Genomic DNA, 55,181 nt, shown 5'->3' with positions numbered 1-55,181 from the left:
GTGGTACGACGACGTATAAATAAGAGATCCGCCGTTCGGCGCATCGATACCCCAGTCCTGAAGGAGTGCCCATGGCCGCCCATCGCCGCCGTTCGTCTTCGTCCGTCCGATCGCCTGCATCGAAACGGGTCTCGCGCCGCGCCTTCATCGGCTGGACCGGCGCACTCGCCGGCGGCGCGATGCTCGGCGGTCCGTTCGCGGCCCCCCGGGCGCTGGCGGCAGGCGCGACGCCGAATGCGTCGGCGGTCGATCTCGTGTGGGGCGAGCACGGCGCGGCGGCGCGCATTGCCGCGTCGCTCGCGCACGTGTCGCGGCTCGCGCGGCGCGGACGCGACTTCGACGTGACACACTACGGCGCGCGCCCGTGCGCGACGGTCGCGCAGACGTCGCCGTACCCGGCGGCGAAATCGCCCGTCAGCCCCGGTGCCGAACTGACCGCCGCGCCCGGCGCATTCGATTCGCGCCCGGCGTTTCTCGCGGCGATCGACGCATGCCGGCGCGAAGGCGGTGGCCGCGTCGTCGTGCCGCCCGGCAACTGGTATTGCGCGGGGCCGATCGTGCTGCAGAGCAACGTCACGTTCCACTTGAGCGCGAACTGCACGATCTACTTCAGCCCGAACCCGGCCGACTACGCGAAGGACGGCCCGGTCGATTGCGGCGCGAACGGCCGGCTGTACTACAGCCGCTGGCAGGCGAACGATTGCCTGAACTACGGCGCGCCCGTCTATGCGCGCAACGCGACCAACATCGCGCTGACCGGCGAAGGCCCGACGTCGGTGCTCAACGGGCAGGCGATGACGCCGTTCTCGGGCAGCGGCGCGAACAGCGTCTGCTGGTGGACCTACAAGGGCTCGTCGGGCGCGTACGGCGCGAGCGCGACGGTGCCGGCGCAGAACTCCGCGAATCCGAACAACGTCGACCTGCGCATCGTCGCGCCCGCGATTCCCGGCGCGCTCTACGCGCTGCTGACGTCGCCCGTCACGCCGTGGCAGCAGGACCAGAACTACCTGCCCGCGCTGTCCGAGGCCGGGGTGCCGGTCGAGCGGCGCATCTTCGGCCTCGGCCACTACCTGCGGCCGTGCATGGTCGAATTCATCGGCTGCACGAACGTGCTGATGGCGAACTACCAGACGCAGAACACGCCGTTCTGGCAGCACCATCCGACCGCCAGCCGCAACGTCGTGATCCGCGGCGTGACGACCAACAGCATCGGCCCGAACAACGACGGCTTCGATCCGGACGCGTGCACCGACGTGCTGTGCGAGGACTGCACGTTCAACACCGGCGACGACTGCATCGCGATCAAGTCGGGCAAGGACCGCGACATCGAATACGGCCCCGCGAAGCGGCACCTGATCCGCAACTGCACGATGAACAGCGGGCACGGCGGCATCACGCTCGGCAGCGAGATGGGCGGCGGCGTCGAGCAGATCTACGCGACGAACCTGTCGATGCTGAACGCGAACTGGCAGACCAATCCGCTGAACATCGCGATTCGCGTGAAGACCAACATGAACCGCGGCGGATACGTGAAGGATTTCCACGTGAAGGGCGTCACGCTGCCGAACGGCGTGACGCTGAAGGGCGGCGGCTACGGCAGCGCGCTGCTCGCGGGCAGCCCGGTCAACGCGAGCGTGCCGCTCGGCGTCGTGACGCCGTCGGCCGGCAATCCGTCCGCGGCGCAGGGCGGCATCGTCACGTTCGACTGCGACTACCAGCCGGCGAACGATGCGGTGCGCACGCGCGCACCGGTCGTGCAGAACGTGACGATCGCCGACGTGAAGGCGAGCAACGTGACGCTGAACGGCATGACCGCGTCGTGTTTCCAGGCGATCGTCGCGCAGGGGCCGGTCGCGTTCGACTACAACGGCACGCCACCGACGCCGGCCGTGCAGCCGATCTCCGGCGTGACGATCAGCAATTGCGACTTCGGCACGCCGGTCGCGTCAGGCGTGCCGACGGTCACGTCGCCGGGGCCGATCTATGCATTCAACGTGAGTGCGATGACGCTGACGAACGTGACGATCGCCGGGCAGGTCGTCAACACGACGATCAACGACAAGCGGTGAGAATGAGGTAACACGCACGACGTCCGCGTGCGGCCCGGCCGGTGCCCGCACGCGAGCGCGAATGCGCATGCGTTACGCCAGCGTCTTGATCATGTAGTGCTCGTCGTAGAAGCGGCCATCGACGAACAGGGAGCGCGGCTCCGTGCCGAACCGCACGAACCCCTGCGATGCATAGAGCCGCTCCGCGGTACGGTTGACGTCGTTCACGCACAGCATCAGTTGCTTGCATCCCCACACGTTCGCCGCATGCCCGGTCGCGCTGTCGAGCAGCGCCTGCGCGATGCGTTGCCCGCGATACGCGGCATCGACGTACACGCCCCAGATCGTCGCCTTGTGTGCGATCTTCGTGCGCGCGTCGCGGCGCACGCCGGTGATGCCGACGAGCGTGTCGCCGTCGAACGCGCCGAACACGGCCTGTGCCTGCGTCGGCGTGAGGCGCTTCGCGAATTCGTCGACCGGCACCTGCGATTCCTCGTCGAGCGTCGGCAGGAAGGACGTGGGCGCGGTGTCGACCGCACGTAGGCGGACGGTCTGGAACTGCGCCGCGTCGGCGGCGTCAAGCAGGCGGATCGTGATCGTCATCGGGAGCATTCCGGTTGAGGGGCGTGCATGCCGGCGCGCCGCTGCTACGCGCCGCGGGATGCATCGCCCTTATCGTAATAGGAATCCGGATGTCGCGGAGCGATGGTCGGTGCGTCGCAGGGGTAGCGGGCACGATCGTGAACGGAGAAGACAGGGATGGCGGCGCGTCGTGCCGCGATCAAGGTGGGGGCGCGTAAAGCGTATGCGCCGTCGGACCGGACCGGCCCTCCGACGTCAAACCGGCGACGTGCGCGCGATCAATTCACGCGCACGCCAGCGGCATCAATAGCGCGACAGCTGATTGCCGTTGATCTGCACGCGGTCGCCCGGACGCAGGTTGCCCGGCGACTGCACGTCGAACGAGCGCATCGAGCCGTCGCTCACCTGCACGTCGATCCGGTAGCTGCTCGGGCCTTGCGCCGCGCCCATCTGCTGGCCGATCTGGTTGCCCGCCACCGCCCCGCCGAGTGCGCCGATCACGGTCGCCGCATCGCGGCCATGACCGCGGCCGAACTGGTTGCCCACCAGCCCGCCGACCAGCGCGCCGACGACGGTGCCGGCGATGCCTGACGGGGCGACCGAGCCGTTGACCGGCTGGATGTTCGACACGGTGCCGTACTGCGTGCCGTACGGGGTCGCGTATTGCTGCTGCTGATTGCCGTACTGGTCATACGGCTGCGAGCCGTATTGCGACGGGTTGCCGTATTGATCGTACGGCTGCGGCGCCTGGTTCGGATACGCCGGTTGCTGCTGCACGTAGCCCGGTTGCGAGTACGCAGGCTGCGCATAGCCGGGCGTCGCGTATTGCTGCTGTTGCGGATAGCCCGGCTGCGCGCCGTAGTAGCCCGGCGCGACGCAGGCAGTGAGCGGAAGCGCCGCCACGGCGACGAGCGAGGCGAACAGAACGGTCTTCGTGGAAGGCATGCGCATCATGATGATTCCTGCATCGGCAACGTGTCCGCCGATGGATTCCCGTGATGGGTGGCGAACTCGGCGTGAGTATAAGGAATGGCCGGATGCGCGTCCGGTGCGGCCGGGTAACAACGTGTAAAGTCTGTTGCCGCGTAAATCCCCGGTGGGGCGGGGCATCGAAGCCGTGCGCGGCAAGGACGTGGCGCGGCTTCCCGGCGCACGCATGCCGACGACGCGGCCCGTGCGTTGCCGAAGACGTTTCGGCCATTTCATCGACGATCGCGCTCCCGTCGCGCCCGGCCCGGCAGGCCTTCGCGCCGCGCATCGCGAAATCGAATGCGCGGCATCGCGACATTTAATTGGCCTCGGGCGGCAGCGTTCGATATCGTGGCCGGATTCCCTGCCAACGGTCGCGCCGCGCCGGCCGCGGTCCTTCCTCGATCCGCGCCGGTGTCGCGCCGCGACCGCCCCACATTCGAAGCCATGACCGAACGACTCTTCATCAACGCCCGCGCCGCCGGCGGCCGGCCCGTCAACCTCGTCGTCCGCGACGGCCGCTTCGCCGCGATCGGCACCGATTGCACCGCCGCGCCCGGCGCGCAGACGATCGACCTCGACGGCCGCGTCGTGCTGCCCGGTTTCGTCGACGGCCACATCCATCTCGACAAGAGCTTCGTCGGCGATCGCTGGGTGCCGCACGAACCGGGCGGCTCGCTGCGCGAGCGGCTCGCGGTCGAGAAGCGCCAGCTCGCGGCCGCGCCGCCGATCGTCGAGCGTGCGAATGCGCTGATCGCGCAGGCCGCCGCGTTCGGCACGATCGCGATGCGCAGCCACGTCGACGTCGATGCGACGACGGGCCTGTCGAACCTGCACGCCGTGATGGCCGCGCGCGAACAATGGCGCGGCATCGTCGACATCGAACTGGTCGCGTTTCCGCAGGCCGGCGTGATCACCTGCCCGGGCACCGCCGAGATCCTCGACGCAGCCGTGCGCGAAGGCGCGGACGTGGTCGGCGGGATCGACCCGACGACGCTCGACGGCGACGCGGACGGTCAGCTCGACATCGTGTTCGGCATCGCCGAGAAGCGCGGCGCGAAAATCGACATTCACCTGCACGAACCGGGCGACACCGGCATCGCGCAACTGCTGCGGATCGCGGCGCGCACGCGCGCGGCCGGGCTCGGCGGCCGCGTGAACGTGAGCCATGCATACGCGCTCGGCCAGGTGAGCGACGACGACGTGCAGCGTACCGCTGCGGCACTGGCCGAAGCCGGCGTGTCGATCCTGACGAATGCGCCGGGCGACTGCGCGTTCCCGCCGGTGCAACGGCTGCGCGACGCGGGCGTGCACGTGTTCGCGGGCAACGACAACATTCGCGACGCGTGGTGGCCGTACGGCAACGGCGACATGCTGCAGCGCGCGATGATGGTCGGCTACCGGTCGGGCTTCTACACCGACGAAGCGCTCGGCATCGCACTCGACATGGCGACGCACGCCGGCGCACGCGCGATCGGCAAGGAGAACTACGGAATCGCGGTCGGCTGCGACGCGAGCTTCGTCGCGGTGCGTGCGCCGAACGCGGCGGCGGCCGTCGCGGGCGTGCCGGCCGAACGCTGGGTATTCCGCCGCGGCGAAAGCGATACGGGCGCACCATTCGCGCCGTCGCTGCGCTTCACGCGCTGACCCACCCACCCGACCGGCGGCACGGCCCGCGCCGTGCCTGCGTTGCACTGACCGACCTGACCGGAACCGACATGACGAACCTGCTGATCCGCAATGTCCGCACGAGCGCCGACGCGGCGCTCGATATCCTGATCAAAGGCGATCGCATCGCGAGCATCGGCCCGTCGCTCGACGCGCCCGCCGGCTGCGCGATCGAGGACGGCGCGCTCGCGTTGGCGTTGCCCGGCCTCGTCGAGGGCCACACCCACCTCGACAAGACCCACTGGGGGATGCCGTGGTATCGCAACCAGGTCGGGCCGCGCCTCGTCGACCGCATCGAGAACGAACGCCACTATCGCGCGACGAGCGGCCATGACGCGGGCGCCGCGTCGCTCGGGCTGGCGCGCGCGTTCCTCGCGGCCGGCACGACGTGCATCCGCACGCACGTCGACGTCGATACCGAAGCCGGGCTGCGCCATCTGCACGGTGTGCTCGCGACGCGCGAGACGCTGCGCGGGCAGGTCGAGATCCAGATCGTCGCGTTTCCGCAATCGGGCGTGCTCAAGCGGCCGGGCACCGATGCGCTGCTGTCCGACGCGCTGGGTGCCGGTGCTGACCTGCTCGGCGGGCTCGATCCGTGCGCGATCGAAGGCGATCCGGTCGAGGCGGTGGACGTGCTGTTCGCGATCGCCGAACGCCACGGCCGCGGGCTCGACATCCATCTGCACGAGCGCGGGTCGATGGGCGCGTACTCGCTCGACCTGATCCTGCAGCGCACGGCGGCGCACGGGATGCACGGCAAGGTCACGATCAGCCATGGTTTCTGTCTTGGCGATCTCGCCGAACGCGAGCGCGATGCGCTGCTCGCGCGGATGGCCAAACTTGGCGTCGCGATCGTCACGACCGCGCCGGCCGCGGTGCCGGTGCCGCCGGTGGCCGCATGCCGTGCGGCGGGCGTAACCGTGATCGGCGGCAACGACGGCGTGCGCGACACGTGGACGCCGTACGGCTCGCCCGACATGCTCGAACGCGCGATGCTGATCGGCATGCGCAACGATTTCCGCCGCGACGATGCGCTCGAAGTCGCGCTCGACTGCGTGACGCACGGCGCGGCGCGCGGCTGTGGTTTCGCGGATTACGGGCTGCAGCCGGGCAGCCGCGCGGACGTCGTGCTCGTCGATGCGCTGACGTTCGCCGAGGCCGTCGTCGCGCGGCCGGTGCGGCGGCTCGTCGTGTCTTCGGGGAAGATCGTCGCACGTAACGGCGTGCTGGTCTGAGCGCCGCGTCGCCCCGGTATGATCCGGTTTTCAACCGGATTTCCGGGGAGACGACGATGCGACGCACGACCGCGGCACGAGCCGCACGATGGATGGCGGCGGCCCTGTTCGCCGTGACGGCCGCGCATGCGGTGGCGGCCGGCCCGGCCGACGCGCAGCAGGAAGCCAACCGGCGCACGGTACTCGCGTTCTACGAGAAAGGGCTGAACGAGAAGGATGCGGACGCCGCGCTCGCGTATGTCGGCGATCGCTACGTGCAGCACAACCCGAACGCGGCCGATGGTCGCGACGGCTTCCGCAAGTTCGTCGCGTTCCTGCGCGACAAATATCCGCAATCGCACAGCGAGATCAAGCGTTCGTTCGTCGATGGCGACTACGTGATCCTCCACGTGCACGCGGTGCGCGAACCGGGCACGCGCGGCAGCGCGATCATGGACATCTTCCGGCTCGAGCACGGCAAGATCGTCGAACACTGGGACGTCAACCAGCCGGTGCCCGAGCAGGCGGCGAACGGCAACACGATGTTCTGATTGCCTGACGCGTGTAGTGCGCGGCGCCACTGTGCGCCGCTTCCGTTTGTATCCGCTTCGCCTACCGCCCTTCGAGTTCGAGCATCGCCGCGAGCCCCTTCGTCAACGCGCTGACCATCGGATCGGCCGTCGGCCGGTGCAGGATCGCGATGTCCATGTGCTCGATCGGCGCGAAGCCCTGCTTCGCGGTCAGCACCACGTGCTCGTCCGTCACCACGCGCGCGGGCAGTACGCTGATGCCGAGCCCGTCCGCGACGGCCGCCTGGATGCCGCTCAGGCTCGACGTCGTGAAGCTGATCCGCCAGCGGCGGCCGCGCTCCTCGATCGCCTTGATCATGTCGTCGCGATAGAGCCCGCGCGGCGGGAACACGACGATCGGCACCGGGTCGAGATCGATCGACGGATGCTTCGCACTGTCGATCCAGCGCAGCTTCTCCGGCCAGCGCACGATCGCCTCGCGGCTGTCGCGCCGCTGCTTGATCAGCACGAGGTCGAGTTCGCCGCGATCGTACGCGGCGCTGATGTCGCGGCTCAGCCCGCACGTTACTTCGAGCTTCACCTGCGGATGCTCGCGCTTGAACGCCGCGAGCGCGTGCGTCGTACGGCCCGCCGCGAAATCGTCGGGTACGCCGAGCCGGATCGTCAGCGCGACCGTCGCACCCGACAGCGCCTCCAGCATCTCGTCGTTCAGCGCGAGCATGCGCCGCGCATAGCTGAGCACCGTCACGCCCGCGTCGGTCGGCCGCACGTCGCGCGCGCCGCGATCGAGCAGGCGGTGGCCGGCGATTTCCTCGAGCCGGCGCACCTTCTGGCTGACCGTCGACTGTGTCGAATGCAGGCGCGCGGAAGCCGTCGTGAAACTGCCGCAATCGGCGACCATCACGAGCGCGCGCAGCAGGTCGATGTCGAACAGAGGTCTATTCATTTCTGCACTTCTTTGGATTCGGGCATTTCATTTTCAAATGCGTGCGACGACTTTTAACATGGCGGGACATCGCGGGCAATCGCGGTTTCGCCGGATTTGGGAGGGGTGTTTGGCGGGATTTTGAGGCGCCAGACGACATCCAATGGATGACGCTCGCGCACAGCGCCGATCTGCGCAGCCCGATCCGCTATCGCTGCACCGCGTGGATTCCGGCGGCCGAACGCGGTCATGCTCGACGACGCGGCGAACGGTACGTGCGGATCGAACGGCGTGACGCCGCTGCCGCCCGCGCGACGGCGGGTATGGGGCGAACGAGCGGGCTGGTGGCGGGGCGCAGTAGGTTTAGCGGCGGCGCGATTTGGGTTCCGGCGTGCCGCCGGGGAGTTTTCGCAGGAATGCGTCGGCGAGTTCAACACAATAGTCGAACGACGGCGTGTAGCCGAGTGTCCGGATGTCGTCGAAGCGCGGTTGGACGAAGGCACGATGCTCGTTGAGCAGACGCAGAAACGTGTCGCGATGCCGAACGAGGAACGCACCGGCGTCCATCAGGCTTTCCGGCTCCCGCTCGATGACCAGGCACAGATCGAACAGGTCCCGGGCGGTCGGACGATCGCCGCGGTGCCACATTTTCTTGGCGACGATTTCCGCGGAAGTCTCGACCTTGATATTGGTGTTGAAAAATTCCATCGCAGTATAGGCTGCATTGCCGGTAGGTTCGATGGAACTGCGGGAAACTCATCGCCGTGGTGACCGGTGTAGATCACTTCCTCTCGTTAACATTCGGAAAGCGCATTCTGTGTCAGGTATGGATCGCGCAGGGTAAACACCCAAAAATTCCTGGAAAATCTCACAATTGAGCATCACCCCGTCTCTCGGTTTCGATCTTCTCTCAATCCGCCGCCCCTCCCGTATTTCCCCGCTTGCGCTCAAAAATCAAGCAGTCTAGACTGCATCGCAGTTTCATCGAAACCCCGGCCGTTCGCGCCCCGCGCCGGCCTCCCGTCGAGGCGCCCACCACCGTACGCCGGCATCGCCCGCCCCGTCGAGACTCACAAGGACCCGCCATGAACCGCACCGCAAAGCTCCTCGTCACCGCGCTGGCGTTCGCGCCGCTCGTGTCGTTCGCGCAGGACACGTCGACGATCCGCTGGGGTATCGACCCCACCTATCCGCCGTTCGAGGCGAAGCAGCCCGACGGCTCGCTCGCCGGCTTCGACATCGACCTGCGCAATGCGATCTGCGAGCAGCTGCATGCGAAGTGCGTGTGGGTCGAGCAGGGCTTCGACGGGATGATCCCGGCGCTGCGCGCGCGCAAGTTCGACGTGATCATGTCCGCGATGACGGCCACCGACGAGCGGCTCAAGCAGATCGACTTCTCGAACAAGCTGTATGCGTCGCCGGGCGCGCTCGTCGCGCCGGTCGGCTCGAAGCTGCTGCCGAGCGCCGCGTCGCTCGCCGGCAAGCGCATCGGGATCGACCAGGGCACGACGCAGGAGGCGTACGCGAAGGCCGAATGGGCAACCAAGGGCGTGACGATCGTTTCGTACCAGAATCAGGACCAGGTGTACCAGGATCTCGTCAACGGCCGCCTCGACGCGACCTTCCAGGACAAGACGCAGGCCGGCTACTCGTTCCTGAAGACGCCGCGCGGCAAGGGCTATGCGTTCGCGGGCCCGGACGTGACCGATGCGCGGATCACCGGTTACGGCGTCGCGATGGGCATACGCAAGGGCGACGCCGACATGAAGAAGCGGCTGAACGACGCGATCGTCGCGATTCGCGCGAACGGCACGTACCAGAAGATTGCCGCGAAATACTTCGACTTCGACATCTATGGCGCGAAGCAGCAGCTGACTTCGGCACCGTAACCCCGTGACTCATTCGATCGACAGGCACACCATGACGAGTATCCAGGAGCGCGTCGCGCAAGCCGTGACACCCGAACTGATCGCCGCGTTCCGCGAGGAAGGCGCGGTCTGCATCAGGGGCATTTTTTCGCCCGACGAAGTGGCCGCGCTGCGGGCCGGCATCGACGCGAACCTCGCGCAGCCGAGCGAGCGCGCGAAAGTCGCGAGCCGGCCCGACGATCCGGGCTGGTTCTTCGAGGATTTCTGCAACTGGCAGCACAACGACGCATATCGCGATTTCATCGTGCGCTCGCCGGCGCCGTCGGTTGCCGCCGCGCTGATGGGCACCGACCACGTGCGGCTGCATCACGACCACCTGCTCGTGAAGGAGCCCGGTACGCGGCAGCGCACGCCGTGGCACCAGGATCAGCCGTACTACGACATCGAAGGCGACGACAACGTCAGCATGTGGATTCCGGTCGATCCGGTGCCGCTCGAATCGACGCTGGAATTCGTCGCCGGCTCGCATCGCGGGCCGTGGCTGATGCCGCGCACGTTCATGGACAAGGAGGCGAAGTGGTTTCCGGAAGGCAGCCTCGCCGACCTGCCCGACATCGAAGCCGACCGCGCGGCCTTCCCGATTCGCCGCTGGGCGCTCGAACCCGGCGACATGGTGTGCTTCCGGATGCTCACGCTGCATGCGTCGGGCGGTACGCGGAACCGCCGCCGTGCGTTCTCGATCCGCTTCGTCGGCGACGATATCCGTCACGCGCCGCGCCGCTGGAAGACGTCGCCCGATTTCCCCGGGCTCGCGCAGCAACTGCCGGACGGCGCGCCGCTCGATCACCCGCTGTTTCCGGTCGTGTGGTCGCGCGAGGCGGGGCAGGTCGGTGCGATCTGAGCAGCGCAGGAACGAATACGGCGGCCGTTTCATGACGAAACGGCCGCCGTGCGCTGGGGGCTTGCGACGAACGATCAGGTCGGGTGACGCCCCGCGCCGGGCTTGAAGCGCGAACCGAGCCGGTAGCGGTTGCCCGGATGCAGGAAGTGCACGAACGTGACGGGCAGCCCGTCCGTCCACGTGCGCCGCGTGAGCGTGAGGCACGGCTCGTCGGCGCGCATGTCGAGCAGCCGTGCCTGCTCGCTGGTGGGCAGCGACGCGTCGACGACGTGCTCGATTTCCAGTTCGTAGTGCGACACGTTGTTGTACAGGTACTCGGACGGCGGCTCGGTCTGGAAATCCTGGTCGATGAAGCCGGGCGCGGCGGCCGGGTTCACGTAGCGATCCTCGAGCTGGATCGGGCGGCCGTTTTCCTCGTGCACGCACACCACGTGAAAGACCGGCGTATTGACCGGCAGGCCGAACGCGGCCGCGACGTCGAACGATGCGGGTTCGCTCGACTGGCTGAGCACGCGGCAGCGATATTCGTGTCCGCGCGCGCGAATTTCGTCGCGGATGTGCGCGATCATCAGCAGGTTCGACTGCGGCTTCACCTCGGCGACGAAGGTGCCGACGCCTGCGGTGCGCTTGAGCACGCCTTCCTCGGTCAGCTCGCGCAGCGCGCGGTTGACCGTCATGCGTGCGACGCCGAACTGCGCGGCGAGATCGAGCTCGGACGGAATGCGATCGCCGGGGCGCCAGTCGCCGGACTCGACGTTCTGGCGGACGAGCGTCTTGATCTGCTGGAACGGTGCGGTGGCCTTGGTGACCATCGGAAGATCCTTGCGCGAAAAAGTGACGAGAAGTGACGAGGCTAGTCGTCGTGGCTGACGATGACCAGGATCTCCGCCTGCGCGGTGCCGAGGCTGCGCGTGCGGTGCGGGATCAGTGCGTTGAAATAGACTGAATCGCCGGCCCTGAGTTGCACCGTCTCGTTCGGAAATTCGATTTCGATGCGTCCCTTGTGCACGAACAGGAATTCCTCGCCTTCGTGCTCGCGGAACGTCGATGCGACGAATTCGTGCGGCGGATGCACGACGAACGGCAGCATCTTCTTCGGCGCGACGCCTGCCGCGATGCTTTCGAAGCGATGCGCGTGGCTGTCGGCCGCCGCGCCCATTGCCGTGCGCTCGCCGGCGCGCGTGACCGTGATCAGTTCGCGGTTGCGGCTTTCCGAGAACAGTTGCTCGACGTCGACGTTCAGCGCCTTCGACAGCTTCAGCGCGACCGCGATCGACGGCACGCTCAGGCCGCGCTCGACCTTCGACAGGTAGCTCTTGGTGAGGCCGGTCTCGTCGGCCAGCACGTCGAGCGTCCAGCCCTTCTGTTTTCTGAGCAGCTTCAGGCGAATCGTCATGGGGCGCCAGGTGTCCTTCGAAAAACCGATTGTAACGCATGACACAAAGTGTCATTCGGTGTATCGTGTGTCATTCGTGATCGGGGAAACGGCCGCGGACGGCGCGGCAGACCCGGTTCATTCAGGAGGCGAACATGGCGGAAACGCTGAATTTGACGAAGGAAGCGCTGGTCGCGCTGGCGGAGCGGCGTCTGGAAAACGCGGTGGGCGACAGCGGCTGGTCCGCGCGGCAAAAGCTTGCGCTGACCTGCCGGATTTTGTTCGACGCCGGCCACGACTCGGGCCTGGCCGGGCAGATCACCTGCCGCGCGGACGCGGCCGGCACGTACTACACGCAGCGGCTCGGGCTCGGCTTCGACGAGATCTCGGCCGCGAACCTGCTGCGCGTCAGCGAGGATCTCGACGTCGTCGACGGCGAAGGCATTCCGAACCCGGCCAACCGGTTCCATACGTGGATTTATCGCGAGCGCCCGGACGTGAACTGCATCATCCATACGCATCCGGCGCACGTCGCGGCGCTGTCGATGCTCGAACAGCCGCTCGTCGTGTCGCATATGGATACCTGTCCGCTATACGACGATTGTGCGTTCCTGAAGGACTGGCCGGGCGTGCCGGTCGGCAACGAGGAGGGCGAGATCATCTCGAAGGCGCTCGGCAGCAAGCGCGCGATTCTGCTGTCGCATCACGGGCAGCTCGTGGTCGGCAAGACGATCGAGGAGGCGTGCATTCTCGCGCTGCTGATCGAACGCGCCGCGAAGCTTCAGCTGCTCGCGATGTCGGCCGGCGAGATCAAACCGGTGCCGCCGGCGCTGGCGCGTGAAGCGCACGACTGGATCTCGAAGCCGAAGCGCGATGCGGTGACGTTCGACTACTACGCGCGCCGCGCATTGCGTACGCATCAGGATTGCGTCGCGTAAGCGAATGCGCCGTTTCGATCTTTTTAGTCAATCATTGAGGAATACCAATCGTGTCCATCCTGTTGAAAGGCATCATTGCCTACCCGGTCACGCCGTTCTCCGTCGACGGCGGCGTCGACCTGACAGCGCTCGATGCGCTGATCGATCGCCTGATCGCCGACGGCGTTCACGCGATCGCGCCGCTGGGCAGTACCGGCGAAAGCGCGTACCTGTCCGACGCCGAATGGGAGGCCGTCGCTACCGCGTCGATTCGCGCGGTGCGCCGGCGCGTGCCGACCGTCGTTGGAATCTCCGATCTCACCACGGCGGGCGCGGTGCGCCGTGCCCGCTTTGCCGAGCAGGCCGGCGCCGATGCGGTGATGGTGCTGCCGGTGTCGTACTGGAAGCTCGGCAACGACGAGATCGTCGCGCACTATCGCGCGATCGGTGACGCGATCGGCATCCCGATCATGCTGTACAACAACCCTGCGACGAGCGGCGTCGACATGTCGCCCGAGCTGATCGCGACGATCTGCCGGACGGTCGGCAACGTGACGATGGTGAAGGAAAGCACCGGCGACATTGGCCGGATGCACCGGCTCGCGCAATTGAGCGACGGCGCGATCCCGTTCTACAACGGCAGCAATCCGATGGCGCTCGCCGCACTGGCCGCCGGCGCGGCCGGATGGTGCACGGCCGCGCCGAACCTGAATGCCGCGTTGCCGCTCGCGTTGTTCGACGCGATGCGCACGGGCGACCTCGCCCGCGCCCGATCGGTCTTTCACGCGCAGTTGCCGTTGCTGCAGTTCATCGTCAACGGCGGGTTGCCGGTGACCGTGAAGGCCGGGCTGAGGCTGCGCGGTTTCGACGCCGGCGAACCGCGGCGGCCGCTGCTGCCGCTCGGCGACGCACGCATGCGCGAACTCGAGCGCCTGCTCGCGGCGCTGCCGGACGGTGTGGCGGCATGAGCGCCGACGCACGGCCGGCGATCGCGGTCGCCATCGGCGCGGTGCGGATCGGCGTGAGCCGGCCGCTCGCCGGCACGCCGCACGCGAGCGCGATCGACAAGCAGCCGGTGGACGCACGCCTGTGGCTGGGCGCGCTCGGCTTTGCCGGCGACGAGCAGGCCGATGCGCGGCATCACGGCGGCCCCGACAAGGCCGTTCACCACTATGCGTACGATCACTATCCGTGGTGGGCCGGGCAGATCGGCGCGCGCGACGTGCTCGCCCGGCCGGGTGCATTCGGCGAGAACCTGTCGACGCGCGGCATCACCGAGCGCGACGTGTGTCTCGGCGACGTGTTCACGCTGGGCGGCGCGGTGCTCCAGGTGTCGCAGTCGCGGCAGCCGTGCTGGAAGCTCAACGCACGCTTCGACCATCCGCGGATGGCGGCGCTCGTGCAGCACAGCGGCCGGACCGGCTGGTACTACCGCGTGCTGCAGGAAGGCTGGGTGGCGGCGGGCGATGTGCTGGCGCTGCATGCGCGCCGCTACCCGGAATGGCCGCTGTCGACGGTGCTCGACGTGCTGTATCGACGCACGCTCGACATGGCCGCGCTGGATGCGCTGTGCGACGTGCCGCTGCTACCGCCCGGCTGGCGCAAGATGCTCGAAAAGCGCCGGACCGAGCGGCAGGTCGAAGACTGGACGAAGCGGCTCGAAGGATGACGGGCCGCGTCCGGTGCTTACTTCGTCGGCAGGTTGCGCACGTCGGCCGTCGGCTCGGTACCGAATGCATCGCTCAGCGCATAGCCGATCAGTTGCCGGGCGGTCGCCTCGGGCGTGGCGAGCGCGCCGCTCGACTTCAACTGGTCGAATTTCTCGCGCATCGGGAAGTTGTCTTCGCCGGTCGCGCGGATCGTGGCCTGCATGCCGGTATCGACGACGCCCGGTGCGACGCTGCAGATCCGCAGCGCGCCGTTCGCGTCGAGCGCGACGGCGCGTGCATGATGATCGAGCGCGGCCTTGGTCGCGCAGTAGACGCTCCAGCCGGCATACGCGTTGCGGGCCGCGCCGCTCGACAGGTGCACGATCCGGCATTCGGTCGCGGCCGAGGCGGCTTGCGCGAGCGCGGCCGACAGCATCAGCGGCGCGGCGACGTTCAGGCCGACCGCGCGGGCAACGATCGCCGGGTCCTGCGCGGCGAGCGGGCCGATCGGGTCGACGATGCCCGCGTTGTTGAACAGCAGCACGAGCGACGCGCCGTCGACGAAGCGGCGCAGCGTGTCGCCGGCCAGCCAGCTCGCGATAGTCTTCGAGTCCGACAGATCGAGTTCGACCTCGGTAAAGCGCTCGCCGGCCTGTGACGCGAGCGACGGATGACGGCTGCGCGACACGCCGAGCACGGCGATGCCTTCCTGCAGCAGTTGTTCGGCGAGCGCCGCGCCGACGCCGCGGGTGTGTCCGGTGACGATGGCGCGCACGGGTGCGGAAGAAGATGCAGTCATGGTGGTGAACGGGTGAGGGGGTGAACGGGTTTGACGAGCGGCGCGCAGGCACGGCGGCAGCGCATTCAACGCGGGTGATGCGTGGTATCGGCGTGCGAAGACGATCGCGCGGCGCCGTTGATATCGGGATAAGGGTACATCGTAGCGCCGGCATGTGCATCGCGCAAACGCCGCGGGGCGTGCGTGAAGGCCGAATCCGCGGTGCTGCGCGCATGCATCGTCGCGTTGCCTCACGTGCGATCGGCGCGCCGCTACGTCGGACGAAAGCCTGTTGCGGCACGTGCGCGCGCTGGTGCGATGAGCGGCGCCGGGCCGCGTGTCGCGAGCTATCATATGGCTCGCCCGTGCGCGATGCCGTACGGGCCGCGATCGTTTCCCTTCACCTGCTGCACGCTGCGACGCCACTCATGAACACCACGCCGGATACGCCCACGCCCCGCGCCCTTCGCGAACTCACGCCTCTCGAGGCCCGCATTCTCGGCGTGCTCGTCGAGAAACAACACACGGTGCCGGATACCTACCCGCTGTCGCTGAACGCGCTGACCGCGGGTTGCAACCAGAAAACCGCGCGCGCGCCGGTGATGAACGTCAGCGAGGACGAAGTGACGACCGCGCTCGACGGGCTGAAGCACCTGAGCCTCGTGATGGAGGGCAGCAGCAGCCGCGTGCCGCGTTTCGAGCACAACATGAACCGCGTGCTCGGCATCCCGAGCCAAGCGATCGCGCTGCTGACGATCCTGCTGCTGCGCGGCCCCCAGACGGCCGCCGAGCTGCGCCTGAACAGCGCACGCCTGCACGGCTTCGCGGACATCTCGTCGGTCGAGGCGTTCCTCGACGAACTCGCGGCGCGTACGCAGCCGCTCGTCGTCCGGCTGCCGCGTGCGCCGGGTGCGCGCGAGAACCGCTGGATGCACCTGATGTGCGGCGAAGTGAACATGGCCGATTTCGCGAGCGCGGATGCCGGCGGCGGCGCGGATTCGGTGCCGCCTTCCGAATTCGAGGCGCTGAAGGCCGAACAGAAGCGCCTCGCGGACGAAGTGGCGCGCCTGAATGCGCTGGTTCAGCGGATGGCGAGCGAACTCGGCATCGACGTCGACGCGCCGGGCGACGCGTCGTGATCGCTTCCTGATGCAATGACGGCGGTGCGCGCGCACCGCCGCGTCACTTCTGCTCGACGCCGGGGGCGAGGTACCACGCACGCGCTTCGGATCAACCGGCGCATCACGGCGAGAACCGAATGGTTTTCATGACGGTGCGTGAGTGATGAAGACACATATCAACCGACACTGATCCGCGTCGCGCCCGCATCGACGAGCCGGAACAGTAGATCCTCGACGGCCGTCTCCGGCGCGGAACCGAGATCCGCATGGATGCGCCAGCCCTGCTCCGTGCGAACCGGTTTCGACAGGTAGTGAACGATGCCGTGCAGTCCATCTTCGGCTGGCGTGTTTTCGTCGTCCGCGTCGAACCACGCGAGGAACCACGTCTTGAACGCGTCGTTCGCGGCGCTTTCGTCGAGGCCGTCGGCCTCGACCGCCGCCCAGTCCCACACGAACGGCTGGATCGACACGGCCGCCGTTTCGAGTTCGAAGGCGAACGGCTCGAAATCCAGCTGCGTGGCCGAATCGACCATCGCGGGCTGGCCGGCCGCCTCGCCTTCGGTCGCGATCGTGTCGGCGCGGCACGGCAGCGCGAGCGGGCCTTCGGTGGCCAGCGTGCCGTCGGCCCGCCGGTAGGCCGGCTCGACGACGACGGCCGGTTGCGTGGTCGCTTTCGCGAGCAGGTCGACATAGGGTTGGCGGATGGCGCGGAGCAGTTCGGAGACGGTCATCGTGGCGTGTCGGTTGGGCAGGAAGCGATCGGTCACAGGCAAGCGGTGTGCGGAGCGACCGGCGTCGCACGACGGGCCGCTTCGGTACCGGACAACGGTGATCCTACGGGACTTCCCTCCAACACGAACACTCGGCCGAACGGCCGGGCCGCCGACCTCGCGTGGCAACCGGTTTAGACGTTTACCTTCAAACAAGCGAAAACGCGCCTCGAACGCATTCTCGTTGTGCTTCAATGAATCAGATTTGCAGTCCTACTAAATTACAGAATCGGAACAAACCGGATCATTCATTTACAGGAGACAGTCGATGGCACCGAAACGCTGTTGAAGCGGCAATCGAGATGGTCTGCAACACCGCCGAATTTCCTTCGATGAAAGCAGGTTATCCCAGGGGCCACCCATGTCCTCCAGACGTTTCATGATTGCCGCGGCTGCGGCCGCGGTGTCGGCCGCGCTCGCCGTCACGGCACCGCCGGCCGGCGCCGCGGCACCAGCCGTCTCCGATCCGTTCTACACGTACACCGGCACGACGCCGCTGGCATCGGTTCCACCGGGTACCGTGATCAAGACGCGTAACGTCACCTATCACGTGGCCGGCATTCCGACCGCGGTGACCGCGCAGCAATTGCTGTATCGCACCAGCAACGCGCTGAACCAGCCGGTTGTCAACGTGACCTCCGTGATCCGCAGCCCGGTCAGCAACGGCCACGCGATCTCGTACCAGTCGGCCTACGATTCGCTGAACCCGTACGACGAACCGTCGCAGGTGATCGCCGGCGATCGCGACGTGACCAAGGTCATCAACGTCGGCACGTTGCTGTACAGCGCGGAATCGATTCCGCTGTCGACGCTGCTGCTGCTCGGCTACAACATCATCGTGCCCGATACCGAGGGCCAGACGGCCGATTTCGCGGCCGGCCCCGAATACGGGATGACGACGCTCGATTCGATTCGCGCCGCGCTCAATACGCCGTCGACCGGGCTGAGTCCGTCGAGCAAGGTCGCGATGATCGGCTATTCCGGCGGCGCGATCGCGACGAACTGGGCCGCGCAACTCGCGCCGAGCTACGCGCCCGACGTCAACCGGCAGCTCGTCGGCGCGGCGGAGGGCGGTGTGCTGGTCGATCCCGCGCACAACCTGCGTTATGTCGACGGCAGCATCGTGTGGGGCGGCGTCGCCGCGGCCGCGCTGGCCGGGCTGTCGCGCGGCTACGACTTCGACCTGACGCCGTACCTCAGCGAGACGGGCGTCGCCGTGTTCAAGGACATCCAGAACCAGTCGCTCGCGTACATCCTGCCGAAGTACACGGGCCTGCGCTGGGGCACGCTGTTCAAGCCGCAATACGCGAACGACATCAACAGCATTCCGGTGTACGTCACCTATGCGAACAAGGTGAATGCGGGGCTGGCCGCGTCGCCGACGATCCCGATGTTCATCGGCCAAGGCACTGCGGGCGCGCTGGACGGCACCTTCAGCAGCCAGGTGGGCGACGGCGTGATGCTGGCATACGACGTGCGCGCGCTGGCGCAGAAGTTTTGCGCGAGCGGCACGGCGGTCACGTACTCCGAGTATCCGCTCGAACACGCGGGCGCGATCGTGCCGTGGGTGGCCGGCATGCTGCCGTGGCTCTACGATCGCTTCAACGGCAAGGCCGCGCCGAACAATTGCTGGCTGACGTCGCTGCTGCCGAGCAATTCGCTCGCGCCCGAGACGCGGCACTAGTCACGCCGCGCAATGCGGCAAACGGTCGGGCGACCCCTTTGCGGGTCGCCTTTTTTGCGTCGTTTCGACGTCGGCCGCGTGACTGCGGCCGCCACCGCCCGCATTCCCCGCCGCGACCTTCTCCGGGTGCCATAATCGAGCCTGCCCATCGTTACAGACAGACGTCCCCCGGAGAATCACCATGCAGAACCTCGACAATCCTTCCCACGATCGCGAGGTAGGCAGCGCCGACGCGACGCAGGACACCACACGCATCGACGACGTCCGCATCGGCGCCGTGCGTCCGCTGATTTCGCCCGCGCTGTTGCTCGACGAGCTGCCGGTGCCGGCCGCCACGCAGACGCTCGTCGAGGATACGCGCCGCGCGATCGGCGACATCCTGCACGGCCGCGACGACCGGCTGCTGCTCGTCGTCGGCCCGTGCTCGATCCACGATCACGACCAGGCGCTCGATTACGCACGCCGCCTGAAGGTCGCGGCCGACGCGCTGAAGGACGACCTGCTGATCACGATGCGCGTGTACTTCGAGAAGCCGCGTACGACGGTCGGCTGGAAGGGGTACATCAACGATCCGCGCCTCGACGGCAGCTTCCGCATCAACGAAGGGCTGCGCGCCGCACGGCAACTGCTGCTCGACATCAACGCGCTCGGCCTGCCGGCGTCGACCGAATTCCTCGACCTGCTGAGCCCGCAGTACATCGCCGACCTGATCGCGTGGGGCGCGATCGGCGCGCGCACCACCGAGAGCCAGAGCCATCGCCAGCTCGCGTCGGGGCTGAGCTGCCCGATCGGCTTCAAGAACGGCACCGACGGCGGCGTGCAGGTCGCGTCGGACGCGATCGTCGCCGCGGCGGCGAGCCATGCGTTCATGGGGATGACGAAGATGGGGATGGCCGCGATCTTCGAGACGCGCGGCAACGACGACGCGCACGTGATCCTGCGCGGTGGCAAGAACGGCCCGAACTACGATGCCGGGCACGTCGAGGCGAGCTGCGCGGTGCTGCGCAAGGCCGGGTTGCGCGAGCAGGTGATGGTCGACTGCTCGCATGCGAACTCGAACAAGTCGCACGAGCGGCAGATCGAGGTCGCGCAGGATCTCGCGCGGCAATTGGGGCAGGGCGAGCACCGGATCGTCGGCGTGATGGTGGAAAGCCATCTCGAAGCCGGCAGGCAGGACCTGAAGCCGGGTGTGCCGTTGCAGTATGGCGTGTCGATCACCGATGCGTGCCTGAGCTGGGCGCAGACGGAGCCGGTGCTCGACGTGCTGGCGGAGGCGGTGCGGCATCGCAGGGTGTATTCGCGGAATGCGTGATGCCGCGTGGCGGCGCGGCGGCCGCCGCGTCGTTCGATGCGCCACGAAGTTCGGGTGCCCATCTATGGGGTTGTCCTGATCGACACGCCGCGGCGCCATTTTCCCGCGCCGCGCGCTCCATCTGTCTGCACGATCATTGATCCTGATCCTGCTCGCGCCGCCAGCCCCATTGCACCCTGAACGCACGATCCGGCGAATGCCGCTACCATGAAGGACGTGTTGCACGCTGCGGCCCGGCCATGCCGGTCCGCCACGCACACATGTCATGGCGGCGCGGCCGGCCGCCACGCGACCGACGAAGAGCGGCCATCCGCGGGGCGTTCACCGATCGGCCGTCGCGTCCCGCCGCTTCGTCCCGGCATCCACAACAACCGAACCGGAGTGCAACACATATGAAGTTCTACAAGACCCTCATCGCAGCAACCGTCCTCGCCTCGAGCGTCAGCGCGCACGCGCAGATCGCGGGCGCTCAGCCGATCAGCGTGACCGTCGAGCAATCGCAGGCGCTGCTCGAAGGCTGGAGCGTGAAGAAGAGCGTGCTCGGCAAGACCGTGTACAACGACGAGAACCAGAAAGTCGGCAAGGTGCGCGACCTGATCGTCGCGCCGGACGGCTCGGTGTCCGCCGCGATCGTGTCGGCCGGCGGTTTCCTCGGCGTGGCCGCGCACGACGTCGCGGTGCCGATCGCGTCGCTCGACGTGCGCAACGGCAACATCTATCTGCCGGGTGCGACCAAGGAAGCGCTGAAGGCCACGCCGGCGTTCCAGTACGCGAAGGTGCCGTCGCCGCCGAAGCCGAAGAAGGTCGACGAAAAGCACTGATCCGCCACCTCGCGCGTCGTACGTCGTGACGGGCGACGCGCGTCCTCGCGACGGTCAGGTCGCGTCGAGGCCGCCGTCGACCGTGATTACCTGCCCCGTCATCCATGCCGCCTGCGGCGATGCGAGCGACACGATCCAGTTTGCGACGTCCGCGGGCTCGCCGCGCCGGCCAAGCGGAATGCGCGTGCGCTCCTGCGCCTTGATCGCTTCGATGTCGGTTTCCGACAGCTTCATCCGTTCCGACAGGAAGTCCGTTTCCGTCGGGCCCGCCGCGACGGCGTTCACGCGTACGCCTGCCGATGCGAGCTCGAGCGCCCAGCAGCGCGTCAGATGCTCGAGTGCGGCCTTGCTCGCCGCATAGTGCGACAACAGCGCGGCGGCCTTGTGTCCGAACGTGCTCGACACGTTGACGATGCTGCCGCGCGCCGCTTTCAGATGCGGCAGCGCGGCAGTCGCGAGCATCGACGGTCCGAGCGTATTGACGGAAAAGATCGCGCTGATCGCTTCGAAGGTAGCCGACTCCAGCGGCAGGATTGCACCGGCGCCCGCATTGTTGACCAGCACGTCGAGCCGCCCCGCCAGCGCGACCGCTTCGTCGATCGTGCGCGCGGCGTCGGCCGCATTGCCGGCATCCGCGACCACGTAGTCGATGCCCGGCGCGCTGCGCGCGGCGGCGGACAGCGCATCTTCGCGGCGCCCCGTGATGATGACGCGCGCACCTTCGCGTGCGAACGCGACGGCCGCTGCCAGCCCGATGCCGGCACCGCCGCCGGTAATGAGGACCACCTTGTTGTCGAATGACTGCATGACTTCCTCGTAAAGATGATGAGTTGAGCGTGCGTGCCGTTAGCGTTCGTGCGCATCGTCCGCCGGCGCGAGCGCCACGACGTGGCTGATCCCCTCGTGCGCCATCTTCGTATACGGACTGAAACGCTCCGTATTGCGGACCAACTCTTCCGCCACCGCGCGTTCGATGCCCGGCAGCCGCACGCGGATGTTCGCGTTCAGCATGAACAATCCGTCCACCGGATCGCGGCAGAAGTCGATCGATGCGGACACCGATGCGCCGGCGATCGACACGCCCGCCCGCGCAGCCAGCAGGCTCAGCGCGCCGTGAAAGCACGCCGCATAGCTCGCGGCGAACAGTTGCTCCGGGTTCGGGCCGTCGCCGGGGCCGCCGAGCGCGGACGGCAGGCGCAGTTCGACATCGAGGCTCCCGTCGTCGGAACGTGCGACGCCCGATGCGCGGCCGTGATCGGCCGCGCCGCCCGTGACGGTCACCGTCGTCGAGTACAGCGTCCGCGGTTCCCGTCCGCGATACCGGTCGAGCAGCGACAGCGGCGGTGGGCGCAATGGCGTCATGGCGAGCGTGATCCGGCGGCCGCGGTCACCGCGCGAGCGCGTTCTGCCGAAACCACGCGTCGAAGGTCGTCGCGCCGAGGCGCGCACCGGGCGCGGGCACGAGCGTGTCGTCCTGCAGCATCGCGCCGAAGTAGTCGGCGTCCGCATCCCGCGTCACCGTGCGGGCATCGTGCGTGGCCGACAGGAAACGCTCGACCAGATCGGCGATCCGCACACGCTCGGGGCCACCGATTTCGGCGATGCCGTTGCGCGGCGCGTCGAGCGCGAAGTCGGTCACCGCGGCCGCGACGTCGTCCGATGCGATCGGCTGGAAGTGCGCGGTGGTCAACCGGACCGTGTCGCCCTGCGCGCCAGCCTGCGCGATCGCCTCGACGAATTCGAAGAACTGCGTCGAGCGCACGATCGTGTACGGCACGCCGGCTTCGCGGATCAGGTTCTCCTGGATGATCTTGCCGCGGAAATACGCGCTCTGTTGCAGCCGGTCGGTGCCGACCACCGACAACGCGACGTGATGCCGCACGCCGGCCGCGCGCTCCGCGGCGAACAGGTTGCGCCCCGACGCCTCGAAGAACGCCTTCACGGCCGCTTCCTCGAACGACGGCGAATTCGCGAGATCGACGACGATCTCCGCGCCGGCCAGCGCGGCGTCCAGCCCCGCGCCCGTGATCGTATCGACGCCCGTCGACGGCGCGGCCGCGACGGCGTCGTGGCCGCGTGCGATCAGGTTCCTGACGACCTTGCTGCCGATCAGGCCGGTACCACCAATCACGACGATTTTCACGATTGCTCTCCTTGAACGGGCGCGCGACATGCGCGCCGCTTGAATCTGCCGAAACCGGCGCCCATCGCGTGCGCGCGATCGGGCCGGTACGTTGCCGAACGGCGCAGCGCCGTATTCGCGTGCCTGTCGAACAGCCCGCATCGTAGGCATGCCCCGCGCGATCCGGTAGAGGCCGGCAAGCCCTCACCATGTTGCCGTGCATGCATCAATCGATCGTCTCCAGCGGCGCCAGCGTCGTCATCGTGGTCAGGCACTGCAGATCGCGCGCCCGCGTCTGTTCGATCATGTAGTCGATGAACACGCGGATGCGGGTGGGCAGATGCTTGCGGCTCAGGTAGCAGAGATAGTGGCCGCCGTCGTCCGGCGCGTGCTGGCCGAGACAGCTCAGCAGCCGGCCGTCGGCGAGCAGGTCGCACACCTGGTACGCGGGCAGTTGCGCGATGCCGAGCCCGTCGAGCGCCGCGCGCACGACGAGATCGATGTCGTTGAACGTGTGATGCGCGGCGAGCTGGCGCCGCTGCGTCACCCCGTCGATCCTGAATTCCCATTCCGTGACGCGGCCCGACGCGGTGCACAGGTTGATGCAGCGATGCCGCGCGAGGTCGTCGACGTGCCGCGGCAAGCCGTGCCGGTGCGCATACGACGGCGACGCGCAGACGATCATCTGCATCGGAATCAGCCGGCGCGCGACGATCGCGCTGTCCTCCATGCGGCCGTCGCGAAACGCGACGTCGATGCGATCGGCGGAGAAATCGGCCGGGCGGTCGTTCAGCAGCAGGTCGAGCGTGATGTCCGGATACTGCGCATGAAAGTCGCGCAGCAGCGGCGCGATGACCTTGCGGCCGAAGCCCGGGGTCGAGCCGACGCGCAGGTGTCCGCTCGGCGGTCCGCTGCGCAGCTCGCGCATGTCCTCGAGCGCCTGCGCCAGATGCTCGATGCCGGGCCGGCAGTTTTCGTAGAAGAGCTCGCCTTCGCGCGTCAGCGACATGCTGCGCGTGGTGCGCTGGAACAGGCGTGCGTCGAGCCGGTCCTCGAGCCGTTGCACGTGGCGGCTGACCGACGAGCGGCCGACGCCGAGGCGATCGGCGGCGCGCGCGAAGCTGCCTTCGGTGACGACGGCGAGGAACGTGACCACGCCGGCATAGCAGGTCGAGAAGCTACGGGCGAACGGGTCGTCGGCGTCGGGGCGGCGGATGGAAGTGTCGGGCATGGAGGCGCTGGAATCGTGGTGTCCGTATGCGACTAGACGTTTCAGCGCTGCCGCCTGTGACACCGCCCGCCGCATTTTTTTAAAAAGGGTGCGGCGGCGTACGAGCCGGCTATTTTTCCGGCACGAGCACGGGCGCGCCCTGGTCCTTCAACAGCAGCACGATGAACTTCGCGGGCCGGGTGCGGCTCGCGTTGCGTCCGACCGTGTGCAGGTCGTTCGGGCCCTCGTAGAAGGTCTGGCCCGGTGTCAGCGTGACGGGCTCGCCGCCCTTCACCTGCATCACGATCGACCCTTCGACGACATAGACGAACGCGTCGGCGTGGTGGCGGTGCACCGGGTCGACCGCGCCGGGCGGATACTCGACCGAGATCATCTGCGCTTCCTTGCCCGGGTACGCGTCGAGCGGCTTCGTCATCAGCGGCGTGACGATGGCCGCGGGCGCCGCGCGAACGGCGCCGGTCGCGGCGCCCGCGACGACGAGCGCGGACGCGATCACGTGTTTCATGCGAATCATGGTGGTGGCTTCCGGTGGGCCGCCGGCCGACGGCCGGCAGCGAGAGAGGGGCGTGGCCTGCCGTCGGGCGCGGCCGTCAGGCGAGATTGGCCTTGTCGAGGCCGAACGCCTTGTCGGACGAGCCCGGCACGGTCCGGAACGCGACATTCGCGCGGTTCCAGCCGTTGATCGCCATCACTTCGAACGTCAGGTCCGACAATTCCTTCTCGGAGAGCTGGCCGCGCACGCGGTCGTAGACGTCGTCCGGCACGCCGTGCGCGGCCAGCGTCGTCAGCGCTTCGGTCCACGCGAGCGCGGCCCGCTCGCGCGGCGAGAAGAGCGTCGATTCGCGCCACGTCGCCAGATGATGCAGGCGCAGCTCGCGCTCGCCGTGGATGCGCGCTTCCTTCACGTGCATGTCGACGCAGAACGCGCAGCCATTGATCTGGGATGCCCGGAGGGACACGAGATCCCGGATCGATTCCTCGATCGCGCTGCTGCGCAGCAGGTTGCTGAGCTCGAGGAATTTCCTGAACAACTCGGGCGACTGTTGAATGTAGTTGATACGCTGCGTCATGATTTCTCCTGGCGACGAAGAGGCTGGCCCGCGCTGCGCGGGTGTCGTGGGCGGCAGGGCGCCGCGCGAAATCATCTTAGGAGGGTGTGCCGGGGCGCGGTAGCCACGCACGGGGACGCATCGTGTTGCGCGCGCTGCACCAATCCGGGCTCGGCGACGGGCGCGGCCGGCAGCGCGCGCGCCGCATGCGTCAGCCGGCGGTGCAGGCGGCCGCGATCCGCGCGAGCTTGTCGGGGTTGCGCTGCACGAGAATCCGGCCGATGCGCGTGCCGTCGGTCTCGAACGACATCGCCGCTTCGAGTTGCCCGTCGATGAAGCGCAGCATCGCCCACTGGCCGTTCAGCACGACCGGCCGCATCTCGACACCGCTGCCGCAGCGCAACCACGTCGCATAGAACAGTTGAGCGATGCGCCGGCCGCCGACCATCGGTTTCGGGAAGCTCTGGACATGGCCGCCGCCGTCGCCGATCAGCATCGCGTCTTCGGCGAGCAGCGCCTGGATCGACGGGAAGTCGCCGTGCGCGAGCGCATGCGTGAACGTCTGCAGCAGCCGACGGTGCGTTTCGTGCGGCACCGCGTGCCGCGGCTGCGTATCATCGCGCAGCCGCGCCCGGGCCCGGCTGACGAGCTGCCGGCACGCGGCTTCGCTCTTGCCGATCGCGTCGGCGATCCGGTCGTAGTCGAATTCGAAGATTTCATGCAGCAGGAAGGCCGCGCGCGCTTCCGGCGTCAGCCGTTCGAGCAACAGCAGGTACGCGACCGACACGTCGTTCGCGCGCTCCGTCATTTCCTCGGGCGTCGCGGGCGATTCGCCGAGTTCCGGCTCGGGCAGCCAGATACCCGTGTAGTGCTCGCGCCTGAGCTTCGCCGCGCGCAGGCGATCGATCGACGTGCGCGTCGTGACCGCGACGAGCCACGCCTCGGCGTTCTCGATGTCGTCGCGCGCCGCGTCGTGCCAGCGCAGCCACACGTCCTGCACGATGTCCTCGGCATCCGCGACGGAGCCGAGCATCCGGTACGCGATCTTCTGCAGGCGCGGGCGCAGCGCGTCGAAGGTTCGTGCGTCGTCGGTCGTCACAGCCACACTCCGCCGAACCCGAACGTCACGGGCCCGCTCAGGAACACGCTGCCGGCGCCGTCCCATTGAACGGTGACGTCGCCGCCGTCGCAGGTCACCCGCACGGTATCGTCGAGCAGCCCGCGCCGGATGCCGTTGACCGCCGCGCCGCATGAACACGAGCCGGAGCCGAGCGGCACGCCGCCGCCGCGTTCCCAGATACGTAGACGGATATGCGTGCGATCGATGACCTGAACGAAATGCACGTTGGTCTTCAGCGGAAACAGCGGATGCGTTTCGATCGCCGGGCCGAGCGCTTCGATGTCGAGCGCAGCGACATCGTCGACGAAGAACGTGCAATGCGGATTGCCCATGCTGCATGCGGCCGGCGCACCGGGCAGCGGCAGCACGAGCGTGTCGACGGCCTCCGAGACCGGCACGTCCTGCCAGCCGAGCCGCGGCGCGCCCATGTCGACCTTGATCAGCCCGTCCGCATCCTGCGAACAGTGCAGGTGCCCGCGATTCGTGCGCAGCACGACCGATGTCGCGCCGGTTTCCCGCATCAGCTTCCACGCGACGCCGCGCGTCGCGCTGCCGCAGGTATCGAGCGCCGAGCCGTCGGGATTCCGGAACGCGACGCGGGCGGCCGCGTCGTCGCCGTCCGAGATCACCGCGAGCTGGTTGAAGCCGATGCCGCGATGCCGATCGCCCATGCGCCGCACGAGGTCGTCGTCGACGGGATGCGCGCGATCGTGTTCCTGACCGCGCAGGTCGACGATGACGAAGTCATCGCCATTCGCGTTCAACTTCTGAAATGCGATCGGCATGAGGGTTCCGGAATGGAGGCAGGCAAATACTGTACGTGGCTCGCCGGTCGCGGGCAATCGTCGCCCGATGGTGCGCACACGCCGACGATCTACGTAATTTTACGTAGATCGTCATACGTAGTTATCCGCTTGTAAGCGGCCCCCGTCGCGCGGAATACTACGGCCCATCGCCGCGGTCTCCGCGAGGCTGCGGCACGACGCATCGACGTCACGCGGGTTCGGCCCCTCGCCGCATCCACTCAAAACACATTGGAGACCAGGAGACGCCATGAATCGGGCTTCCAGTACCCTGCTATGGATCGCGGTCGCGCTGCTCGGCGCGTTCGCATTCGGCACGATCGCACTCGCGCATGGCGAGCGCGTCAGTGCCCTCTGGATCGTGATCGCCGCAGTCTGCGTGTATCTGATCGCGTATCGCTTCTACAGCCGTTTCATCGCCAGCAAGGTCATGCAGCTCGACGGGCTGCGGATGACGCCGGCCGTCAAGTACAACGACGGCCTCGACTACGTGCCGACCAACAAGTACGTGCTGTTCGGCCATCACTTCGCCGCGATCGCCGGCGCCGGGCCGCTGGTCGGCCCCGTGCTCGCCGCGCAGATGGGCTACACGCCCGGCATGCTGTGGATTCTGGCCGGCGTCGTGTTCGCCGGCGCGGTGCAGGATTTCATCGTGCTGTTCATCTCGACGCGTCGCGACGGCCGTTCGCTCGGCGACCTCGTCAAGATGGAGCTCGGCACGGTGCCCGGCGTGATCGCGCTGTTCGGCGCGTTCCTGATCATGGTGATCATCCTCGCGGTGCTCGCGCTGATCGTCGTGAAGGCGCTGACCAATTCGCCGTGGGGCACGTTCACCGTCGCCGCGACGATTCCGATCGCGCTGTTCATGGGCATCTATACGCGCTACATCCGTCCGGGCCGCATCGGCGAAGTGTCGATCATCGGCTTCATCGGGCTGATGGCGGCGATCGCGTTCGGCCAGAACGTGGCCGCCTCGCCGACGGTTGCCGCGTGGTTCACGTTCAGCGGCACGCAGCTCACGTGGATCCTGATCGGCTACGGCTTCGTCGCATCGGTGCTGCCGGTGTGGCTGCTGCTCGCGCCGCGCGACTACCTGTCGACGTTCCTGAAGATCGGCACGATCCTCGGCCTCGCGATCGGCATCCTGGTCGTCGCACCGGAACTGAAGATGCCCGCGCTGACGAAGTTCGTCGACGGCTCGGGCCCGGTGTGGTCGGGCAACCTGTTCCCGTTCCTGTTCATCACGATCGCGTGCGGCGCGGTGTCGGGTTTCCACGCGCTGATCTCGTCGGGCACGACGCCGAAGCTGATCGACAACGAAACCAACGCGCGCTTCATCGGTTACGGCGCGATGCTGATGGAATCGTTCGTCGCGATCATGGCGCTGGTCGCCGCGTGCGTGATCGAACCGGGCATCTACTTCGCGATGAACGCGCCGGCCGCCGTGCTCGGCTCGACGCCGGAAGCGGTCGCGAACACCGTCACGCAATGGGGCTTCGTGCTGACGCCCGACATGCTGACGCAGACCGCCAAGGCCGTCGGCGAAACGACGATCATCGCGCGTGCGGGCGGCGCGCCGACGCTGGCCGTCGGCATGGCGCACATCCTGCACCAGGTGATCGGCGGCGAAGCGATGATGGCGTTCTGGTATCACTTCGCGATCCTGTTCGAGGCGCTGTTCATCCTGACGGCCGTCGACGCGGGCACGCGTGCGGGCCGCTTCATGCTGCAGGATCTGCTCGGCACGTTCCACCCGGCGCTCAAGCGCACCGAGTCGCTGCCCGCGAACCTCGTCGCCACCGCGCTGTGCGTGGCCGCGTGGGGCTACTTCCTGTACCAGGGCGTGGTCGATCCGCTCGGCGGCATCAACACGCTGTGGCCGCTGTTCGGCATCTCGAACCAGATGCTCGCCGCGATCGCGCTGGTGCTCGGCACCGTCGTGCTGTTCAAGATGAAGCGCGAGCGCTATGCGTGGGTCACGATGGTGCCGACCGCATGGCTCTTGATCTGCACGCTGACGGCCGGCTGGCAGAAGATTTTCGACGCGAACCCGAAGGTCAGCTTCCTCGCGCACGCCGCGAAGCTGCAGGCCGCGGTGGACGAAGGCAAGGTGCTCGCACCGGCGAAGTCGATCGCGCAGATGAAACGGATCATCTTCAACGACTACATCGACGCGGCGCTGGCCGGGCTGTTCATCTTCGTCGTCGTGGCGATCGCGGTGTACGGCGTGATCGCCGTGCTGCGCGCGCGCCGCGAGTCGAAGCCGACCGTGCGCGAGACGCCGTACGAAGCGATGCCGGCCGCGCAGGCGCTCGGCAGCGGACGTTGAGGAGAAGCCGCGATGTTCAGCGATCTTGGCAGCGACCTGCGCAGCGCGGGGCGTTACCTCGGGCAGGCGTTGCGGCTGATGGTCGGCCTGCCCGACTACGACACCTACGTCGCGCACATGCGCGAAACCCATCCGGACCGCGAACCGATGACGTACGAGGAATTCTTCCGCGAGCGTCAGAATGCGCGGTACGGGTCGGGAGCGGGGAAATGTTGCTGAACCGGGCCGTTGCAATGACCTGACGAATCAGCCCGGTATCGAAACGAAAGCGCCGCGACGGATGTCGCGGCGCTTGTTCTTTGGCGGGCCGGCGGCGCGCATCGCATGGTGCTCGCGTGCCGTTTGCCCGGGCGCAGCGCGGCGGCGTCCGGCCGCCGGTATCATTGGGGCACTTTCTTTTCCCGATGGACCGCAGGAGAACACGTCGTGCATGTCGGTGAGCGTTTCAACAGCATTTCCCATCTCGTCGGCGCGGTGCTGTCGGTGGCGGGCCTCGTCGCGCTGGTGACGATGGGCGCGCTCGAAGGCGATCCGTACAAGGTGGTGAGCTTCAGCGTGTACGGCGCGATGCTGATCCTGCTCTACGCGATCTCGACCGCGTATCACAGCGTGCGCAACCCGCGCCTGAAGGCGATCCTGCAGAAATGCGACCATGCGGCGATCTATCTGCTGATCGCCGGCAGCTATACGCCGTTTACGCTCGTCACGCTGCGCGGCCCGTGGGGCTGGTCGCTGTTCGGCGTGAGCTGGGGGCTCGCCGTGTTCGGCATCGTGCAGGAACTCACGCTCGGGCGCCGCACGCGCCTGCTGTCGATGATCCTCTACGTGCTGATGGGCTGGCTCGCGCTCGTCGCCGTGCGTCCGCTGATCCATGCGCTGCCGCCGATCGGCACCGCGTGGCTCGTGGCCGGCGGCGTGATCTACAGCGCGGGGATCTACTTCTTCATCAACGACGAACGCATTCGCCACGGGCACGGCATCTGGCACCTTTTCGTGCTGGCCGGCAGCCTGTGCCAGTTCGTCAGTGTCGCGATGTATGTCGCGTGAGCGGCACGGGGCGTCGAGCGGGTGACGCCCCGTGCGTGGCGCGTCGGCCGGAGTAGGCGCTACCGGCGCGCGGCGCCGCGCAGCGCGCTGAACCCGACCCATCCCCAGTACACGCGATGATGCGCGATCAGCCCGTCGCGCAGGTCCATCACTTCGACGAGATCCACCTGATCGCCGTCCGGCGTTGCGCGCGGGTATTCCCAGACGAGCTGGCGGCCGTTCGAGAAGAACAGCCCGGTTCGGTACCAGCGCCCGAGCTTGTTGTCCGGATTGCGCAGGCCGGCCGCGAAGAATGCGCCGATCGCGGCCTTGCCGTGCAGCACGCCCGAGCCGTGCGCGGGCTGCGTGGCGACGACGAGCGGGGTTTCGAGCACCGCGTCGTCGGCATACAGCGACATCAGCGCGTCGAGGTCGCGCGCGACGACGGCGGCGTGCCAGTCTTCATGGATGCGCCGGGCGTCGGCATCGGTGTCTGCGGGTGTCATGGCGGGTTTCCGGAAGTCGATCACGGAAACCACTGTACGGGCGTACCGTCGCGAGACGTTTCACGTCGACCCGAAACGTGGATGCCCCGCCGCGGCGAACGCGGTCGGACGTCGGCCCTTAGCCGGCCAGCGCGTCGAGATTCAGCACATACGACTTGCCGATCCACACCGCGCAATCGCGATGGTCGCGCAGTTCGTCGTGCGTATTCGGATGGAGGAAGATGTCGAGCGCGCCGTGGTTCAGCACGAGCCACGGCACGATGTCGTCGAATCGGGCGGCGTCGAACGCGATCTGGTACGACCAGGCCGGATGCGGGCCGACGAGGCGTTCGTGAAAGCGGCCGAGTTCGATGACCGCACCGAACCGCGCGTCGACGACCTGGCGAAACGCCCAGGCCGCGTCGCGGCTCGCCGCATCGAAATAGACGTGCGCGTGCCAGCTGTCGATGGCGGTAGTGTCGAGGGCAGCCATGGAAAGACTCGATTAAAAAGGGGAATGCTGGAGATGCCGTGCGAAACGGCCGATGCGTGATTATCGCGCGTCCTTGCTGTTTGCGTCGTGTCTCAATCCGGAAAACCGATGCGGATGATTTGTCCTGCATCAGAAGAATCGGCCGGTCCGATCAAATCGCTTTGGCGGTATCCGCGTGCGCGATATCACGCCGGAGCCTTGCGGGCAGGCGCGCCGGCCGGCATCGCACCGGCAACACGCCATTTCGGAAATTGAAAGAGCCGGGGCGAGTACCCACCGGATCGTCGGTAGAAATCCGATCAGGTCATTGAATGAAATAAAGAAATTCCATGCCGGCGGGATTCGCGAACGACGCGGTGCGCACGCCGAATGCCGTACCTGAAAATAACAATTGCGGATTCGGCTATTCAAGCGGGATGCGGCCCGACATACGATGATTTCAACGCATCGATGATGGATCGATGCGGGGACAACCATCTGGAGGCCATTATGCGATCCCTCGTTCCCGTTGCTGTTCTTTCCTGCGCACTCGTTGCGCTGCCTGCCGTCGCCTTTGCGCAGTCGATTGGTGCCGGCGACATCCCGCATGCCGCGCCGTTGACCTGGTCGGCGGCGCGTGCCGAAACCGATGTGCAGCTGATGCAGATGACGCGTGCCGGCTATCGCGCGACGACGGCCGGCAACCAGAACTATCCGCTCGCGATGCAGCGTGCGCTCGAGCGCGTGTACAACCCGATGCCCGACCGGTGGCCCGACGAGAAGGCCGCGATGCAGGCGCGGGCGGCCCGCGAGGCGCAGACCGGCCATCCGGTGAAGGCGTTCTTCGTGAAAACCGCGTATTACCTGAAGGGCGAGAACACGTTTTGATGCAGGAGACGAACATGGCATGCCCCAACCGATTGTCCGGCGTGTGGCGTGCGCCGGCGATACGCAGGCTGCCGGAAGCGGGCGCGACGCGACGGCGCGCAGATATGCACGGCATGCGACGCCGGGCGAACACCCTGTGCGACGCGGGCCGCGGCGCCGTCGTGTGCCGTAGCGCGTGGCCGGGCGTGGGAGAGGACGACGCGTCCGCGAGCGAGGGCGAATCATGAAGGCTGCCCGAAAAGGCCGCCGCCATCCGCCTTTGACGCGCGAATGGCTGCTGCCGCTGCCGCCCGCGCATGCCCGCGACATCTCGCTGAAATGCCACATGGCGCTGGTCGCGCTGCGCGGCGAGCACGGTAGCGAAACGCTGCTGATGCGGCTGCGCACGAGCGTGTATCTGGTGTTCCTCGCGCTCGACGATGCGGTCTCTCCCGACGCGACCATCGACCTGTGCGTCGACGCGGAGCGCGTGCTGGACGCGAGCGTGGCGCGCGCCGTGCAAAGCGGTGCATGGGCGCTGCACGACGACGAATGCGCGGTGCTCGAACGCGTGCTCACCGCGAACGACGCGTGCGTCGCGACGCTCACGCGGCATCGGCTGGCGGAGCTGTGGCGTCATGTGTGCACGTTCGCTTCTGCCGAACAGCCGGGGCTGGTCGCGCAGGCCGCGGCGAAGATGCGGGAGCCGGCCGTTCTGCATTGAGGGGCTGCCACGGGCCGTGTTTCATACGCGTCCCATTCCATCGCGCGGCCGCGCGCCGTCTAATGACTTGACTGGAACCCGGCGTGGCCGGGCGACGAGGATCCATCCTCGCGTTTGCGGCGATCATGCGTGTCGACGCGAACGCATTCGATTCGGTCAGGAGGAGCGATGGCGCTATACAGGAGCGGCGGCTACTTCACGTGCGGAAGTGGCCGCGCATTCAGCGAGAATCTGCCGCCGGGCAGCAAGGTGACGGTGGCGGGCATCTATCGATGCACCGTATGCGGCGACGAAATCGGCATTGCGAAATCACAGACGTTGTCGTCAGAGGAAGCGCATCCGCACGATCTCGATCCGCCGTCCGACCCGCTGCTCGATCCGGGACCGACCGCCTGGCAACTGATCGCCGCGGCGGAGTCGCGAAGCTAGGCAACCGACGTGCGCCTTCGCACGCAGGGCGCAAGCGCTGCGCGTCACACGGCGTCCGTCAAAACGAAAAGCGCCACGGAGCGAATGAGCTCCGTGGCGCTTTTTCGATTCCAGCCGCGACGAAGGCGTGAACATTCCCGCGGCGCGACGCGCGGCTTAAGCGGCCGTTGCCGACTTCGCCGGCTTCTGCAGCTTGCCCTTGCCGGCGCGCTGGATTTCCTCGAGCTTGATCTCGACGTGGCGCGAGAACACGTACTCGGCCGGACGCTGCTTCGCGATCGAGATGTCCGGTGCGAACGGGCCGTCGGTCTTGATGCCCTTGCGGCTCACGCGCAGCGCCTTCAGCGGGTTCGAGATCGTGTCCATCACGGCCGTCGCCTCGAAGCCGCAGTGGACCATGCAGTCCGCGCACTTCTCGTAGTTGCCGACGCCGTAGTTGTCCCACTCGGTCGTTTCCATCAGTTCCTTGAAGGTCTTCACGTAACCTTCGCCGACCAGGTAGCACGGCTTCTGCCAGCCGAACACCGTACGCGCCGGGTTGCCCCACGGCGTGCACTTGTACGTCTGGTTGCCGGCCAGGAAGTCGAGGAACAGCGACGACTGGCTGAACGACCAGCGCTTGCCGCCTTCGCCGCGCTTCAGGATTTCGCGGAACAGGTTCTTCGTCTTGTCGCGGTTCAGGAAGTGCTGCTGGTCCGGCGCGCGCTCGTACGCGTAGCCCGGCGACACGGTGATGCCGTCGACGCCGATCGGGCCCAGCGTGTCGAAGAACTTCGCGACGCGCTCGGGGATCGCATCGTTGAACAGCGTGCAGTTGATGTTCACGCGGAAGCCGCGGCGCTTCGCTTCCTTGATCGCCGCGACCGCCTTGTCGTACACGCCTTCCTGCGACACGGAATGGTCGTGCATGTCCTTGTCGCCGTCGAGGTGGACCGACCAGACGAAATACGGGCTCGGCTGGTAGTCGTCCATCTTCTTTTCCATCAGCAGCGCGTTCGTGCACAGGTACACGAACTTCTTGCGCTTCATGATGCCCTTGACGATTTCCGGCATCTCCTTGTGGAGCAGCGGCTCGCCGCCGGCGATCGACACGACGGGCGCGCCGCACTCGTCGACGGCCTGCAGGCATTCCTCGACGGACAGGCGCTGGTTCAGGATCGGATCCGGATAATCGATCTTGCCGCAGCCGTTGCACGCGAGGTTGCAGCGGAACAGCGGCTCGAGCATCAGCGCGAGCGGATAGCGTTTGTTGCCGGACAGGTGCTGGCGCACGATGTAGGCGCCGACACGGACTTGCTGGAGCAGCGGAATAGACAAGGGATGTCCTCCTTAAACTTCGCGGGCGACAGCTTGCGTGAGCTTCGCCGGCAACTTGAATTCGACTTTTTCTTCACGGCCCGCCATCGTCGCGACATCGACGGGCCCCAGCGCGCGCAGCGCGCCGATTACATCCTCGACCATTTCTTCGGGCGCCGACGCGCCGGCGGTCAGGCCGACCGTCTGCACGCCCGCGAACCATTCGGCCTTCACTTCCGAGCCGTCGGCGACGAGATAGCTCGGCACACCGCTTTCGGTGCCGATCTCGCGCAGGCGGTTCGAGTTCGAACTGTTCGTCGCACCGACGACGAGCAGCACGTCAACCTGTTCGCTCAGCTCGCGCACGGCGGCCTGGCGATTCTGCGTGGCATAGCAGATGTCGCGCGTATCCGGGCCGACGATGTCGGTGAACCGGCGCTGCAGCGCTTCGATGATGCCGCGCGTGTCGTCGACCGACAGCGTGGTCTGCGTGATGTACGCGACCGGCGTATCGACGGGCAACGTCAGCGTATCGACTTCTGCTTCGCTCTGCACGAGGATCACCTCGGCCGGAATCTGGCCGATCGTGCCCTCGACTTCCGGGTGGCCCGCGTGGCCGATCAGGATCAGCCGGCGGCCCGCCGCGACGTACTGGCGCCCCTGCACGTGCACTTTCGTGACGAGCGGGCAGGTCGCGTCGAGCACGTCGAGCCCGCGCGTCTGCGCGTCGCGCTCGACCGTCTGGGCGACACCGTGCGCGCTGAAGATCGCGACAGCGCCGTGCGGCACCTCGTCGAGCTCCTCAACGAATCGTGCCCCTTTATTACGCAGATTTTCGACGACATGCCGGTTATGCACGATCTCGTGACGCACATAGACCGGCGCACCGTGCTGTTGCAGCGCGCGATCGACGATCTCGATCGCACGGACAACCCCCGCACAGAAGCCGCGGGGCTGGGCAAGGATGACTCGCATAGGTGAGCGAACTCCGACGACAGACGCCGGGGTTCGAGGCGCTGACACGCGCTTGCTCGCCCCGGCTTGATGTTATGAAGGCAGGAACGAACCGGCCGGCCAGGCCCCGGAACCCCGAATTAATCGCGCATTTTAACCCTATCGGGCCGTCCGTGCTTTGGTGCTGTGCCGGCACCGTTGCAATTGTGGGAGAGCCGCGTCGGCGCTGGCGCGCGCGGAACCCGGTAAACTGCGCGGTTTCGCCGGCGGCCGCTCCGGCTGCCCGCCATCGCGCTCATTTCAAGGCCATTCGATGACCGTCGATTCTTACGCGTATTGCCCTTCCGCTCGCGGGGTTTCGGGTGTTTTGTTCCCGACCCCTATTTATGCCGAACCCGCCGGCGCCCGGCAGGAGGCAGGCCGATGATGCTGGCGATCGCTTTCCTCGTGTCCGGCCTGTCGCTGGTGATCTGGATCGTGCTGCTCGTCGCGCGCGGCGGCTTCTGGCGCGCGCAGCCCGCGCGGCCGCTGCCGCCGGAAGCCCGCGGCGCGGCGGCCGACGCCGGCTGGCCGGCCGTCGTTGCGGTCGTGCCGGCGCGCAACGAAGCCGACGTGATCGCCCGCGCGGCGACGTCGCTGCTCGAGCAGGACTATCCGGGCGACTTCCATCTGATCATCGTCGACGACCACAGCGACGACGGTACCGCCGACGCGGCCCGCGCGGCCGCGCTCGCGATCAACCGTGCCGACCGGCTGACGGTGCTGAGCGCGAAGCCGTTGCCGGCCGGCTGGTCCGGCAAGGTGTGGGCGCAGTCGCAGGGGATCGCGGCGGTGCGGACGCTCGGCCTGCCGGCCGATTACCTGTTGCTGACGGATGCCGACATCGGCCATCCGCCCGACGCCGTCGCGCAGCTCGTCACGCGCGCGCAGGCCGAGCAGCGCGATCTCGTGTCGCTGATGGTGCGGCTGCGCTGCGACTCGTTCTGGGAAAAGGCGCTGATTCCGGCGTTCGTGTTCTTCTTCGCGAAGCTGTATCCGTTCTCGTGGATCAACAACCCGCGCAACCGGACGGCCGGCGCCGCCGGCGGCTGCATGCTCGTGAAGCGCACGGCGCTCGAGGAAGCGGGCGGCATCGAATCGATTCGCGGCGCGCTGATCGACGACTGCAGCCTCGCCGCGCAGATCAAGCATCGCGGCAGCGGCCGCCATCCGATCCGGCTCGATCTCGCCGATCGCAGCGTGTCGCTGCGCCCGTACGACAGCTGGCGCGACATCTGGAACATGATCGCGCGCACCGCGTTCACGCAGCTGCACTACTCGCCGCTGCTGCTGGCCGGCACGCTGCTCGGGATGACGATCATCTATCTGGTGCCGCCCGTCGTCGCGCTCGCCTACGGCGCGCGTGCGTGGCCGGCCTGGCTCGCGTGGGCGTCGATGTGCGCCGCGTATGCGCCGATGCTGCGCTACTACCGGCGCTCGCCGCTGTGGGCGCCCGCGCTGCCGCTCGTCGCGCTGTTCTACGTCGGCGCGACGTTCGCGTCCGCGTGGCGTTACTGGCGTGGCAAGGGCGGGCAATGGAAGGCGCGCGTGCAGGCGCCGGTGGATCGCTGACGCCGAGTGTGCCCCGGGAGGCATGCCTCCCGGCAGCCGGAAAGCAAACAGCCCGATCGGTGCGAACCGGTCGGGCTGTTTCGTTTTCGGCGGTGTCGTGTGCCGATGCCGAGTGCTTACCGCTGAGTCAGCATCATGTACATCTGGACCACGACGTCCGGCGAGAACGTAAACGGCACCCAGCCGTAGCCCGTGTGACGGGCGACCAGCAGGCGGTCGCCGTTCGACTGCTTCTGCACGGCCATCATCGGGTTCTTCGTCGTCACGAAACGCCAGCCGGCCGGAATGCCGGGCGGCGGCTCCGGCTGCATCGACGCACGCGCGTGCGCGAGTTCCTCGATCAGTTGGCCCAGTTGTTCCGGATGCAGCGTGATCGACTGGCCGTTGATGGTCAGCGTGAGTTCGTTCTGGGACGGGCGCGCGACGTGCAGCGTCGCCTTGTCGGCCGGTGCGGCAGCGGTGTCGGGTGCAGCCGCGGAGTCGGCTTGCGCCGCCGGGACGATCGCGGTTTCGGCGTCGACGGCCGCAGTCGACACCGCGGCAGCGTCGGACCCAACCGGTGCGGTTGCGTGTACGGCCGGCTCCGCTGCCGGCGTGTCCGCCGGTGCCGGCTCGACGGCTTCGGCCGTCACCGCCGTGGCTGCGACCGCACTCGTCGCGGCTTCCTTGACAACGGCCTCGACCAGGGCTTCGGCGTCGGCGATGGCCTTCGCGTGGTGCTGCGCGGCCGCTTCGGCCTGGGCGATCGCTTCGGTATGGCGCTGCGTGATGGCTTCGGCTTCGGCGGTCGCTTCGGCGTGGCGTTGCGCGGCGGCTTCGGCCTGGGCAATCGCTTCGGCGTGACGCTGCGTGATGGCTTCGGCCTCCGCGGTGGCTTCGGCGTGACGCCGGGCGGCGGCCTGCGTGTCGGCGAGTGCCTGCGTGTGACGCTGGGCGAGCGCCTCGGCCTCGGCGATCGCGGCCATGTGGCGCTGCGCGGCGGCCTCGGCTTCGGCGGTCGCTTCCGCATGGCGCTTCGCGGCGGCTTCGGCTTCGGCGGTCGCCGCGGCATGACGTTGCGCGGCCGCTTCGGCTTCGGTCGCGGCGGCGTGATGACGCTGCGCGGCGGCCTCGGCTTCGGCGATCGCCGCCGCGTGGCGCTGCGATGCGGCTTCGGCATCCGCGTGACGTTGCGCGAGCGCTTCGGTCAGCGCGGTGGCTTCCGCATGGCGTTGCGACGCGGCTTCGGCTTGCGTGGCGGCATCCGTATGACGTTGGGCGGCCGCTTCGGCGGCGGCGGTGGCGTCGGCATGGCGCCGCTGCGCGGCTTCGGCATCGGCGGCAGCGGCCGTGTGGCGCTGCGCGGCGGCCTGCGCTTCGGCCTCCGCCGCCGCGTGACGCTCGGCCGCGGCCCGGGCTTCCGCTGCCGCGGCGCGCGCGAACGCTTCCGCGCTGCGTGCCGCCTGCTGCGCGGCGTGGTGATCGTGGAGGAGCTGATCGACGCCCGTGGCGAGCGAAGCGATCTGATCGTTCAGGTTCATGCGTGTCTTCTCTGCGTAAGACCCGCGATTTTAACCGCTGCGCCGATGCCGGTCCGCGCGCGACGTGTAACAAAGTGCGCAAAGCGGCGCGACGTGCGCCGCTTTGTGTTACTTGAGGTAGCCCGCCGAGCCGAACCAGTCCAGCGCATCGCGCAGCCCTTCGCGATACGGGCGCGCACGGTAGCCGAGTTCGCGCTCGGCCTTCGCGGACGTGAAATACATCTTGTTCTTCGACATCCGCAGCCCGTCGACGGTGACGAACGGCTCCTTTTTCGTGAACTTCGCGATCGCTTCGGCGCCGACCGCGAGCGGGTACAGCGGCCAGCGCGGCAGCGCGATCGTCGGCGCCTTGCGGCCGGTCATCTGCGCGATGTCCGCGAGCATCTGCTGCAGCGGCAGGTTCTCGCCGCCGAGGATGTAGCGCTCGCCGATCCGGCCGCGCTCGAGCGCGAGGAAGTGGCCGTGCGCGACGTCGTCGACGTGCACGAGGTTCAGCCCCGTATCGACGAACGCGGGAATCTTGCCGAGCGCGGCCTCGACGATGATGCGGCCGGTCGGCGTCGGCTTCACGTCGCGCGGGCCGATCGGCGTCGACGGATTGACGATCACGGCGGGCAGCCCTTCGTCGGCGATCATCCGTTCGACCGCGCGCTCCGCGAGCACCTTGCTGCGCTTGTAGACGCCGATCGCCTGCTCGGCCGTGAGCGGCCGGTTCTCGTCGGACGGGTCGCCCGCGCTCGTCACCTTCAGCGTCGCGACGCTGCTCGTGTAGACGATCCGCTCGACGCCTTCCGCGCGGGCCGCGCGCATCGTCGCGACCGCGCCTTCGAGGTTCGCGCGCTCGATCTCGTCGGGATCGGGCGCCCACAGCCGGTAGTCGGCCGCGACGTGCAGCAGGTAGCGCACGCCGCGCAGCGCGGCGCGCATCGACGCCTCGTCGCGCATGTCGCCGGTGACGATCTCGGCATCGAGATCCGCGACGTTCGTGCGCGGGCTGGTGGGGCGCACGAGCACGCGCACCGCATAGCCTTTCTGCTGCGCGATGCGCGCGACGGCCGAGCCGACGAAACCGGACGCGCCGGTGACGAGAACGAGATCGCGGGAGGTATCAGTCATGCGTTTCCTTCAGGGCCGCGCGGGCGGCGCGGCGGTTGGGCATCGGCGAGATTGTACGTGGTCGGCGTGCGCGGCGACGCCCGGCCGGCGCGTGTGCGAAGCGGCCGACGCGACTACAATGCCGGGCTTGAATGCAACGGGAGGGCGACGCGATGAGCCGCAATGAACTGGACGAACGGATCGAGACCTACTACGTGCGGGTGCGCGGCGTCGTGCAGGGCGTCGGCTTTCGTCATGCGACGGTGCGCGAGGCGCATGCGCTGAAGCTGCGCGGCTGGGTCGCGAATCTGGAGGACGGCACCGTCGAGGCGATGATCCAGGGCCCCGGCGCGCAAATCGACCGGATGCTCGCGTGGCTGCGTCACGGGCCGCCCGCCGCGCGCGTGACCGAGGTGACGTTCGAGGAACGCCGGACCGAGAAGCGCTTCGAACGCTTCCAGCAGCAGTAAAAGACACAAAACGATCATGACGGGGTATCCGGAAGCCGGGCGCGGTCTCACGCTGTCGGTGATGGCGTCGACGCTGTTCGCGCTGATGTCGGCTTACGCGAAACTGCTCGCGCCGCTCACCGGGCTCGACATTTTCGCGTGGCGCATCGTGTGGACCGCCCCGGGCGCGCTCGCGCTGATCGCGCTGCGCGGCCGCTGGCCGGCGCTCGTCGAGCTGGCGCGGCGCAGTGCGCGCGACTGGCGCCTGCTGATCGCGCTGCCGGCGAGCGCGGCGCTGCTCGGCGTGCAGCTGTGGCTGTTCCTGTGGGCGCCGCTGCACGGCCGCATGCTCGAAGTGTCGCTCGGCTATTTCCTGCTGCCGCTGACGATGGTGCTCGTCGGCCGCTTCTACTATCACGAACGGCTCGACCCGCTGCAATGGGCGGCGGTCGCGTGCGCGGCGCTCGGCGTCGCGCACGAGGTGTGGGCGACGCGCGCGTTCGCGTGGCCGACGCTGGTCGTCGCGCTCGGCTATCCGCCGTATTTCGTGCTGCGTCGGCGGATCAACGCCGATTCATTGGCCGCCTTCGCGGTCGAGATCGTGCTGCTGTGCCCGATCGCGTTCGCGATGGTCGCGACGAGCGCGACGCAGGTCGCCGGCCAGCCGCTGCTGTGGGCCGCGCTGCTGCCGGGGCTCGGCATCCTCAGCACGCTCGCGCTCGCGAGCTACCTGAAGGCGAGCCGGATGCTGCCGATGGCGCTGTTCGGGATTCTCGGCTACGTCGAGCCCGTGCTGCTCGTCGTGGTGTCGCTGCTGCTGCTCGGCGAGACGCTGAGCGTCGCGCAGCTCGCGACGTACGGGCCGATCTGGGTCGCCGTCGCGCTGACCGCCTGGCACAGCGCGATGCTGATGCGGCGCTTGCCCGCGCGCGGATAACCGCCTCGTCGCGATGCGCCGGCCGTGCGGAACGTGCCGCGCATCGCGCTTCATCCGAGCGTCGAGCACCGCGCGTCGCGCTGCCGACTTCCGCTCACTCCCGCCGAATCCCTCGATCCTGACCGCCAACTGGCGACGCGCTGACGCGAATCTGGCGGCGCTGTCTGCTTCGCCGCGCAACGCTCGCGCTTGTAATCGAACAGAAGATTCGGTTGCACTTTGTTACTTAGGGTCTCCCCTGATCGGCTACTAGACTGGCCTGACCGACTTCCCTTCGTATGCAGCTTTGCCATGAACGGTCATCTCCGCGCCTGGCCAGCCGGATTGGCGCGATGCGGGCATACGCGCATCGCCGCTGATCGCGCTCGCCGTCTCTCTCCCGATCCTTTCCCCGGTGCGTGCCGCACCGCCGTCGTGCAGGTGCGCTCATGTCGTTGAGCCCGCCGCGTTCCGCCATGGTGCAGCCGTCGCGCAGCGGCCGTTTGATCGAAGTCGACTTCTTTCGCGGGCTCGTGCTGTTGATGATCGTCGTCGATCACATTGGCGCGAGCGTGTTGTCGCGCGTGACGCTGCACGCATTCGCGCTGTGCGATGCGGCCGAGGTGTTCGTGTTCCTCGGCGGCTTCGCGACCGCGAGCGCATATGGCGCGATCGCCGAGCGACACGGCGCGCGCGCCGCGCAGCAGCGGTTCGTGCGGCGCGCGATGCAGATCTACCGCGCGTTTCTCGCGACGTCGACGCTGATGCTCGTCGTGTCGGCCGTGCTCGATCACTTCGGCATCGACGCGCCGAACCTCGCGCTCGACGACGTCAGCGTGATGCTCGCGTCGCCGCTCACGGGTCTCGCCGAACTGTTGACGTTCCAGCGCCAGCCGTATCTCGCGTCGGTGCTGCCGATGTACGTGCTGTTCGCGCTCGCGTCGCCGGTGCTGGTGCCGTTCGCGCGGCGCCATCCGTGGCTGCTCGTCGCGATCTGCGCCGCGTCGTGGCTCGCCGCGGGCTGGCTCGGCCCGGAACTGCTGGACACCGACGGCTTCCGCTGGAGCTTCAACCCGTTCGCGTGGCAACTGATGTTCGTCGCCGGCGTGCTCGCGCGCTGCCAGCCGTTCTACCGGCGCGTCGCACTCGGTCGCTGGGGTGCCGCGGCGACCGGGCTCGCGTGCGCGATCGTGCTCGGCTGCGCGAGCTACAAGCTGTTCTCGGGGCTGCCGGTGCCCGAAGGCGTGCTCAAGCGCGATCTCGCGCTGCCGCGCGTCGTGAGCTTCGCGGCCGTCGCGTGGCTGATGGCCGATTGCGTGCGCTTCGGCTGGATCGCGCGGATCGCGCAGGGCGTACGGCCCGTCGTGGCGGTCGGCCAGCGCGGGCTGATCTGCTTCGTCGCGGGCGCGGCGATCTCGCTCGTGATCGATTCGCTGCTGCATCCGGTCGTGCACGACGCCGATCTGCGGCATGTCGGCGTGGGCCTCGTCGCCGACGCGTGCGCGGTCGGGCTGATGATGGCGGTGGCGGGTTCGGGGACGTGGATCGCGCGATGGCGCGGCGCGGCGGCGTAGGCGCGCGCAAGAAGGGTGCGGCGCGGCAGGCGCCGCGCGGCGTCAGTGAGGTGAGCCGATACGGGAGCAGGGCGTGGCGGTGGCGTCGTCGGATTCGGCGTCGTCGCGTTCGTCCTGCGCCGGCTCGTCGCGCTCCGCGAGCACTGCGTCGGCTTCGGCCGCGGCCCGGGCGGCGCGCATCGCGGTGCAGCGCTGCGCGTGCCGGATGTCCGACAGGATCCTCAAAAGCCGCGTTGTCTTGCTTTTCATCGTGTTCTCCCGCCAGTGCGCATCTCGCGACGCGGATGCGTTGTCTGCAACCAGTGTAGGACGCGTTCGCGTTTCTGGCGGGAGAATGTGGCGTGCACGCCGCACGCCGAGGGATAGTACTTACTGCGCGGCGGCCGCTGCTTGCGCCTGCAACGCTTCTTCGCGGCGCTCTTCGGTGCAGCGCTGATGCTGGCGCGACAGGCGGTTCATCAGCGGCAGCAGCAGCAGCGCGAGCAGCATGCCGATCGCCGCGAGCCAGCCGAGCTTCTCGAACAGCGACAGGTAGAGCGGCAGCGACTCGGTGGCCGGCAGTTCGTGCGACGGCATCTGCGCGAAGTTCGCGACGACGCTGCCCAGATACTGCGACACGCCCGTCGCGACGAAATACGCACCCATCATGAAGCCGCTCATGCGCGCCGGCACGTAGCGGGCGATCATCGCGAGGCCGAGGCCGCTCACCAGCAGTTCGCCGAGCGAGTACAGGCCGTAACCCCACACCATGAACCATGACGACACGCGACCGTCGACCGCGTAGCGGCCGCTGATCGTGAACACCAGGTAGCCGGCGGCGACCGCGCCGAAACCGAGCGCGTACTTCGCGGCGACCGGCAGGTCGCGCCCGCCCTTCGCGACGGCGTTGTAGACCCACACGAGCACCGGGCTCAGCAGCATGATCCAGATCGGGTTCAGCGCCTGGAACTGCGCGGCGCTCCACGTGAACAGCGTCGTGCCGAACAGCATGAAGCGCGGGTCGACGTTGCGCAGCGCGAACAGCGTCAGCGACGTCGACATCTGCACGTAGAAGATGAAGAACAGGATCACCTGGCCGATCAGCACGAGCGCCGCGATCAGGCCCGCGCGCTCCGAGCGCTCCGACTTCGCGATCATGTACGCGAAGATCGCGAGGATCGCGAATGCGGCCGTCCACACGCTGGCGACCGCGAGCTGCTTGTGCTGCAGCACGTACAGCGTGATCAGTGCGAGCGCGACGCCGCCGGCCGCGACCGCGCCGAGGCGCTTCCAGCGGATCGGCTCGTCGTCCGGCTGCGAGCCGACGTGCGCGAGCGTGCGGTGCATCAGCATGAAGTTGAGGATCGCGAGCAGCATGCCGCCGCAGCAGACCGCGAACGCGGTGTGCCAGCCCCAGTGATCCTTGATCCACGGCGTCGCGAGCATCGACACCGTCGAGCCGATGTTGACCGCCATGTAGTAGATCGTGAACGCGCTGTCGATGCGCGCGTCGTCGCCTTCGTAGATGCGGCGCACGAGGTTCGCCGCGTTGGCCTTGAACAGGCCGTTGCCGACGACGATCACGCCGAGCGACGCGTACATGTACGCGAGGTGATCGTTCGGCACCGCGAGCATCAGGTAGCCGGCGCACAGCACGGACGCGCCGATGATCATCGTGCGGCGGGCGCCGAGCACCTTGTCGCCGATCCAGCCGCCGATCGACGGCGCGGCGTAGACGAGTGCGGTGAACGCACCCCAGGTCAGGTTCGCGTGGCTGTCGGTGAAGCCGAGCCGGTCGACCATGAAGAGGACCAGGAGCGCGGCCATGCCGTAGTAGCCGAAGCGCTCCCACATTTCGATGAGGAAGACCGTCGTAAACGATCGGGTCTGTGAAACAGGTGCGTGCATCATCAATCTCGTTTGAAACGGACGGCGCGGATCGCGCGTCGCCTTGGGGGTCGAACTGGCGCCGGAGCACTGAGGCCGGGTAGGCTTGCGTCGGCGATGGAGCAGTCGGGCGGTTAGCCCGGGCCGGGGTCGGACTCCGCGCCGAAAGGCGGAGCGCGGCCCCGACCGGCGCGCGAATGGTAACGTTTGCCGGTCCGGTGCGTCGGGTCCGCGCCACTTAGGGAAACTCCCGATATGGCAGCAGCTTTCAGGAACATTTGTCTCATCATCTACTTGTAAGCTTGACGCCGGTTCTCCGCAAATTCCCGGAGAGCCGCTTGCAGCTTGCCTGTGAAGCCTGCGAGTCTGGCAAGATAGCGCGTCGTTTCGTGCGCTTCGGGCCCTGTTTAGTGCACCGGGCTCAACGCCGAAGGCGTGTACGAACCCGAAGATTAAGCTATCTCCAATTAACTTAGTTACTTTCCATCAAACATTTTTTGACGACCACTTTTCGGCCTGCTATGGTTCCCCCCACTGAAAACTCGCGATCGGCAGACGCTGTCGCACTCGGCAGCAAGATTCGCGCGTTGCGCCAACGTCTGAAGCGCACGCTCGACGACACCGCTACCGCCGCGGGGATTTCGAAGCCGTTTCTGTCTCAAGTCGAGCGCGGGCTCGCGTCGCCGTCACTGACGTCGCTGGCCGGTATTGCCCACGCACTCGGCGTGACGGTGCAGTACTTCGTGGATACGCCGAGCGAGGAACGCTCGGTGTGCCGAGGCGATCAGTTGCGCTTCTTCGGGTTTGCCGATTCGGCGAACCTGTTCGCGAGACTGACGAACGTGTCCGAAGGGCGCCAGCTTGAGGCGATCCTCGTGAGGATGCCGCCGGGGCAGAAACGGTCCGAGGTGACGACACATGCAGGAGAGGAGTTCCTGTACGTGATTGAAGGGGAAGTGTCGCTGACGCTGGAAGGCAAGACGTTCGTCCTGCAGGCCGGCGACAGTTCGCACTATCAGTCGACGGTGCCGCACAGCTGGGTCAACACCGCGAAGATCGAGTCGGTGGTGGTCTGGGTCGGTACGCCGCGACTGTTCTAACGCACGGGTATTCCTTCGTTTCATTCGACGGAATGCCTGTCGAAAGAAATGTAAGGAATACTAACATGCAATACGAGAATCACGGGCCTCCTCAATCGCTGCGCCCGTCAGCGTCTCACGCGTAATCCGCGGCATCCGCCGCGCGACGCTCACCGAACAACCTTCTCAAGACTGCCACGATGAAATCCTTGCATGCCATGTCGGCCGTGCTGGCCGCGCTCGCCCTGACGACGCCGGTCGCCCACGCCGTGACCGTTCCGTCGAACGTCGCACTCGCTCCCCAACAGGACCTGACGCGACAGGTGCCGGCCGAAGTCGAGTCGCTCGACCCGGCGCACATCGAATCGTGGACCGGCAACACGATCGGCCTCGACCTGTTCGAAGGGCTCGCGCGCATCGACGCGGCTGGCCAGGTCGTGCCGGGCGTCGCGCTGTCGTGGGAGCGCAAGACGCCGCAGACGTGGATCTTCAAGCTTCGCCACGACGCGAAGTGGAGCAACGGCCAGCCGGTGACGGCCGCCGATTTCGTCTATTCGTGGCAGCGCCTCGTCGATCCGAAGACGGGCTCGAAATACACGATCCTCGTCGAGTTCATCAAGAACTCGAAGGACATCATCGCCGGCAAGGCCGCGCCGACGACGCTCGGCGTGCGCGCGGTCGACCCGTACACGCTGGAAGTGACGACCGACGTGCCCGTCGCGTTCTTCCCCGAACTGACCGCGATGGCGCCGCTCGCGCCGGTGAACAAGGACGTGGTGACGAAGTTCGGCGACGCATGGACGCGCCCGGGCAACCTGGTCAGCAACGGCGCGTACCAGCTCGTCGACTGGCAGCCGAACAACCGCATCGTGGCGACCAAGGACGCGAAGTACTGGAACGCGTCGAAGGTGGTGATCAACAAGGTCACGTACCTGCCGATCGAAAGCGACGAAACCGCGATGCGCATGTACCAGGCCGGCCAGATCGACTACAGCTACTCGATTCCGTCGGGCATCTTCCAGCAGGTCAGCAAGCAGTTCGGCGCCGAACTGCGCCCGGGCCTGCAGCTCGCGACCTACTACTACTACCTGAACAACAGCGACGCGGCGCTGAAGGACAAGCGCGTGCGCCAGGCGCTGTCGATGGTGATCGATCGCGACGTGCTGACGTCGAAGCTCACGCAGGCCGGCGAGAAGCCGATGTACGGGCTGATGCCGAACGGCACGAAGGGCGTGCAGCCGTTCACGCCGGAATGGGCGTCGTGGCCGATGGCCAAGCGCATCGCGACCGCGAAGGACCTGCTGAAGCAGGCCGGCTATTCGGACGCGAAGCCGCTGTCGTTCACGCTCACGTACAACACCAACGACCTGCACAAGAAGGTTGCGCTGTTCACCGCATCGGAATGGCGTACGAAGCTCGGCGTCACCACGAAGCTCGAGAACGTCGAGTTCAAGGTGCTGATGAAGCAGCGGCATGACGGCAAGGTGCAGATCGCGCGCGACGGCTGGTTCGCCGACTACAACGACGCGATGACGTTCTTCGACCTGATCCGCTGCGGCAGCTCGCAGAACACCGTCGGCTACTGCAACAAGCAGGTCGACGCGCTCGTCGAGGAAGGCAACCAGAAGCTCGACGACAACGCGCGCACCGCGCTGCTCACGCAGGCGCACGACATGGCGATGAAGGACACGCCGATGGTGCCGCTGTTCCAGTACTCGGCCGACCGTCTCGTGAAGTCCTACGTCGGTGGCTACTCGCTGAAGAACGTGATCGACATGCGTGCTTCGCAGGACATGTACCTGATCAAGCACTGAGCGGAGCGATCATGCTGGCCTACGCATTGAGGCGCACGTTGTGGGCGGTGCCGACGATCCTCGCGGTCATCACCGTCTGCTACCTGCTGCTGCATTTCACGCCCGGCGGCCCGTTCGATACGGAGAAGCAGTTGTCCGCCGCGACGCTCGCGAACCTGAACGCGAAGTACCACCTCGACGAGCCGCTGTGGAAGCAGTACCTGCTGTATCTCGGCTCGCTGTTGCACGGCGATCTCGGTCCGTCGTTCCGTTACGTCGACTGGTCGGTGAACGATCTCGTGAAGAAGGCGCTGCCCGTGAGCCTCGGCGTGGGCGGCGTGTCGATCCCGATCTCGATCGTGCTCGGCGTGCTGCTCGGCACCGTCGCGGCCGTGCGCCGCGACAGCGTGATCGACCGTTTCGTGATGCTGATCGGCAACTTCGGCAACGTCGTGCCGCCGTTCGTGCTCGGCCCCGTCCTCGTGTGGATCTTCGCGATCCTGCTGAAGACGTCGGAAGGCAACGGCTGGCTGCCGGCCGGCGGCTGGGGCGATGGCGGCTGGCGGTACCGGTTGCTGCCGATCGCGCTGCTGACCCTCATCAACGTGTCGCTGCTCGCACGCGTGATGCGCGGCTCGATGATCGAGACGCTGTCGAGCAACTACATCCGCACCGCGCGCGCCAAGGGCCTGCCCGGCTCGACGATCGTGCTGCGCCATGCGCTCAAGCCCGCGCTGATGCCGGTCGTGTCGCTGTTCGGCACGGTCTGCATCACGTCGATCACGGCGGCCGTCGTCACCGAGTCGGTGTTCGCGCTGCCGGGCCTCGGGCAACTCGTCGTGAACGGCGCCATCAACCGCGACTACACGCTGGTGCTCGGCCTCGTCGTGCTGACGACCGTCTGCGCGGTGCTGTTCAACCTGCTGGTCGACCTCGCGTACGCGTGGCTCGATCCGCGCATCCGTTATTGAGCGAGGCACAGCGATGACTCCGACCACTCCCGTCGTCGGCCTGCCCGTGCAGACCGATTCGCCGCCGCGTTCGCGCTCGCCGCTCGAGCTGGCGTTCGCGCGCTTCCTTCACAACCGCGCGGCGCTGTTCAGCCTCGTGCTGCTCGCGCTGATCACGCTCGCCTGCTTCGTCGGTCCGTGGCTGCTCGCGGCCGATCCCGCGGCGAGCGACTGGGCCTCGATCAGCCTGCCGCCGACCTGGGCGAACCAGCACTGGTTCGGCACCGACGAGCTCGGCCGCGACCTGCTCGTGCGTACGCTGATCGGCGGCCGCGTATCGATCGAGGTCGGCCTGCTCGGCACGCTCGTGTCGGGCCTGTTCGGCGTCGCGTGGGGCGCGACCGCGGGCTTCGCGGGCGGCCGCGTCGACTCCGTGATGATGCGCGTCGTCGACATGATGTACGCGATCCCGTACCTGCTGATCGCGATCCTGATGATGACCCTGTTCGGCCGCTCGTTCATGCTGGTCGTGCTGACCATCAGCGCGTTCTCGTGGATCGACATGGCGCGCGTCGTGCGCGGCCAGACGTTGTCGCTGCGCAATCGCGAGTTCGTCGATGCGGCGCGCGCGATCGGCGTGTCGCCGGCGTCGATCGTGCTGCGTCACGTCGTGCCGAACCTGCTCGGCGTGGTCGTCGTGTACGCGACGGTCTCGGTGCCGAACATCGTGCTGACCGAATCGGTGCTGTCGTTCCTCGGCCTCGGCGTGCAGGAACCGATGACGAGCTGGGGCGTGCTGATCCAGGACGGCGCGCAGAAACTGGAATCGATGCCGTGGCTGCTGCTGGCCCCGGCCGTCATGCTGTGCGTGACGCTCTATTGCGTGAACTTCGTCGGCGACGGCCTGCGTGACGCGCTCGACCCGAAGGATCGCTGAAATGGCTGCTTTGCTGGAAGTAGAAAACCTCGGCGTGCGCTTCACGCGCAAGGATGCGCCGCCGATCGACGCCGTCAACGGCGTGTCGTTCTCGCTCGAAGCCGGCAAGACGCTCGGCATCGTCGGCGAATCGGGCTCGGGCAAGAGCCAGACCGTGATGGCGCTGCTCGGCCTGCTGGCCGGCAACGGCACGACGACCGGCGCCGCGCGCTACCGCGGCGACAACCTGCTCGAGATGGATACGCGCGCGCTGAACGCGGTGCGCGGCGACCGGATCGCGATGATCTTCCAGGACCCGATGACGTCGCTCAATCCGTTCCTGACGATCGAGCGGCAGATGACCGAGACGCTGCAGCTGCATCGCAGGCTGTCGCGCAAGGAAGCGATCAAGCGCGCGATCGAGGCGCTCGAATCGGTACGCATTCCCGACGCGGCGCGCCGCATCCGCATGTATCCGCACGAATTCTCGGGCGGCATGCGGCAGCGCGTGATGATCGCGATGGCGCTGCTCTCCGAGCCGGAAATCCTGATCGCCGACGAGCCGACCACCGCGCTCGACGTGACCGTGCAGGCACAGATCATCGACCTGCTGCGCGAGCTGAACCGCGAGCGCGGCACCGCGATCGTGCTGATCACGCACGACATGGGCGTGGTCGCCGGCCTCGCCGACGACGTGATGGTCATGTATGCGGGCCGCACCGTCGAATACGCGCCGGCCGACTCGATCTTCGCGGCGCCGTCGCATCCATACACGATCGGCCTGCTCAATGCGCTGCCGCGCCTGACCGACGCGGACGATGCGCCGCTCGTCGCGATTCCCGGCAACCCGCCGATGCCCGGCACCGCGCCGGCCGGCTGCGCGTTCGCGAAGCGCTGCACGTATGCGGAAGAACGCTGCGGCGCGGCGCGCCCCGCGCTCGAAACCTATGGCGCCGTGGGCGCGGTGCGCGCGTGCCACCGGCCCGTGGCCGATCTGACGGGAGGTCTGCGATGAGCGTCGATGAACGCCGCCAAGCCGGCGCGACGGACGACACGCTGCTGTCCGTCGAGAATCTGAAGGTGCATTTCCGCGTGCCGCTGGGCGGCTATCCGTGGTCGCCGAAAGGCACGTTGCGCGCGGTCGACGGCGTGTCGTTCGACGTGAAGCGCGGCGAGACGGTCGGGCTCGTCGGCGAATCGGGCTGCGGGAAGTCGACGCTGGCGCGCGCATTGATCGGCCTCGTGCCGATGACGGCCGGCACCGTGAAATGGCGCGGCCAGGCCGTGGCGCCGGATCACCTGCGCGGCACCGCGATGCGGCGCGAAGTGCAGATGATTTTCCAGGACCCGCTCGCGTCGCTCGATCCGCGCATGACGATCGAGCAGGTCGTCGCGGAGCCGCTCGTCACGCACCACGCCGGCCTCGGCCGTGCCGAAGTGCGCCGCCGCGTGGTCACGATGCTCGAGCGCGTCGGCCTGAACGCGCATCACCTGCTGCGGTATCCGCATGAATTTTCCGGCGGGCAGTGCCAGCGCGTCGGTATCGCGCGTGCGCTGATCAGCGAGCCGAAGCTCGTGATCTGCGACGAACCCGTATCGGCGCTCGACGTGTCGATCCAGGCGCAGATCGTGAACCTGCTGCGCGATCTGCAACGCGAACTGTCGTTGTCCTATCTGTTCGTCGCACACGATCTGGCGGTGGTGAAGGCCATCAGCCAGCGCGTGCTCGTGATGTATCTCGGCCGCGTGATGGAGTTCGGCACGCGGCATGACGTGTACGGCGTGCCGCAACACCCGTACACGAAGGCGCTGCTCGATGCCGCGCCGACGCCGGAGCCGGCGCGCGAGCGTGTTCGCCGTCCGATGCTGCTGGCGGGCGAGATGCCCTCGCCGCTCAACCCGCCGTCCGGCTGCGCGTTCCGCACGCGCTGCCCGGTCGCGATCGACGCGTGTGCGCAGGACGTGCCGCTGCCGGAAGTGCGGCAGGGGTCGGCGGCGCGCGTCGCGTGCATCCGCGCGGGCGCGGCGTGATGTGAAGTGACGCAGCAAACATAACCAAGGCAGGTCAACAGGGGTAGGTGCGGCGCGAACGATCTTCGCGCCGCGGGTACAGGCGCGTCCTTAGCCGGGCTCGCCGGGGGGCTGGGAGCGGATCGCGACCGGCGTGGACGATATCAACACAAGACGAGAATGATGATGAAAAAGCAGAAAAAGATCGGGACGGCATCGAAGATGCTGCTTGCCTGGGGATTGCCGGCGCTCGCCGGCGTCTCGCTGACGGGCGTCGCGCACGCCGACGACGCGGCCTCCGCGCCGCTGACGGTTGCGCAGGCCGCGCCGGCCGCCGGATCGGGCGCATCCGTTGCGCAGGCAACGACCCCGAACGCCATTGTCAACGCCGAGGCGACCCAGGCCGTCACGCCGCCCGACGAGCCGTCGGCGCAGTCGAAGTCGAACGGCTTCATCGCCGACAGCCATCTCGACTTCCTGTTCCGCAACTATTCGGACATCCTCGACAACAAGGGCGGGCCGCACCGCCATGCGTGGGTCCAGGGCGTGATGGCGAACTTCGAGTCCGGCTATACGGCGGGCCTGATCGGCTTCGGCGTGGACGCGTCGCTGTACGCGGGCCTGAAACTCGACGGCGGCGCCGGCGCGGGCAACATGGTGCACGTGGCGAAGGGCGGCGGCGGGTCGAACCAGCTTGCATGGGCGTACCCGGGCATCTATGACGTGAAGGCGCGCATCTCGAACACGGTGGTCAAGTACGGTCTGCAGGCCGTCGACAACCCGTTCATGGAGCAGCACGACAACCGTGCGCTGCCGCCGACGTTCCTCGGCGCGACGCTCGTCAGCAATGAATTCAAGAACGTGATGCTCGAGGCCGGCAGCTTCACGAAGACCGACGCGCGCGGCCATACGACGCTCACCAACCTGACGACGCAATACGGCGGCACGCGCATCAATCGCCTGACCTACGTCGGCGGCACGTGGGACTACTCGCCGAACGGCGAAGTCGCGCTGTACGCGAACCAGGCCGACGACGTGTGGCACCAGTACTATGCGTCGGTGAAGCACAGCATCGGCAGCCCGCAGACGATCAAGTGGACCGGCTTCGGCAACGTCTACTCGACGCACGACACGGGCGATGCGCTGCAAGGCAAGATCAACAACAACGCGTACAGCCTGTCGCTGGCCGCACAGCATGGCCCGCATGAACTGCTGCTCGGCTTCCAGCAAGTGCTCGGCGACCAGTTCTTCGATTACCTGAACGAAACGAACGGCATCTTCCTGGCCAACTCGATGGACGTCGACTACAACGCACCGCACGAAAAATCGCTGCAGCTGCGTTACACGTTCTACGGCAAGGACGCCGGCCTGCCGGGCTTCAAGGCGATGGTGTGGGGCGTGACGGGCTGGGGCGCGGACGGCAGCGCGGGCGCGGCGAACGATCCGAGCAAGTCGAGCATCTACTGGAGCAACGGCGCGCCGGTGCAGGGCCGTCACCACGAGTTCGGCTTCATCCCGTCGTACACGTTCCAGAGCGGCAAGCTGAAGAACACGAAGGTCACGTTCATCGCGATGTGGCACGCCGGTTCGGCCCACTACTCGGACGCGACCAACACCGAGTACCGTCTGGTCGTGAACCTGCCGCTGCACGCGTTCTGATGGAAGGGGGCGCAAGGCCCCCTGTCTCGCACGGCCGGCCTGCGATCGGTGCGATCAGGCCGGCTTGTGCCAGCCCGCCACGGGATCGTTCGCGGCGGGCATCTCTTCCACGAGCGACGTGAGCTGGCGGCCGGTATCGCGCCATGCGTCGAGCCCGCCGCGCAGCGCGAGCGCATCGGTGAAGCCTGCATCGAGCAGGCGCTTCGCCATCAGCGCGGCCGTCACCTCGTTCGGGCACGAGCAATACACGACGAACTTCTGCGTGAGCGGATAGCGTGCGACGATGTCGCCGATCTGGCGCTCGTCGGCGAACTGCGCACCGGGAATCGTGAACGGGTCGAGCTTGCGGTGCTCGGGCGAGCGGACGTCGAGCACCACCGGGGCGGCGGCGTCGCGCAGCAGCACGTCGAGTTCGTCGACGCCGATCCGCGCGTTCGCGAGCTGGCGGATCAGCGCGCGGCGGCGCATCCAGCGCACGGCCGCATAGACGGCGAGCAGCGCGACGATGACCAGCAGCACCGCGCGGCCGAGGCGGCTCGCGCCGGCGAACAGCCAGTCGATCTGCCGGTAGAACACGAGGCCGGCTCCCAGCCCGACGATCGTCCACAGCGCGGCGCCGAGCGCGTCGTAGCCGGCGAACGTGCGATAGCGCGTGCCGAGTGCACCGGCCATCGGCACCGACACCAGCGACAACCCCGGGATGAAACGCGCGACCGCGAGCACGCGCACGCCATAGCGGCCGAAGAAGCGCTCGGTCTTTTTCACGCAGGTATCGCGCGACAGCGACAGCCGGCAGATCGTCTTCAGCGTCGTGCCGCCGTAACGCCGCCCGGCGACGTACCAGACCGTGTCGCCGATCAGCGCGCCGAGCACCGACAGCGCCACGACCGTCACGAGCTGCGAGCCGATCATCGCCGGGTGCATCGCGGACATCGCGCCGAACAGCACGAGCGTCGGCATCGCGGGCACCGGCAGGCCGACCGCCGCCGCGAACACGTTGGCGAATACGAGAAGCGGCCCGTACTGGGCGACGAGGTCACGGAGCATGACGGCTAGCCGAAAAGGAAACGCGTGGGCGGGAAATGCAGATGCGCCGATTATCGGCCTTTTTCAAGGCAGCGGCGGGAATGACGCAAAGCGCCTGACGGCGGCAGGGGGATGTGGGTGAGCCGGCGCGTTGCACGCGGCTCACCGTTCGGAATCAGGAAGGCGTACGGGCCAGCGATGCGGCGCCGTGGTTTTCGCCGGGCAGCTCGGCGCCGTGCGAGCGGATCGCCGCGATCAGTTCGGCCGGCGTGATCTCGTAGCGGACCTCGCGGTGGATGCCGGGCTTGCGTTCGTCGATCTCGATCAGCAGCACGCTCTTGCCGTCGCCCGTTGCCTCGAGCCGGAGCGAGCGCAGTTCGCGGCCGTCGGCCGCGTCGTGTTCGGTGAGCAGGGTCATTGCCCCGGATGAGCCGGTAGTGCGCATCGAACCTATCCTCGTGTCGTGGATGCCGTGGCGGCAAAGATGTCTTTGTTGAATACAGCTTGACGCAGTTTAACGCGAACGGGCCGCGACACGGAGCATTTTCGTGGGGACGAAAAGAGGGCTATACCACCGATCCTTCTGATGTTTGAGCCGCGCCGGGCGGGCGTTTCCGCCGGATCGGGCGCCGGCCGAAACCGGTACCCGAACGGCGTTCGCGGCCACGCCGGCGCGGG

General features: G+C 67.6%; 56 protein-coding genes and 1 pseudogene. 31 read left to right on the top strand and 26 right to left on the bottom strand.

Annotated elements, in window-relative coordinates; genetic code table 11:
- Window positions 1-71: 71 nt before the first annotated feature.
- The gene (locus tag H3O04_RS06145) at window positions 72-2,069 is read left to right on the top strand and encodes a glycoside hydrolase family 28 protein (RefSeq protein WP_124476320.1); all 1,998 of its coding nucleotides are present in this window, start codon (window positions 72-74) and stop codon (window positions 2,067-2,069) included.
- Window positions 2,070-2,141: 72 nt separating this feature from the next.
- Here H3O04_RS06145 and H3O04_RS06140 read toward each other — a convergent pair whose 3' ends face one another.
- Both H3O04_RS06140 and H3O04_RS06135 read right to left on the bottom strand, forming a co-directional pair.
- The gene (locus tag H3O04_RS06140; RefSeq protein ID WP_202587332.1) at window positions 2,142-2,651 is read right to left on the bottom strand and encodes a GNAT family N-acetyltransferase; all 510 of its coding nucleotides are present in this window, start codon (window positions 2,649-2,651) and stop codon (window positions 2,142-2,144) included.
- A 282-nt stretch (window positions 2,652-2,933) separates the two neighbouring features.
- The gene (locus H3O04_RS06135) at window positions 2,934-3,584 is read right to left on the bottom strand and encodes a glycine zipper 2TM domain-containing protein (RefSeq protein WP_006480254.1); all 651 of its coding nucleotides are present in this window, start codon (window positions 3,582-3,584) and stop codon (window positions 2,934-2,936) included.
- A 462-nt stretch (window positions 3,585-4,046) separates the two neighbouring features.
- Between H3O04_RS06135 and H3O04_RS06130 the strand changes: the two genes are divergently transcribed.
- The 3 genes from H3O04_RS06130 (at window position 4,047) to H3O04_RS06120 (ending at window position 7,032) form a co-directional block, all read left to right on the top strand.
- Window positions 4,047-5,246 carry an amidohydrolase family protein gene (locus H3O04_RS06130; protein WP_202587331.1) on the top strand — a complete coding sequence of 400 codons (1,200 nt, stop codon included), beginning with the start codon at window positions 4,047-4,049 and terminating at the stop codon, window positions 5,244-5,246.
- Window positions 5,247-5,317: 71 nt separating this feature from the next.
- On the top strand, window positions 5,318-6,502 hold the full coding sequence (locus H3O04_RS06125) for an amidohydrolase family protein (protein ID WP_202587330.1): 1,185 nt from the start codon (window positions 5,318-5,320) through the stop codon (window positions 6,500-6,502).
- Window positions 6,503-6,558: 56 nt separating this feature from the next.
- Window positions 6,559-7,032, top strand: coding sequence for a nuclear transport factor 2 family protein (locus H3O04_RS06120; protein ID WP_006480256.1), 474 nt, complete (start codon window positions 6,559-6,561; stop codon window positions 7,030-7,032).
- 61 nt (window positions 7,033-7,093) lie between these two features.
- Here the strand turns inward: H3O04_RS06120 and H3O04_RS06115 are convergent, their stop codons facing one another.
- Window positions 7,094-7,957, bottom strand: a complete 864-nt coding sequence (locus tag H3O04_RS06115; RefSeq protein WP_202587329.1) for a LysR family transcriptional regulator — start codon at window positions 7,955-7,957, stop codon at window positions 7,094-7,096.
- A 143-nt stretch (window positions 7,958-8,100) separates the two neighbouring features.
- Between H3O04_RS06115 and H3O04_RS36030 the strand changes: the two are divergent.
- A pseudogene (locus H3O04_RS36030) lies at window positions 8,101-8,187 on the top strand (ankyrin repeat domain-containing protein); the annotation flags it as partial.
- Window positions 8,188-8,299: 112 nt separating this feature from the next.
- On the opposite strand, the gene H3O04_RS06110 reads toward H3O04_RS36030, so the two are convergent.
- On the bottom strand, window positions 8,300-8,677 hold the full coding sequence (locus H3O04_RS06110) for a nucleotidyl transferase AbiEii/AbiGii toxin family protein (protein ID WP_310644219.1): 378 nt from the start codon (window positions 8,675-8,677) through the stop codon (window positions 8,300-8,302).
- A gap of 344 nt (window positions 8,678-9,021) precedes the next feature.
- On the opposite strand from H3O04_RS06110, the gene H3O04_RS06105 reads away from it, so the two are divergent.
- Entirely contained in the window at window positions 9,022-9,825 is an 804-nt protein-coding gene (locus H3O04_RS06105) for an ABC transporter substrate-binding protein (protein ID WP_023477013.1), read from the top strand.
- A gap of 31 nt (window positions 9,826-9,856) precedes the next feature.
- Window positions 9,857-10,705 carry a phytanoyl-CoA dioxygenase family protein gene (locus H3O04_RS06100; protein WP_023477012.1) on the top strand — a complete coding sequence of 283 codons (849 nt, stop codon included), beginning with the start codon at window positions 9,857-9,859 and terminating at the stop codon, window positions 10,703-10,705.
- A gap of 74 nt (window positions 10,706-10,779) precedes the next feature.
- Here the strand turns inward: H3O04_RS06100 and hutC are convergent, their stop codons facing one another.
- Entirely contained in the window at window positions 10,780-11,517 is a 738-nt protein-coding gene (hutC, locus tag H3O04_RS06095; RefSeq protein ID WP_006480260.1) for a histidine utilization repressor, read from the bottom strand.
- Between the two features lie 41 nt (window positions 11,518-11,558).
- Complete coding sequence (locus H3O04_RS06090) at window positions 11,559-12,101, bottom strand: helix-turn-helix domain-containing protein (RefSeq protein ID WP_012339122.1); 543 nt, start codon at window positions 12,099-12,101, stop codon at window positions 11,559-11,561.
- 134 nt (window positions 12,102-12,235) lie between these two features.
- Between H3O04_RS06090 and H3O04_RS06085 the strand changes: the two genes are divergently transcribed.
- From H3O04_RS06085 to H3O04_RS06075, 3 genes are read left to right on the top strand one after another with little or no spacing between them, the layout of a single operon-like run.
- Window positions 12,236-13,018 carry an aldolase gene (locus tag H3O04_RS06085; RefSeq protein ID WP_202587328.1) on the top strand — a complete coding sequence of 261 codons (783 nt, stop codon included), beginning with the start codon at window positions 12,236-12,238 and terminating at the stop codon, window positions 13,016-13,018.
- Window positions 13,019-13,068: 50 nt separating this feature from the next.
- Entirely contained in the window at window positions 13,069-13,965 is an 897-nt protein-coding gene (locus tag H3O04_RS06080) for a dihydrodipicolinate synthase family protein (RefSeq protein WP_023477010.1), read from the top strand.
- On the top strand, window positions 13,962-14,666 hold the full coding sequence (locus tag H3O04_RS06075; protein WP_006480264.1) for an MOSC domain-containing protein: 705 nt from the start codon (window positions 13,962-13,964) through the stop codon (window positions 14,664-14,666). The genes H3O04_RS06080 and H3O04_RS06075 overlap by 4 nt, the downstream gene beginning before the upstream one ends.
- 17 nt (window positions 14,667-14,683) lie before the next feature.
- Here H3O04_RS06075 and H3O04_RS06070 read toward each other — a convergent pair whose 3' ends face one another.
- Window positions 14,684-15,445, bottom strand: a complete 762-nt coding sequence (locus H3O04_RS06070) for an SDR family oxidoreductase (protein ID WP_006480265.1) — start codon at window positions 15,443-15,445, stop codon at window positions 14,684-14,686.
- Between the two features lie 407 nt (window positions 15,446-15,852).
- Between H3O04_RS06070 and H3O04_RS06065 the strand changes: the two genes are divergently transcribed.
- A complete protein-coding gene (locus H3O04_RS06065; protein WP_034175083.1) occupies window positions 15,853-16,563 on the top strand; it encodes a YceH family protein in 711 nt (236 codons plus the stop codon).
- A 158-nt stretch (window positions 16,564-16,721) separates the two neighbouring features.
- Here the strand turns inward: H3O04_RS06065 and H3O04_RS06060 are convergent, their stop codons facing one another.
- Window positions 16,722-17,276, bottom strand: a complete 555-nt coding sequence (locus H3O04_RS06060) for a hypothetical protein (RefSeq protein ID WP_023477006.1) — start codon at window positions 17,274-17,276, stop codon at window positions 16,722-16,724.
- A 400-nt stretch (window positions 17,277-17,676) separates the two neighbouring features.
- Here H3O04_RS06060 and H3O04_RS06055 point away from each other — a divergent pair, with 400 nt between their 5' ends.
- The 3 genes from H3O04_RS06055 to H3O04_RS06045 all read left to right on the top strand — a co-directional run bounded on the left by H3O04_RS06055 (window position 17,677) and on the right by H3O04_RS06045 (window position 21,132).
- Complete coding sequence (locus tag H3O04_RS06055; protein WP_202587327.1) at window positions 17,677-18,999, top strand: lipase family protein; 1,323 nt, start codon at window positions 17,677-17,679, stop codon at window positions 18,997-18,999.
- A 181-nt stretch (window positions 19,000-19,180) separates the two neighbouring features.
- Window positions 19,181-20,311: a 3-deoxy-7-phosphoheptulonate synthase gene (locus tag H3O04_RS06050; protein ID WP_226240770.1), complete on the top strand. Its 1,131-nt coding sequence runs from the start codon at window positions 19,181-19,183 to the stop codon at window positions 20,309-20,311.
- Between the two features lie 392 nt (window positions 20,312-20,703).
- Window positions 20,704-21,132: a PRC-barrel domain-containing protein gene (locus H3O04_RS06045; RefSeq protein WP_006480270.1), complete on the top strand. Its 429-nt coding sequence runs from the start codon at window positions 20,704-20,706 to the stop codon at window positions 21,130-21,132.
- Window positions 21,133-21,186: 54 nt separating this feature from the next.
- Here the strand turns inward: H3O04_RS06045 and H3O04_RS06040 are convergent, their stop codons facing one another.
- The 8 genes from H3O04_RS06040 to dapF form a co-directional block, all read right to left on the bottom strand.
- Window positions 21,187-21,939 carry an SDR family NAD(P)-dependent oxidoreductase gene (locus tag H3O04_RS06040; protein WP_006480271.1) on the bottom strand — a complete coding sequence of 251 codons (753 nt, stop codon included), beginning with the start codon at window positions 21,937-21,939 and terminating at the stop codon, window positions 21,187-21,189.
- Window positions 21,940-21,978: 39 nt separating this feature from the next.
- Complete coding sequence (locus tag H3O04_RS06035) at window positions 21,979-22,494, bottom strand: Ohr family peroxiredoxin (RefSeq protein ID WP_006480272.1); 516 nt, start codon at window positions 22,492-22,494, stop codon at window positions 21,979-21,981.
- A gap of 25 nt (window positions 22,495-22,519) precedes the next feature.
- The gene (locus tag H3O04_RS06030; protein WP_202587326.1) at window positions 22,520-23,275 is read right to left on the bottom strand and encodes an SDR family oxidoreductase; all 756 of its coding nucleotides are present in this window, start codon (window positions 23,273-23,275) and stop codon (window positions 22,520-22,522) included.
- 205 nt (window positions 23,276-23,480) lie between these two features.
- The gene (locus H3O04_RS06025; RefSeq protein WP_124476313.1) at window positions 23,481-24,485 is read right to left on the bottom strand and encodes a LysR family transcriptional regulator; all 1,005 of its coding nucleotides are present in this window, start codon (window positions 24,483-24,485) and stop codon (window positions 23,481-23,483) included.
- Between the two features lie 109 nt (window positions 24,486-24,594).
- Window positions 24,595-24,999: a cupin domain-containing protein gene (locus tag H3O04_RS06020; protein WP_034175085.1), complete on the bottom strand. Its 405-nt coding sequence runs from the start codon at window positions 24,997-24,999 to the stop codon at window positions 24,595-24,597.
- Window positions 25,000-25,075: 76 nt separating this feature from the next.
- The gene (locus H3O04_RS06015) at window positions 25,076-25,555 is read right to left on the bottom strand and encodes a carboxymuconolactone decarboxylase family protein (protein ID WP_034175086.1); all 480 of its coding nucleotides are present in this window, start codon (window positions 25,553-25,555) and stop codon (window positions 25,076-25,078) included.
- 190 nt (window positions 25,556-25,745) lie between these two features.
- Window positions 25,746-26,633 carry an RNA polymerase sigma-70 factor gene (locus H3O04_RS06010; RefSeq protein ID WP_202587325.1) on the bottom strand — a complete coding sequence of 296 codons (888 nt, stop codon included), beginning with the start codon at window positions 26,631-26,633 and terminating at the stop codon, window positions 25,746-25,748.
- Entirely contained in the window at window positions 26,630-27,439 is an 810-nt protein-coding gene (gene dapF, locus H3O04_RS06005; RefSeq protein ID WP_202587324.1) for a diaminopimelate epimerase, read from the bottom strand. The genes H3O04_RS06010 and dapF overlap by 4 nt, the downstream gene beginning before the upstream one ends.
- Window positions 27,440-27,707: 268 nt before the next feature.
- Between dapF and H3O04_RS06000 the strand changes: the two genes are divergently transcribed.
- The 3 genes from H3O04_RS06000 to trhA all read left to right on the top strand — a co-directional run bounded on the left by H3O04_RS06000 (window position 27,708) and on the right by trhA (window position 30,833).
- Entirely contained in the window at window positions 27,708-29,786 is a 2,079-nt protein-coding gene (locus H3O04_RS06000) for a carbon starvation CstA family protein (RefSeq protein ID WP_006480279.1), read from the top strand.
- Window positions 29,787-29,798: 12 nt separating this feature from the next.
- Window positions 29,799-30,005, top strand: a complete 207-nt coding sequence (locus H3O04_RS05995) for a YbdD/YjiX family protein (protein ID WP_006480280.1) — start codon at window positions 29,799-29,801, stop codon at window positions 30,003-30,005.
- A gap of 207 nt (window positions 30,006-30,212) precedes the next feature.
- Window positions 30,213-30,833, top strand: coding sequence for a PAQR family membrane homeostasis protein TrhA (gene trhA, locus H3O04_RS05990; RefSeq protein ID WP_006480281.1), 621 nt, complete (start codon window positions 30,213-30,215; stop codon window positions 30,831-30,833).
- A 59-nt stretch (window positions 30,834-30,892) separates the two neighbouring features.
- Here trhA and H3O04_RS05985 read toward each other — a convergent pair whose 3' ends face one another.
- Entirely contained in the window at window positions 30,893-31,318 is a 426-nt protein-coding gene (locus H3O04_RS05985; protein ID WP_124592032.1) for a nuclear transport factor 2 family protein, read from the bottom strand.
- A 118-nt stretch (window positions 31,319-31,436) separates the two neighbouring features.
- Window positions 31,437-31,790 (bottom strand): DOPA 4,5-dioxygenase family protein, encoded by a 354-nt coding sequence (locus H3O04_RS05980; protein ID WP_006480283.1) that lies wholly within the window; start codon window positions 31,788-31,790, stop codon window positions 31,437-31,439.
- A 489-nt stretch (window positions 31,791-32,279) separates the two neighbouring features.
- On the opposite strand from H3O04_RS05980, the gene H3O04_RS05975 reads away from it, so the two are divergent.
- The 3 genes from H3O04_RS05975 to H3O04_RS05965 all read left to right on the top strand — a co-directional run bounded on the left by H3O04_RS05975 (window position 32,280) and on the right by H3O04_RS05965 (window position 33,789).
- Complete coding sequence (locus H3O04_RS05975) at window positions 32,280-32,657, top strand: hypothetical protein (RefSeq protein WP_202587337.1); 378 nt, start codon at window positions 32,280-32,282, stop codon at window positions 32,655-32,657.
- 223 nt (window positions 32,658-32,880) lie between these two features.
- Entirely contained in the window at window positions 32,881-33,360 is a 480-nt protein-coding gene (locus H3O04_RS05970; protein ID WP_011548879.1) for a hypothetical protein, read from the top strand.
- Window positions 33,361-33,528: 168 nt separating this feature from the next.
- Window positions 33,529-33,789: a hypothetical protein gene (locus tag H3O04_RS05965; protein WP_202587323.1), complete on the top strand. Its 261-nt coding sequence runs from the start codon at window positions 33,529-33,531 to the stop codon at window positions 33,787-33,789.
- 156 nt (window positions 33,790-33,945) lie between these two features.
- Here the strand turns inward: H3O04_RS05965 and hpnH are convergent, their stop codons facing one another.
- Both hpnH and ispH read right to left on the bottom strand, forming a co-directional pair.
- Window positions 33,946-35,106 (bottom strand): adenosyl-hopene transferase HpnH, encoded by a 1,161-nt coding sequence (gene hpnH, locus H3O04_RS05960; protein ID WP_006480287.1) that lies wholly within the window; start codon window positions 35,104-35,106, stop codon window positions 33,946-33,948.
- Between the two features lie 12 nt (window positions 35,107-35,118).
- Window positions 35,119-36,060 carry a 4-hydroxy-3-methylbut-2-enyl diphosphate reductase gene (ispH, locus tag H3O04_RS05955; protein ID WP_011548881.1) on the bottom strand — a complete coding sequence of 314 codons (942 nt, stop codon included), beginning with the start codon at window positions 36,058-36,060 and terminating at the stop codon, window positions 35,119-35,121.
- A 402-nt stretch (window positions 36,061-36,462) separates the two neighbouring features.
- Between ispH and H3O04_RS05950 the strand changes: the two genes are divergently transcribed.
- On the top strand, window positions 36,463-37,650 hold the full coding sequence (locus tag H3O04_RS05950; RefSeq protein ID WP_202587322.1) for a glycosyltransferase: 1,188 nt from the start codon (window positions 36,463-36,465) through the stop codon (window positions 37,648-37,650).
- 116 nt (window positions 37,651-37,766) lie between these two features.
- Here the strand turns inward: H3O04_RS05950 and H3O04_RS05945 are convergent, their stop codons facing one another.
- Together H3O04_RS05945 and hpnA are read right to left on the bottom strand one after the other, a co-directional pair.
- The gene (locus H3O04_RS05945; protein ID WP_202587321.1) at window positions 37,767-39,170 is read right to left on the bottom strand and encodes a phage tail protein; all 1,404 of its coding nucleotides are present in this window, start codon (window positions 39,168-39,170) and stop codon (window positions 37,767-37,769) included.
- Between the two features lie 108 nt (window positions 39,171-39,278).
- A complete protein-coding gene (gene hpnA / locus H3O04_RS05940) occupies window positions 39,279-40,286 on the bottom strand; it encodes a hopanoid-associated sugar epimerase (RefSeq protein WP_006480291.1) in 1,008 nt (335 codons plus the stop codon).
- A 152-nt stretch (window positions 40,287-40,438) separates the two neighbouring features.
- On the opposite strand from hpnA, the gene H3O04_RS05935 reads away from it, so the two are divergent.
- The 3 genes from H3O04_RS05935 (at window position 40,439) to H3O04_RS05925 (ending at window position 43,204) form a co-directional block, all read left to right on the top strand.
- Window positions 40,439-40,735 (top strand): acylphosphatase, encoded by a 297-nt coding sequence (locus tag H3O04_RS05935; protein ID WP_006480292.1) that lies wholly within the window; start codon window positions 40,439-40,441, stop codon window positions 40,733-40,735.
- Window positions 40,736-40,751: 16 nt separating this feature from the next.
- Window positions 40,752-41,651 (top strand): EamA family transporter RarD, encoded by a 900-nt coding sequence (gene rarD, locus H3O04_RS05930; RefSeq protein WP_006480293.1) that lies wholly within the window; start codon window positions 40,752-40,754, stop codon window positions 41,649-41,651.
- A gap of 428 nt (window positions 41,652-42,079) precedes the next feature.
- Window positions 42,080-43,204, top strand: coding sequence for an OpgC domain-containing protein (locus H3O04_RS05925; protein WP_202587320.1), 1,125 nt, complete (start codon window positions 42,080-42,082; stop codon window positions 43,202-43,204).
- Between the two features lie 42 nt (window positions 43,205-43,246).
- Here the strand turns inward: H3O04_RS05925 and H3O04_RS05920 are convergent, their stop codons facing one another.
- Window positions 43,247-43,453: a hypothetical protein gene (locus H3O04_RS05920; RefSeq protein WP_202587319.1), complete on the bottom strand. Its 207-nt coding sequence runs from the start codon at window positions 43,451-43,453 to the stop codon at window positions 43,247-43,249.
- Window positions 43,454-43,573: 120 nt separating this feature from the next.
- Window positions 43,574-45,094: a peptide MFS transporter gene (locus tag H3O04_RS05915; RefSeq protein ID WP_027805944.1), complete on the bottom strand. Its 1,521-nt coding sequence runs from the start codon at window positions 45,092-45,094 to the stop codon at window positions 43,574-43,576.
- Window positions 45,095-45,591: 497 nt separating this feature from the next.
- Here H3O04_RS05915 and H3O04_RS05910 point away from each other — a divergent pair, with 497 nt between their 5' ends.
- The 7 genes from H3O04_RS05910 (at window position 45,592) to H3O04_RS05880 (ending at window position 53,477) form a co-directional block, all read left to right on the top strand.
- Window positions 45,592-46,170 carry a cupin domain-containing protein gene (locus H3O04_RS05910; protein ID WP_011548888.1) on the top strand — a complete coding sequence of 193 codons (579 nt, stop codon included), beginning with the start codon at window positions 45,592-45,594 and terminating at the stop codon, window positions 46,168-46,170.
- 179 nt (window positions 46,171-46,349) lie between these two features.
- Complete coding sequence (locus H3O04_RS05905; RefSeq protein WP_006480298.1) at window positions 46,350-47,963, top strand: peptide ABC transporter substrate-binding protein; 1,614 nt, start codon at window positions 46,350-46,352, stop codon at window positions 47,961-47,963.
- Window positions 47,964-47,974: 11 nt separating this feature from the next.
- On the top strand, window positions 47,975-48,913 hold the full coding sequence (locus H3O04_RS05900) for an ABC transporter permease subunit (protein ID WP_006480299.1): 939 nt from the start codon (window positions 47,975-47,977) through the stop codon (window positions 48,911-48,913).
- A gap of 13 nt (window positions 48,914-48,926) precedes the next feature.
- Complete coding sequence (locus H3O04_RS05895; protein WP_006480300.1) at window positions 48,927-49,829, top strand: ABC transporter permease; 903 nt, start codon at window positions 48,927-48,929, stop codon at window positions 49,827-49,829.
- A gap of 1 nt (window position 49,830) precedes the next feature.
- Window positions 49,831-50,823 (top strand): ABC transporter ATP-binding protein, encoded by a 993-nt coding sequence (locus H3O04_RS05890; RefSeq protein ID WP_202587318.1) that lies wholly within the window; start codon window positions 49,831-49,833, stop codon window positions 50,821-50,823.
- Window positions 50,820-51,839 (top strand): ABC transporter ATP-binding protein, encoded by a 1,020-nt coding sequence (locus H3O04_RS05885; RefSeq protein WP_202587317.1) that lies wholly within the window; start codon window positions 50,820-50,822, stop codon window positions 51,837-51,839. Before H3O04_RS05890 ends, H3O04_RS05885 begins: the two co-directional genes overlap by 4 nt.
- Before the next feature lie 165 nt (window positions 51,840-52,004).
- Window positions 52,005-53,477, top strand: a complete 1,473-nt coding sequence (locus tag H3O04_RS05880) for an OprD family porin (RefSeq protein ID WP_043888272.1) — start codon at window positions 52,005-52,007, stop codon at window positions 53,475-53,477.
- 54 nt (window positions 53,478-53,531) lie between these two features.
- On the opposite strand, the gene H3O04_RS05875 is transcribed toward H3O04_RS05880, so the two are convergent.
- Complete coding sequence (locus H3O04_RS05875) at window positions 53,532-54,524, bottom strand: DedA family protein/thiosulfate sulfurtransferase GlpE (RefSeq protein WP_202587316.1); 993 nt, start codon at window positions 54,522-54,524, stop codon at window positions 53,532-53,534.
- 154 nt (window positions 54,525-54,678) lie between these two features.
- Window positions 54,679-54,948, bottom strand: coding sequence for a hypothetical protein (locus tag H3O04_RS05870; protein WP_006480304.1), 270 nt, complete (start codon window positions 54,946-54,948; stop codon window positions 54,679-54,681).
- Window positions 54,949-55,181 lie beyond the last annotated feature (233 nt).

Source organism: Burkholderia sp. KCJ3K979 (genome assembly GCF_016759955.1).
Taxonomy (GTDB): Bacteria; Pseudomonadota; Gammaproteobacteria; order Burkholderiales; family Burkholderiaceae; genus Burkholderia; species Burkholderia orbicola.
Note: the sequence above shows the minus strand (reverse complement) of the source record. Positions and strands in the feature narration are given on the sequence as shown.

Excerpts from the sequence above, each read along its gene's own strand:
- H3O04_RS05920 (WP_202587319.1), bottom strand. The coding sequence starts at position 43,453 with ATGAAAAGCAAGACAACGCGGCTTTTGAGGATCCTGTCGGACATCCGG.
- H3O04_RS06100 (WP_023477012.1), top strand. The coding sequence starts at position 9,857 with ATGACGAGTATCCAGGAGCGCGTCGCGCAAGCCGTGACACCCGAACTG.
- H3O04_RS05890 (WP_202587318.1), top strand. The coding sequence starts at position 49,831 with ATGGCTGCTTTGCTGGAAGTAGAAAACCTCGGCGTGCGCTTCACGCGC.
- H3O04_RS06045 (WP_006480270.1), top strand. The coding sequence starts at position 20,704 with ATGAAGTTCTACAAGACCCTCATCGCAGCAACCGTCCTCGCCTCGAGC.
- H3O04_RS05900 (WP_006480299.1), top strand. The coding sequence starts at position 47,975 with ATGCTGGCCTACGCATTGAGGCGCACGTTGTGGGCGGTGCCGACGATC.
- H3O04_RS05965 (WP_202587323.1), top strand. The coding sequence starts at position 33,529 with ATGGCGCTATACAGGAGCGGCGGCTACTTCACGTGCGGAAGTGGCCGC.
- ispH (WP_011548881.1), bottom strand. The coding sequence starts at position 36,060 with ATGCGAGTCATCCTTGCCCAGCCCCGCGGCTTCTGTGCGGGGGTTGTC.
- H3O04_RS05995 (WP_006480280.1), top strand. The coding sequence starts at position 29,799 with ATGTTCAGCGATCTTGGCAGCGACCTGCGCAGCGCGGGGCGTTACCTC.
- H3O04_RS06140 (WP_202587332.1), bottom strand. The coding sequence starts at position 2,651 with ATGACGATCACGATCCGCCTGCTTGACGCCGCCGACGCGGCGCAGTTC.
- H3O04_RS05870 (WP_006480304.1), bottom strand. The coding sequence starts at position 54,948 with ATGCGCACTACCGGCTCATCCGGGGCAATGACCCTGCTCACCGAACAC.
- H3O04_RS05980 (WP_006480283.1), bottom strand. The coding sequence starts at position 31,790 with ATGGCTGCCCTCGACACTACCGCCATCGACAGCTGGCACGCGCACGTC.
- H3O04_RS05950 (WP_202587322.1), top strand. The coding sequence starts at position 36,463 with ATGATGCTGGCGATCGCTTTCCTCGTGTCCGGCCTGTCGCTGGTGATC.
- H3O04_RS06125 (WP_202587330.1), top strand. The coding sequence starts at position 5,318 with ATGACGAACCTGCTGATCCGCAATGTCCGCACGAGCGCCGACGCGGCG.
- H3O04_RS06120 (WP_006480256.1), top strand. The coding sequence starts at position 6,559 with ATGCGACGCACGACCGCGGCACGAGCCGCACGATGGATGGCGGCGGCC.
- H3O04_RS06055 (WP_202587327.1), top strand. The coding sequence starts at position 17,677 with ATGTCCTCCAGACGTTTCATGATTGCCGCGGCTGCGGCCGCGGTGTCG.
- H3O04_RS06035 (WP_006480272.1), bottom strand. The coding sequence starts at position 22,494 with ATGACGCCATTGCGCCCACCGCCGCTGTCGCTGCTCGACCGGTATCGC.
- H3O04_RS05975 (WP_202587337.1), top strand. The coding sequence starts at position 32,280 with ATGCGATCCCTCGTTCCCGTTGCTGTTCTTTCCTGCGCACTCGTTGCG.
- H3O04_RS05885 (WP_202587317.1), top strand. The coding sequence starts at position 50,820 with ATGAGCGTCGATGAACGCCGCCAAGCCGGCGCGACGGACGACACGCTG.
- H3O04_RS05945 (WP_202587321.1), bottom strand. The coding sequence starts at position 39,170 with ATGAACCTGAACGATCAGATCGCTTCGCTCGCCACGGGCGTCGATCAG.
- rarD (WP_006480293.1), top strand. The coding sequence starts at position 40,752 with ATGACGGGGTATCCGGAAGCCGGGCGCGGTCTCACGCTGTCGGTGATG.
- H3O04_RS06105 (WP_023477013.1), top strand. The coding sequence starts at position 9,022 with ATGAACCGCACCGCAAAGCTCCTCGTCACCGCGCTGGCGTTCGCGCCG.
- H3O04_RS06040 (WP_006480271.1), bottom strand. The coding sequence starts at position 21,939 with ATGCAGTCATTCGACAACAAGGTGGTCCTCATTACCGGCGGCGGTGCC.
- H3O04_RS06130 (WP_202587331.1), top strand. The coding sequence starts at position 4,047 with ATGACCGAACGACTCTTCATCAACGCCCGCGCCGCCGGCGGCCGGCCC.
- H3O04_RS06085 (WP_202587328.1), top strand. The coding sequence starts at position 12,236 with ATGGCGGAAACGCTGAATTTGACGAAGGAAGCGCTGGTCGCGCTGGCG.
- H3O04_RS06075 (WP_006480264.1), top strand. The coding sequence starts at position 13,962 with ATGAGCGCCGACGCACGGCCGGCGATCGCGGTCGCCATCGGCGCGGTG.
- H3O04_RS06025 (WP_124476313.1), bottom strand. The coding sequence starts at position 24,485 with ATGCCCGACACTTCCATCCGCCGCCCCGACGCCGACGACCCGTTCGCC.
- H3O04_RS06135 (WP_006480254.1), bottom strand. The coding sequence starts at position 3,584 with ATGATGCGCATGCCTTCCACGAAGACCGTTCTGTTCGCCTCGCTCGTC.
- H3O04_RS05970 (WP_011548879.1), top strand. The coding sequence starts at position 32,881 with ATGAAGGCTGCCCGAAAAGGCCGCCGCCATCCGCCTTTGACGCGCGAA.
- H3O04_RS06020 (WP_034175085.1), bottom strand. The coding sequence starts at position 24,999 with ATGATTCGCATGAAACACGTGATCGCGTCCGCGCTCGTCGTCGCGGGC.
- H3O04_RS05905 (WP_006480298.1), top strand. The coding sequence starts at position 46,350 with ATGAAATCCTTGCATGCCATGTCGGCCGTGCTGGCCGCGCTCGCCCTG.
- H3O04_RS05915 (WP_027805944.1), bottom strand. The coding sequence starts at position 45,094 with ATGATGCACGCACCTGTTTCACAGACCCGATCGTTTACGACGGTCTTC.
- H3O04_RS06145 (WP_124476320.1), top strand. The coding sequence starts at position 72 with ATGGCCGCCCATCGCCGCCGTTCGTCTTCGTCCGTCCGATCGCCTGCA.
- H3O04_RS06015 (WP_034175086.1), bottom strand. The coding sequence starts at position 25,555 with ATGACGCAGCGTATCAACTACATTCAACAGTCGCCCGAGTTGTTCAGG.
- H3O04_RS05985 (WP_124592032.1), bottom strand. The coding sequence starts at position 31,318 with ATGACACCCGCAGACACCGATGCCGACGCCCGGCGCATCCATGAAGAC.
- H3O04_RS06065 (WP_034175083.1), top strand. The coding sequence starts at position 15,853 with ATGAACACCACGCCGGATACGCCCACGCCCCGCGCCCTTCGCGAACTC.
- H3O04_RS05880 (WP_043888272.1), top strand. The coding sequence starts at position 52,005 with ATGAAAAAGCAGAAAAAGATCGGGACGGCATCGAAGATGCTGCTTGCC.
- H3O04_RS05910 (WP_011548888.1), top strand. The coding sequence starts at position 45,592 with ATGGTTCCCCCCACTGAAAACTCGCGATCGGCAGACGCTGTCGCACTC.
- H3O04_RS05895 (WP_006480300.1), top strand. The coding sequence starts at position 48,927 with ATGACTCCGACCACTCCCGTCGTCGGCCTGCCCGTGCAGACCGATTCG.
- H3O04_RS05935 (WP_006480292.1), top strand. The coding sequence starts at position 40,439 with ATGAGCCGCAATGAACTGGACGAACGGATCGAGACCTACTACGTGCGG.
- H3O04_RS06115 (WP_202587329.1), bottom strand. The coding sequence starts at position 7,957 with ATGAATAGACCTCTGTTCGACATCGACCTGCTGCGCGCGCTCGTGATG.
- H3O04_RS05925 (WP_202587320.1), top strand. The coding sequence starts at position 42,080 with ATGTCGTTGAGCCCGCCGCGTTCCGCCATGGTGCAGCCGTCGCGCAGC.
- H3O04_RS06090 (WP_012339122.1), bottom strand. The coding sequence starts at position 12,101 with ATGACGATTCGCCTGAAGCTGCTCAGAAAACAGAAGGGCTGGACGCTC.
- H3O04_RS06070 (WP_006480265.1), bottom strand. The coding sequence starts at position 15,445 with ATGACTGCATCTTCTTCCGCACCCGTGCGCGCCATCGTCACCGGACAC.
- dapF (WP_202587324.1), bottom strand. The coding sequence starts at position 27,439 with ATGCCGATCGCATTTCAGAAGTTGAACGCGAATGGCGATGACTTCGTC.
- H3O04_RS06060 (WP_023477006.1), bottom strand. The coding sequence starts at position 17,276 with ATGACCGTCTCCGAACTGCTCCGCGCCATCCGCCAACCCTATGTCGAC.
- hpnA (WP_006480291.1), bottom strand. The coding sequence starts at position 40,286 with ATGACTGATACCTCCCGCGATCTCGTTCTCGTCACCGGCGCGTCCGGT.
- H3O04_RS06000 (WP_006480279.1), top strand. The coding sequence starts at position 27,708 with ATGAATCGGGCTTCCAGTACCCTGCTATGGATCGCGGTCGCGCTGCTC.
- hutC (WP_006480260.1), bottom strand. The coding sequence starts at position 11,517 with ATGGTCACCAAGGCCACCGCACCGTTCCAGCAGATCAAGACGCTCGTC.
- H3O04_RS05875 (WP_202587316.1), bottom strand. The coding sequence starts at position 54,524 with ATGCTCCGTGACCTCGTCGCCCAGTACGGGCCGCTTCTCGTATTCGCC.
- H3O04_RS06050 (WP_226240770.1), top strand. The coding sequence starts at position 19,181 with ATGCAGAACCTCGACAATCCTTCCCACGATCGCGAGGTAGGCAGCGCC.